This is a genomic window from Streptomyces lacrimifluminis, from assembly GCF_014646095.1.
Lineage (GTDB): Bacteria > Actinomycetota > Actinomycetes > Streptomycetales > Streptomycetaceae > Streptomyces > Streptomyces lacrimifluminis.
On the sequence record NZ_BMMU01000037.1, the window covers coordinates 1 to 56,927 of the forward strand.

At 71.5% G+C, this 56,927-nt stretch carries 50 protein-coding genes, 1 tRNA gene and 1 pseudogene (1 of these 52 running past the window's edge); 22 read left to right on the plus strand and 30 right to left on the minus strand.

The window, feature by feature from the left end; translation table 11 throughout:
* Positions 1-146: 146 nt before the first annotated feature.
* The 3 genes from fdxA (at position 147) to IEY89_RS34875 (ending at position 4,530) form a co-directional block, all read left to right on the plus strand.
* Positions 147-467, plus strand: a complete 321-nt coding sequence (gene fdxA, locus IEY89_RS34865; protein ID WP_189151548.1) for a ferredoxin — start codon at positions 147-149, stop codon at positions 465-467.
* 224 nt (positions 468-691) lie between these two features.
* Positions 692-1,717: an AfsA-related hotdog domain-containing protein gene (locus IEY89_RS34870; protein WP_189151549.1), complete on the plus strand. Its 1,026-nt coding sequence runs from the start codon at positions 692-694 to the stop codon at positions 1,715-1,717.
* Between the two features lie 68 nt (positions 1,718-1,785).
* Positions 1,786-4,530 (plus strand): AfsR/SARP family transcriptional regulator, encoded by a 2,745-nt coding sequence (locus IEY89_RS34875; protein WP_189151550.1) that lies wholly within the window; start codon positions 1,786-1,788, stop codon positions 4,528-4,530.
* A gap of 652 nt (positions 4,531-5,182) precedes the next feature.
* On the opposite strand, the gene IEY89_RS34880 is transcribed toward IEY89_RS34875, so the two are convergent.
* From IEY89_RS34880 to IEY89_RS34945, 14 genes are all read right to left on the minus strand, one after another.
* Complete coding sequence (locus IEY89_RS34880) at positions 5,183-6,217, minus strand: alpha/beta fold hydrolase (RefSeq protein ID WP_189151551.1); 1,035 nt, start codon at positions 6,215-6,217, stop codon at positions 5,183-5,185.
* Positions 6,218-6,220: 3 nt separating this feature from the next.
* Positions 6,221-6,511 carry a hypothetical protein gene (locus tag IEY89_RS34885; RefSeq protein WP_189151552.1) on the minus strand — a complete coding sequence of 97 codons (291 nt, stop codon included), beginning with the start codon at positions 6,509-6,511 and terminating at the stop codon, positions 6,221-6,223.
* A gap of 194 nt (positions 6,512-6,705) precedes the next feature.
* Positions 6,706-8,121, minus strand: coding sequence for an alpha/beta fold hydrolase (locus IEY89_RS34890; RefSeq protein ID WP_229695591.1), 1,416 nt, complete (start codon positions 8,119-8,121; stop codon positions 6,706-6,708).
* Between the two features lie 66 nt (positions 8,122-8,187).
* Complete coding sequence (locus IEY89_RS34895; RefSeq protein WP_189151553.1) at positions 8,188-9,081, minus strand: 4'-phosphopantetheinyl transferase family protein; 894 nt, start codon at positions 9,079-9,081, stop codon at positions 8,188-8,190.
* The gene (locus tag IEY89_RS34900) at positions 9,014-9,880 is read right to left on the minus strand and encodes a 2-oxo acid dehydrogenase subunit E2 (protein WP_189151554.1); all 867 of its coding nucleotides are present in this window, start codon (positions 9,878-9,880) and stop codon (positions 9,014-9,016) included. The genes IEY89_RS34895 and IEY89_RS34900 overlap by 68 nt, the downstream gene beginning before the upstream one ends.
* Positions 9,877-10,104 carry an acyl carrier protein gene (locus tag IEY89_RS34905; protein WP_164418495.1) on the minus strand — a complete coding sequence of 76 codons (228 nt, stop codon included), beginning with the start codon at positions 10,102-10,104 and terminating at the stop codon, positions 9,877-9,879. Before IEY89_RS34905 ends, IEY89_RS34900 begins: the two co-directional genes overlap by 4 nt.
* 36 nt (positions 10,105-10,140) lie before the next feature.
* Positions 10,141-11,208 (minus strand): 3-oxoacyl-ACP synthase III family protein, encoded by a 1,068-nt coding sequence (locus IEY89_RS34910; RefSeq protein ID WP_189151555.1) that lies wholly within the window; start codon positions 11,206-11,208, stop codon positions 10,141-10,143.
* Between the two features lie 161 nt (positions 11,209-11,369).
* The gene (locus IEY89_RS34915; protein ID WP_189151556.1) at positions 11,370-14,408 is read right to left on the minus strand and encodes a type I polyketide synthase; all 3,039 of its coding nucleotides are present in this window, start codon (positions 14,406-14,408) and stop codon (positions 11,370-11,372) included.
* Complete coding sequence (locus IEY89_RS34920) at positions 14,405-14,713, minus strand: acyl carrier protein (RefSeq protein ID WP_189151557.1); 309 nt, start codon at positions 14,711-14,713, stop codon at positions 14,405-14,407. The genes IEY89_RS34915 and IEY89_RS34920 overlap by 4 nt, the downstream gene beginning before the upstream one ends.
* A 47-nt stretch (positions 14,714-14,760) precedes the next feature.
* Positions 14,761-16,560, minus strand: a complete 1,800-nt coding sequence (locus IEY89_RS34925) for an acyl-CoA dehydrogenase family protein (protein WP_189151558.1) — start codon at positions 16,558-16,560, stop codon at positions 14,761-14,763.
* Positions 16,554-18,626, minus strand: coding sequence for an acyl-CoA dehydrogenase family protein (locus tag IEY89_RS34930; RefSeq protein ID WP_189151559.1), 2,073 nt, complete (start codon positions 18,624-18,626; stop codon positions 16,554-16,556). The genes IEY89_RS34925 and IEY89_RS34930 overlap by 7 nt, the downstream gene beginning before the upstream one ends.
* A gap of 3 nt (positions 18,627-18,629) precedes the next feature.
* Positions 18,630-20,444 carry a fatty acyl-AMP ligase gene (locus IEY89_RS34935; protein ID WP_189151560.1) on the minus strand — a complete coding sequence of 605 codons (1,815 nt, stop codon included), beginning with the start codon at positions 20,442-20,444 and terminating at the stop codon, positions 18,630-18,632.
* Positions 20,445-20,584: 140 nt separating this feature from the next.
* Complete coding sequence (locus IEY89_RS34940; protein WP_229695592.1) at positions 20,585-20,851, minus strand: DUF6059 family protein; 267 nt, start codon at positions 20,849-20,851, stop codon at positions 20,585-20,587.
* A gap of 55 nt (positions 20,852-20,906) precedes the next feature.
* Positions 20,907-22,868: an HAD-IIIC family phosphatase gene (locus IEY89_RS34945; RefSeq protein ID WP_189151562.1), complete on the minus strand. Its 1,962-nt coding sequence runs from the start codon at positions 22,866-22,868 to the stop codon at positions 20,907-20,909.
* Positions 22,869-23,561: 693 nt separating this feature from the next.
* Between IEY89_RS34945 and IEY89_RS34950 the strand changes: the two genes are divergently transcribed.
* Entirely contained in the window at positions 23,562-24,419 is an 858-nt protein-coding gene (locus IEY89_RS34950) for a calcium-binding protein (protein ID WP_189151563.1), read from the plus strand.
* Between the two features lie 103 nt (positions 24,420-24,522).
* On the opposite strand, the gene IEY89_RS34955 is transcribed toward IEY89_RS34950, so the two are convergent.
* Complete coding sequence (locus IEY89_RS34955) at positions 24,523-27,486, minus strand: SpoIIE family protein phosphatase (protein WP_189151564.1); 2,964 nt, start codon at positions 27,484-27,486, stop codon at positions 24,523-24,525.
* A 247-nt stretch (positions 27,487-27,733) separates the two neighbouring features.
* Here IEY89_RS34955 and rutA point away from each other — a divergent pair, with 247 nt between their 5' ends.
* Both rutA and IEY89_RS34965 read left to right on the plus strand, forming a co-directional pair.
* Complete coding sequence (gene rutA, locus IEY89_RS34960; RefSeq protein WP_189151565.1) at positions 27,734-28,816, plus strand: pyrimidine utilization protein A; 1,083 nt, start codon at positions 27,734-27,736, stop codon at positions 28,814-28,816.
* Entirely contained in the window at positions 28,813-29,481 is a 669-nt protein-coding gene (locus IEY89_RS34965) for an isochorismatase family protein (RefSeq protein WP_229695593.1), read from the plus strand. The genes rutA and IEY89_RS34965 overlap by 4 nt, the downstream gene beginning before the upstream one ends.
* 46 nt (positions 29,482-29,527) lie before the next feature.
* On the opposite strand, the gene IEY89_RS34970 is transcribed toward IEY89_RS34965, so the two are convergent.
* The 3 genes from IEY89_RS34970 to IEY89_RS34980 all read right to left on the minus strand — a co-directional run bounded on the left by IEY89_RS34970 (position 29,528) and on the right by IEY89_RS34980 (position 30,964).
* A complete protein-coding gene (locus IEY89_RS34970; protein ID WP_189151566.1) occupies positions 29,528-29,758 on the minus strand; it encodes a hypothetical protein in 231 nt (76 codons plus the stop codon).
* A gap of 64 nt (positions 29,759-29,822) precedes the next feature.
* The gene (locus IEY89_RS34975; protein ID WP_189151567.1) at positions 29,823-30,278 is read right to left on the minus strand and encodes a DUF5707 domain-containing protein; all 456 of its coding nucleotides are present in this window, start codon (positions 30,276-30,278) and stop codon (positions 29,823-29,825) included.
* A 209-nt stretch (positions 30,279-30,487) separates the two neighbouring features.
* A complete protein-coding gene (locus IEY89_RS34980) occupies positions 30,488-30,964 on the minus strand; it encodes a hypothetical protein (protein ID WP_229695594.1) in 477 nt (158 codons plus the stop codon).
* Here IEY89_RS34980 and IEY89_RS34985 point away from each other — a divergent pair.
* A pseudogene (locus IEY89_RS34985) lies at positions 30,849-31,421 on the plus strand (Rossmann-fold NAD(P)-binding domain-containing protein); the annotation flags it as partial. The gene IEY89_RS34980 and the pseudogene IEY89_RS34985 overlap by 116 nt on opposite strands.
* 13 nt (positions 31,422-31,434) lie before the next feature.
* On the opposite strand, the gene IEY89_RS34990 reads toward IEY89_RS34985, so the two are convergent.
* Positions 31,435-32,433, minus strand: coding sequence for an alpha/beta fold hydrolase (locus tag IEY89_RS34990; RefSeq protein WP_189151568.1), 999 nt, complete (start codon positions 32,431-32,433; stop codon positions 31,435-31,437).
* 436 nt (positions 32,434-32,869) lie between these two features.
* Positions 32,870-32,998, minus strand: a complete 129-nt coding sequence (locus IEY89_RS42075) for a hypothetical protein (RefSeq protein ID WP_373287334.1) — start codon at positions 32,996-32,998, stop codon at positions 32,870-32,872.
* A gap of 161 nt (positions 32,999-33,159) precedes the next feature.
* Here IEY89_RS42075 and IEY89_RS42080 point away from each other — a divergent pair, with 161 nt between their 5' ends.
* Positions 33,160-33,525, plus strand: coding sequence for a hypothetical protein (locus tag IEY89_RS42080; protein WP_373287335.1), 366 nt, complete (start codon positions 33,160-33,162; stop codon positions 33,523-33,525).
* A gap of 2 nt (positions 33,526-33,527) precedes the next feature.
* On the opposite strand, the gene IEY89_RS35000 is transcribed toward IEY89_RS42080, so the two are convergent.
* From IEY89_RS35000 to IEY89_RS35035, 8 genes are all read right to left on the minus strand, one after another.
* Positions 33,528-35,543, minus strand: a complete 2,016-nt coding sequence (locus IEY89_RS35000) for a beta-galactosidase (protein WP_189151569.1) — start codon at positions 35,541-35,543, stop codon at positions 33,528-33,530.
* Positions 35,544-35,627: 84 nt separating this feature from the next.
* Complete coding sequence (locus IEY89_RS35005) at positions 35,628-36,512, minus strand: carbohydrate ABC transporter permease (RefSeq protein WP_189151570.1); 885 nt, start codon at positions 36,510-36,512, stop codon at positions 35,628-35,630.
* Complete coding sequence (locus IEY89_RS35010) at positions 36,509-37,507, minus strand: carbohydrate ABC transporter permease (protein ID WP_189151571.1); 999 nt, start codon at positions 37,505-37,507, stop codon at positions 36,509-36,511. The genes IEY89_RS35005 and IEY89_RS35010 overlap by 4 nt, the downstream gene beginning before the upstream one ends.
* A complete protein-coding gene (locus tag IEY89_RS35015; RefSeq protein ID WP_189151572.1) occupies positions 37,504-38,814 on the minus strand; it encodes an ABC transporter substrate-binding protein in 1,311 nt (436 codons plus the stop codon). The genes IEY89_RS35010 and IEY89_RS35015 overlap by 4 nt, the downstream gene beginning before the upstream one ends.
* Before the next feature lie 2,141 nt (positions 38,815-40,955).
* Positions 40,956-42,836: a copper resistance CopC/CopD family protein gene (locus IEY89_RS35020; protein ID WP_189151597.1), complete on the minus strand. Its 1,881-nt coding sequence runs from the start codon at positions 42,834-42,836 to the stop codon at positions 40,956-40,958.
* 258 nt (positions 42,837-43,094) lie between these two features.
* Positions 43,095-43,916 (minus strand): SDR family NAD(P)-dependent oxidoreductase, encoded by an 822-nt coding sequence (locus IEY89_RS35025; RefSeq protein ID WP_189151573.1) that lies wholly within the window; start codon positions 43,914-43,916, stop codon positions 43,095-43,097.
* Positions 43,913-44,425 carry a cupin domain-containing protein gene (locus IEY89_RS35030; protein WP_189151574.1) on the minus strand — a complete coding sequence of 171 codons (513 nt, stop codon included), beginning with the start codon at positions 44,423-44,425 and terminating at the stop codon, positions 43,913-43,915. Before IEY89_RS35030 ends, IEY89_RS35025 begins: the two co-directional genes overlap by 4 nt.
* Positions 44,422-47,184, minus strand: a complete 2,763-nt coding sequence (locus IEY89_RS35035; protein ID WP_189151575.1) for a GNAT family N-acetyltransferase — start codon at positions 47,182-47,184, stop codon at positions 44,422-44,424. The genes IEY89_RS35030 and IEY89_RS35035 overlap by 4 nt, the downstream gene beginning before the upstream one ends.
* A gap of 91 nt (positions 47,185-47,275) precedes the next feature.
* On the opposite strand from IEY89_RS35035, the gene IEY89_RS35040 reads away from it, so the two are divergent.
* From IEY89_RS35040 to IEY89_RS41575, 4 genes are all read left to right on the plus strand, one after another.
* Positions 47,276-48,013 carry a siderophore-interacting protein gene (locus tag IEY89_RS35040; protein ID WP_189151576.1) on the plus strand — a complete coding sequence of 246 codons (738 nt, stop codon included), beginning with the start codon at positions 47,276-47,278 and terminating at the stop codon, positions 48,011-48,013.
* Positions 48,014-48,065: 52 nt separating this feature from the next.
* Complete coding sequence (locus tag IEY89_RS35045; protein WP_189151577.1) at positions 48,066-48,659, plus strand: HhH-GPD-type base excision DNA repair protein; 594 nt, start codon at positions 48,066-48,068, stop codon at positions 48,657-48,659.
* Between the two features lie 93 nt (positions 48,660-48,752).
* Complete coding sequence (locus tag IEY89_RS35050; protein ID WP_189151578.1) at positions 48,753-49,085, plus strand: hypothetical protein; 333 nt, start codon at positions 48,753-48,755, stop codon at positions 49,083-49,085.
* 68 nt (positions 49,086-49,153) lie between these two features.
* Entirely contained in the window at positions 49,154-49,285 is a 132-nt protein-coding gene (locus IEY89_RS41575; protein WP_268240780.1) for a hypothetical protein, read from the plus strand.
* A 28-nt stretch (positions 49,286-49,313) separates the two neighbouring features.
* Here IEY89_RS41575 and IEY89_RS35055 read toward each other — a convergent pair whose 3' ends face one another.
* A complete protein-coding gene (locus IEY89_RS35055; protein ID WP_189151579.1) occupies positions 49,314-50,996 on the minus strand; it encodes a helicase HerA-like domain-containing protein in 1,683 nt (560 codons plus the stop codon).
* Between the two features lie 104 nt (positions 50,997-51,100).
* On the opposite strand from IEY89_RS35055, the gene IEY89_RS35060 reads away from it, so the two are divergent.
* Positions 51,101-51,397, plus strand: coding sequence for a type II toxin-antitoxin system VapB family antitoxin (locus IEY89_RS35060; protein WP_006377352.1), 297 nt, complete (start codon positions 51,101-51,103; stop codon positions 51,395-51,397).
* 101 nt (positions 51,398-51,498) lie between these two features.
* A complete protein-coding gene (locus IEY89_RS35065; RefSeq protein ID WP_229695595.1) occupies positions 51,499-52,149 on the plus strand; it encodes a LytR C-terminal domain-containing protein in 651 nt (216 codons plus the stop codon).
* Between the two features lie 31 nt (positions 52,150-52,180).
* On the opposite strand, the gene upp is transcribed toward IEY89_RS35065, so the two are convergent.
* Positions 52,181-52,816, minus strand: a complete 636-nt coding sequence (gene upp / locus IEY89_RS35070) for a uracil phosphoribosyltransferase (RefSeq protein ID WP_189151580.1) — start codon at positions 52,814-52,816, stop codon at positions 52,181-52,183.
* Positions 52,817-52,971: 155 nt separating this feature from the next.
* Between upp and IEY89_RS35075 the strand changes: the two genes are divergently transcribed.
* The 8 genes from IEY89_RS35075 to IEY89_RS35110 form a co-directional block, all read left to right on the plus strand.
* Positions 52,972-53,157, plus strand: a complete 186-nt coding sequence (locus IEY89_RS35075; protein ID WP_189151581.1) for a hypothetical protein — start codon at positions 52,972-52,974, stop codon at positions 53,155-53,157.
* A gap of 263 nt (positions 53,158-53,420) precedes the next feature.
* Positions 53,421-53,978: a tRNA adenosine deaminase-associated protein gene (locus IEY89_RS35080; RefSeq protein WP_189151582.1), complete on the plus strand. Its 558-nt coding sequence runs from the start codon at positions 53,421-53,423 to the stop codon at positions 53,976-53,978.
* A gap of 62 nt (positions 53,979-54,040) precedes the next feature.
* Complete coding sequence (gene tadA / locus IEY89_RS35085; RefSeq protein ID WP_229695596.1) at positions 54,041-54,475, plus strand: tRNA adenosine(34) deaminase TadA; 435 nt, start codon at positions 54,041-54,043, stop codon at positions 54,473-54,475.
* An 85-nt stretch (positions 54,476-54,560) separates the two neighbouring features.
* Positions 54,561-54,645: transfer RNA gene (locus IEY89_RS35090), tRNA-Ser, on the plus strand.
* Positions 54,646-54,740: 95 nt separating this feature from the next.
* Positions 54,741-54,917, plus strand: a complete 177-nt coding sequence (locus IEY89_RS35095) for a hypothetical protein (RefSeq protein WP_189151584.1) — start codon at positions 54,741-54,743, stop codon at positions 54,915-54,917.
* Positions 54,918-54,953: 36 nt separating this feature from the next.
* Positions 54,954-55,247: a Dabb family protein gene (locus tag IEY89_RS35100; RefSeq protein WP_189151585.1), complete on the plus strand. Its 294-nt coding sequence runs from the start codon at positions 54,954-54,956 to the stop codon at positions 55,245-55,247.
* A 139-nt stretch (positions 55,248-55,386) separates the two neighbouring features.
* Positions 55,387-56,280 carry an RNA polymerase sigma factor SigF gene (locus tag IEY89_RS35105; protein WP_189151586.1) on the plus strand — a complete coding sequence of 298 codons (894 nt, stop codon included), beginning with the start codon at positions 55,387-55,389 and terminating at the stop codon, positions 56,278-56,280.
* Between the two features lie 280 nt (positions 56,281-56,560).
* Positions 56,561-56,927, plus strand: the start of a protein-coding gene (locus IEY89_RS35110; protein WP_189151587.1) for an RNA polymerase sigma factor SigF. 551 nt of this gene lie beyond the right edge of the window; the window shows 367 of its 918 coding nt (coding positions 1-367); its start codon is at positions 56,561-56,563; its stop codon lies beyond the right edge, outside the window.

The following is a 56,927-nucleotide window of genomic DNA, read 5'->3' on the forward strand; positions in this document are numbered from 1 at the left end:
CCAGCTCGACACCGCGATCGTCCAGAACGGCAAGGGCGACCTCGCCGCCCTCCTCGCCGGCAACGACACCTGGACGGTCGGGCGATCCGCCCGGCTCTTCTGACCCCACCGCAACCGCCCGACCGCCGTATCCCGGGAGAAACAGCATGGCGTATGTGATCGCTCAGCCCTGTGTCGACATCATGGACAAGGCCTGCATAGACGAATGCCCGGTCGACTGCATCTACGAGGGCCCGAGGAAGCTCTACATCCAGCCCGACGAATGCGTCGACTGCGGTGCCTGTGAACCCGTCTGCCCGGTGGAGTCGATCTTCTTCGAGGACGACGTCCCGGACAAGTGGAGCGACTACCGGAAGGTGGACACCGAGGTCTTCGCCGGCCTCGGTCAGCTCGGCGGAGCGAGCGCGGTCGGACCGCTCGCCGCCGACCATCCCCTGGTCTCGGCGCAGGCCGCGCAGGCCGCGTAGCTCGTCGTACAGCCCGGGTGTCCGGCCGTCGGGCAGCCGTCGGACGGCCTGATTCCGCTGTGGTCCAGTCCCGTTCCAGGCCGGGTACAGGCCAGATACAGGCCGATACCAGTGGTCCAGGACACCGTGGAGGCGGTGGCGGAATCCTTTCGCCACCGCCCCGTGGCGTTGTGCGCGCCGGCCACGCGTCTCGCGCACTCCGGGCAATCCCAGAAGGAGTTGGAATGGACATCACCTTCATACCTCAGCCCGCCGCATCCGCGTCGGGCTCCAAGGGGTTCACCGCACCGCTCCACCTGCTGCACAGACCCGTCACACCGGAGGGATTTCTGCTGGACGCCACGCCTCCGGTGGAACAGCACTTCGCGCTCTCCGCCGAACTGCCCAGCGAGCACGAGACGTTCAACGACGGGCCGGGCACCTTCCACGATCTGCTCTTCGTCGCCGAGACCCTCCGCCAGGCGACACACTTCGTCGCACACCAGTACTTCCGGGTGCCCGCCGAACGCCCCGCGGTCTTCGTCTCCAGCGGGCTCGACGTCCTCGACCTCGCCCCGTGGCGCCGCACCGGCCGGCCGGCCCACATGACGCTGGACATCACCCTGGCCCCCGTGGACGTCGTCAACGGCGTCCCGCGCGGCCTCGACTGCCGGGGCGACGTGGCGATCGACGGAGTCAGCTGTGGGAGCGCTTCCGCGCGGCTCCAGTTCCTGATGCCCCAGGTGTACCGGTCGCACCGCGCGGCAGGGCGCCAGGAGAGTCTGCGGAGCACCGCACCGCTGGTACGCCCGCTGGCCGCCATGACCGTCGCCGGCCAGGAGGCGGCGCTCGCCGTGCGGCCCGAGTCGGTCGGGCGCGACGACCCGCGCAACGTGGTCGTGGGACCCCCGCTGTGGGCACCGTACGGGGAGTTCGTCCTGCCCGTGGCCTGCGAACCCGGCCACAAGGTCTTCGAGGCCGACTCCGGAGGCCACGTCCCCGGGCCGGTCTTCCTGGAGGCCTCCCGGCAGGCATCGCTGCTCGCCGCCGCGGAACTGCACGGCCTGCGGCCCGCCCACGCCATGCTGACCCGGTGGCGGGCGGCCTTCCGTGGTTTCGGGGACGCCGACCTTCCGCTGACCTGCACGGTCGCCACCGAGGACCCGGTCCGCGACGGAACGGGCCGCCCCAGCGTCCATACCCGGCTCGCCTTCAGCCAGGGCAGCCGGGTCCTGTGCACCGCCACGGCAGTCCTGCTCCAGGACTGCTGACCGGCCGCGGGTGCCCGGACCGGCGCTCCCCTCTCTCCCACTCGCCGTCATGATCAAGGAGCTCTCCGATGCGTTTCCGCGTACTGGGGCCGGTGAGCCTGTCGCCCCGCACTCCCTCCGCCGCGAAACCCCGCGCCCTGCTGGCCACCCTGCTCGTACAGGCCGGTGAAGTGGTGCCGGTGCACAGCCTGATCGACGAGCTGTGGGGGACGGAACCACCCCGCACCGCGACCACCACTCTCCAGGTGTACGTGTCCCAGTTGCGCAAGGTGCTCGCCGGCGACGGGAGCGCGGGACGCGCCGGAGAGCTGCTCACCCGGGCCCCCGGATACCTCCTGACGGTTTCCGATCAGGAGTTCGATCTACCCTGCTTCGAACGGCTGCGGACCGAGGGCCGCACGGCGTACCAGGAGGGGGACTTCGGCCGCGCCTCCCGGCTGCTGCACGAGGCGCTCGCCCTGTGGACGGGCCAGGCCCTGTCGGGGATCCCGCACGGTGTGCGGCTGGAGTCCGCCGCCATCCGCCTGGACGAGCTGCGGATGGAGGTCCTGGAACAGCGGATCGTCGCCGACCTGCGGCTGGGCCGTCACCAGGAGCTCGCCGGGGAACTGCTGGCCCTGGCCAACGAGCATCCCTTGCGGGAGACCCTGCACGGGCACCTCATGGTGGCGCTGTACCGGACGGGCCGCGGATCCGACGCGCTGCGGGTGTACGGGCGGCTGCGCCACTCCCTGGTGGAGGAACTCGGCGTCGAACCGGGTCCGGGCATGTCCCGGCTGCACGAACGCGTCCTGCGCCGGGATCCGTCCCTGGACTGGCAACCTCCCCGGAACGCGCGTGGCACGAACCCCGACGAGGGGGGCCGCGGCGCCGGCACACCGGGCAGCCAGGGGGCCGCACGGAGTGCGACGGGTACGGCCGACGGACCGCGGCCCGTCCCCGCTCCACCCTCGACGCTGCCCGCCCCGCCCCCCGGATTCGTCGGCCGCCACGAGGAACTGGCTTACGGGGAACGGGCGTTGCGCGGAGGCGCGGGCCGGCAGCCGGTGCGGATACTGGCCGTCTCCGGGCCGGCCGGCGTCGGCAAGACCGCCCTGGCCCTGCAACTCGCCCACCGCACGGCCGACTTGTTCCCGGACGGCCAGCTGCTGATCGGCCTGCGCGGACCGGACGGGCGTCCGCTGAGTTCCTCGCAGGCGGGGGCGGCACTGCTGCGCCGTCTCACCGATGACGTGTCCGGCTCACCGCTCACCGATCCCGAGGAGCTGACGGACCGGCTGCGGCGGGCCGTGCACGGGCGCCGGATGCTGCTCGTCCTGGACGACGCCGCGTCGGAACACCAGATACGACCGCTGCTCCAGTCCGGCGCGGCCGGCGCGGTGATCCTCACCGGGCGCCGTCCGGTCGCGGCCCTCGACGGTGCGCAGCACCTGCGGCTGGACGCGGTGAGGCCGCAGGAGGCGGTGGAACTCCTGCTCGCCGCGGGGGGCGAGCGGATGGCGCAGGATCCGGTGGCGGTCGCCGAGATCGCCCGGCTGTGCGGTTGTTTCCCCCTGGCGCTGCGCGTGGCCGCGGCTGCCCTGACAGCGCGGCCGCACACCACGCCGGCCGCGCTGGCGGGCCGGCTGCACGACGAGCGGACCCGGCTCGGCGTGCTGCGCGAGGGCGGCCTCGATCTGCGCGCGACCCTGCTGACGGGGTATCAGGAAGCAGGTCCCCCGGTGCGGCGGGCGTTCCGTCTGCTGTCCCTGGCCCCGGCTCTCGACTTCACCGGGTGGACCGCCGCGGCCCTGCTCGGCACCGGGCAGGCGGAGGCGGAGGAAACCACCGAGGAACTCGTCCGGGCCCAGTTGCTGGAGGCCCGGACCGACGGCCAGGCGGTCCGCTACGGCTTCCACTCGCTGCTGCGGGTGCTGGCGACCGAGCTGCGGGAGGCGGAGCCGGACGGTGCCCGGACACGGCGGGACGCCGTAGAGAGGCTGGGCCGGGCCTACGTGACCCTGGCCGGCTGCGCGGACCGGCAGCTCGCCCCGGGAAGGGCCTGGAGGGCGTACGCCGACGCCGCGGACCCCTCCCTCGACGCCCCCGCGATCGTCGGCGCGAGCCCGCTGGGATGGTTCCGCGAGGAGGCCACGGGCCTGGTGGAGACGGTGCGGCGGACGCACGCGGAAGGGCTCTGGCCACTGGTGTGGCAGCTCGCCGGGAGCGCCGCCGGATACTTCCACGCCCGCGCCGCGTGGGAGGAGTGGGAGGAGACCCACGAACTCGCCCTGGACGCCGCCCGGCGGGCCGGGAGCGTCGAGGCGGAGGCGGCGATCCAGTACTCGTTGGGCGACCTCGCCTGGCAGCGCCGCGAGGCCGCCCGGGCTCTGCGGTGCTACACCGCTGCGCAGCATACGTTCGAGCTGGTCCGCGACCGGGTCGGGGCGGCGCGCTGCCGGATCGGGGTGGCCGACGTCCTGCTCGGCCAGAACCTGCTGGAACCCGCCGCGCGGCGGTACGGACGGGCGTTGGCGCTCTGCTCGGCGGGCGGGGACCTGCGGGGCGAGGTGGCGGCGCTGAACGGGCTGGCCCTCGTCAACCTGCGGCGTGGCCGTGCGGAGACGGCCGTGCGTCAGCTGGCGCAGTGCGGGCGCGCCGCCGAACAGCTGGGCGACCGCCGCTGGACGGAGTACGTCCGCCGCGCCACGGCCCGTCTGACGGCCGATGCCCTCCGCCGGCCCTCCCCCGCCGCGAACGCGGTCGAGGTCCGCCCGGGAATGTGGCTCATCGGAACGGCCACCCCCACCCTCACCTCAGCGGGAGCCGCGTGACGTCCCACCCCCGGCCCCCCGGTCCCCGGCCGACCGGCTCCCGCCCGGGGACCGGGGGGCGGGCCTGACCGGAGGGCCGGGGAGCGGGCCCGACCGGATCAGGTGACCGAGTGCCGTACCGTCCTGCCGCGCGTCCCGCGGCCGGCCTCCGCACGGATTCCGGGGAGCGTGCCTGATCCCGCGACCGGGCCACATCGGGCGGGGTGACCGGGGGCGCCCCGTCACCACACCCGCGTCCGAGAGCGGCACCGGGCCCCTGCCGCGTTCCCACCGGTCCACGCGGGCCGTTCGGGACACCCCGCCCCACTCGTCACCGTGGCGCTGGAATTGGCCGGCCCGGCGCCCGCCCTCACCGAGCCCGGCATGGAGGCTGCCCGCCGCCTCTCCGCCCCACGGCGTCATGAACTCGACGGCATCACGTCGCGGGCCGCAGTCCTCCCGGGCGAGGGCCGGCGGCTCCGGGAACAGAACCCACTGCCTTGCCTGGTCCTGGTCCTGGTCCTGGTCCTGGTCCTGGTCCTGGTCCTGGTCCTGGTCCTGGTCCTGGTCCTGGTCCGTGGCCGGGTCCGTGGCCTGGTTCGGAGCATTGCCTTGCCCCGGCATGGCTGTGGCCATGCCGGGGGCTGTTCCGGGTTGCCGGGGCGGCCGGGTGTCAGCCGGTGGCTCGGCCCGGGAGGGGATGGGCGGTGTGGGTGGGAGTGCCGGCTCGACGGGTGCGCAGGAGTTGGCGCCACTCCTCGGAGCTGAAGCGGGCGGGCTCGGTGCGGCCGATGAAGTCGTGGAGTACGCCGAGGAAGCGTTCCGGGTCCGTGTGGAACGGGAAGTGTCCCGCCTCCTCGAATATCTCCAGGCGGCTGCCCGGCATGGAGACATGGCCGAGGCCGGCGTGGAGGGCCGGGACGACCATGTCCCGGCCGCCCCAGACCAGCATGGTCGGCATGCCCTGGGTCAGGTAGCAGCGGTCGAGCAGGGTGCCGACCTGCCCACGCCAGTCGACGACGGCCCGCAGGGTCCGTACGAAGGCGCTGCGGGAACTCGCGTCGGGCAGGGCGTCGACCACTCGCATCAGATCCGGCGCGTCGACCCCCAGGCCGAGGTTCAGCGTCTTCATGACCCGGATGACCATCTCCAGCTGCCAACGCACCGTGGGCAGTTGGAGTGCCGACAGCAGCAGTTCGGCACCGGGCAGCGAGGCGGCCCGCAGCAACGGGGAGACCTGGCGGCCGATGCCTCCGCTGCCGACCAGGACCAGACGCTCGCTGCGCTCCGGGAACTGGTAGGCGAACTGGGCGGCCACCGCCCCGCCGAGCGAGTGCCCGACGAGGGTGGCCCGCTCGATACCGAGGGCGCTGAGCAGATCCCGCAGCCCGTTGGCGTACGCCCCGGGAGAGTAGTCGCCCCGGGGTTTGGCCGACGCCCCGTGGCCGAGCAGGTCGGGGACGACGACCCGGTACCGGGCCGCCAGGCCCGGGATGATGTCGGCCCAGGTCGCGGAGGAGTCGCCGATGCCGTGGATCAGCACCACCGCGGTGTCGCCCTTGCCCGCCATCCGGTAGGCGAAGCGGTATCCGTGCAGGTCACGGGTACGGACGCGGATCTCGTTGCGGCCCACCGCGCGCGGTCTCGGCCGCCCCGGCTGGTGGCTGGGCCTGAGGGGCGAGCGGGCGGTGAAGGGGGCGTCGGCCATGGGTCAGGCCTCCTGCGGCATCGGGCGGTGGTCACGGACGGGGTGGCGCGGGACCGGCGCGGACTCGACGACGTTCGGCGAGCCCGGAGACTCGCCACCGCCGGCGCGGCACCCGCTCGGGGCATGGGAGACGACGTTCTGGGCACCGGGGGTGTTCTCGGCACCGGGCTCGGGATCGAGGCCCAGCGAGGCCAGGGAACGCCATGGCAGTGCCTGGCCGGGTGTCCTGTTCCGCCAGGGGGCGAACACCTGGGCCGAGGGGGAGGGAGCGGTGAGGGTGTGCGCGGAGGACATGACAGCCACCTCTGAGTAGGTGTGCGAGGGAACGCCCCGGAAGCGGGCGCGGTGCCGCTGCCCTCGGGAGGAGCGGCGCGTGGACCAGGGGGTGGGGTGAGGCGTGGGGTGATACGGAAGTCCCGTGCGGTGTCGGCCAGGTAGAAACGGCGCGGGAGCGTGCCGGACACCGCGCGGCGGACGGGCCGGGAGACTCAGTCGGCGGGAGCCGGGTGCGGTCGGCGGGAGCCGGCGTCGGCGAAGCCCGCGGCGGCCACCGGGCCGGACGGACTCGTCGCACCGGAAGCGGTCACGCTGGCCGCGCCGAACGGCACGGTCGCGCCCGGGGTGACCGCCACCGCGCCGGGCTCGACGGGCGACCGCCGTGCGCCGGCGGTGGGCAGGGTGCGGCGTCCGCCGACCCGGTTCGTGAGGCGGGCTCGCAGCAGTGACCCGATCAGCCACTTCCGCATGGCGCCCAGGTGCGCCGGGGAGCCGTGGACGTCGTCGAACTCCTTGAACCGCACGCGGGGCAGCGCGGAGCCGAGCAGCTGCCGCTCCGTGGGCGGGATGATCTCGTCCCGGGAGCTGACCACGTAACCGACCGGGATGTCGACCGCGTCCAGGACGTCCGGGCCGAGTACGAAGTCCGCGAGCAGCGCCCGCAGTTCGTTGTCGTCGGCCGCGCCGGTGAGCCGGCACAGCGTCTCGACGGTGATCTCCGGCACCCTCGGCCACCAGACGGGGTCGGTGAAGAACCCGGCCACGGGGGCGCCGACGGTGTGGACGGAGCGGATGCGCGGGTCGTCGGCCGCCGCTCGCAGGGCGAGGTGGCCGCTGAAGCTGAGGCCCAGGACGGAGGTGTCGCTCACCCGGGCGCGGTCGGCCAGCCGGTCCATCAGGAACGGCAGCAGCCGCCAGGAGTCCGCGTGGTAGCGCAGGGTGTTCTCGCCGACGCCGGGCATCTCGGTGGCCACCGCCGCGTAGCCGAGGCGGGCGAGCCGGGGCAGGAGAGGCGCCCACTGCTCCTTGACGCTGACGATGCCGCCCATGATCAGGAGCAGCGGCCGTCGGCGGCGCGTGTCGAGTCCGCTCGTCCAGCAGGCGACCGTGCCGTCCGGGTGGTCGAGCACCATCCGCTCGACGCCCCGCCGGCGACGCCAGTCGTCGAAGGTCCGTACGCAGTTGTCCTGCGCCCGGCGCCGAACGTCGTCGCCGTGGTACGGGAAGCGGGCGAGCGCGTAGCGTCGGCAGGCGTCGAGCGACCGGCCCTCGAAGGCCAGCCGGTCGGCCTCGGCGGTCCACACCCGGGCCCAGGACGAGGGGTGTCCCGGCACGTCGTTGGTGATCCTCGGCAGTACGGCCGCGACCTGGCGTTCGCTGATGCCCTGGCCGCGGGCGTGCAGCCGCGCGAATTCCTTGAGCTCTCCGAGATGGTCCATCGTGTTCTCCGTCTCCTCCGGGATACGGGGGCGATGCCGGGGAGATGCGGCCGGAGGGCTCGGGGCCTTCCTGGTCGTACCGGCTGCGGGCGGGGCTGTCCGCTCGTACGAGGGGCGGGCGCCCGGCCGGGAGGGGGGGATGTCCCCCGGCGGGGCGGCCCGCCCGAGGACGATGCTGGCCGTCGTCACTTAAGCCCTGCTGGCGCACCGGTTGAGCCCCGCTTGTCGTGGCCGGGAGCCCTCCGGACCGTGCGGTCACCAGTCCAGGACCTCGTCCCCTCCACCGGCCCGGACCTCGGACTCCGCGTCGTCGCCCAGTGCCTCGGCGACGGCCGCGACCGTAAGCGGATCGAGCATGGTGTGGGCTGCCGTGTCCCGCGTACCGCCGAAGCCGGCGTCGCTCACCGCGACGCTGACGACATAGCCGCTGTCCACGGAGAAGGTGCGGAACTGCCATTCGACACCGGTGCCGGGTGCCCCGTCCGGAGCCAGGACCCTGGCGGGCCGGCCGTCGCCGCTGAAGCCGAAGTCGGTGAAGCGGAAGCGCAGCCCCTGCCCGATCGCCTTGCTGTAGGCCTCCTTGAGCGTCCACATGCGCACCAGTGCGGCGCCCCGCCGGTGTGGGGGGAGCCGCTCCAGGACGGTCAGTTCGTGCGGCGTGCAGATGTGGCGGTGCAGCCCGCGTGTGTAGAGCGGGCGGTCCGCGCGCTCGGCGTCCACCCCGATCAGACCTTTGGTGGTGAGCCCGATGAGCAGCAGGTCCTCGGTGTGGCTGAGACTGATGTCCACCGCGTCGTAGCCGCGCAGATAGGGGCGGCCGGTGGGGCCGTACCCGAGTTCGACGGCCTGTGGGGGCACGCGCAGCGCCACCGCGGCGGCGAACTTGAGCAGCACCCGGGAGGCGGCGAACCGCGTCCGCACGTCCGGGTGTGTCATCTCCAGGTAGCGCTCCCAGTCCCGGCCCAGGAGGGCACGCAGCCGTGGGCCGCCCGCCCGGTCGGGCCGCCAGTCGGCGACCCGGGCGTGCAGCACCGCGACCTCGTGCTCCTCCAGGTCCGCGCGGACCTGGTCCCAGGCTCCGTCACGGCCGGAGATCCGCGCCGGCTCCCCGAACGAGGGGCTGGGTGCCGTCCTCCTCCGCACCGTCATCGAAGCCCTCCAATTCGTGCTTGAGATCACCGAGTACGTCGGCGGCGGTGCCGCCGTCGACGACCCGGTGGTCGAAGGTGAGTCCGAGCCGCATCACCGGGGCGACGGCGAGCCGGCCGTCCCTGACGACCGGCTTGTCGGCGACGCGGCCCGCGCACAGGGTGATGGCGGTACCGCCGCTGGAGTGGAAGCCGTCGACCGGGCGGTGGCCCAGCGAGCTGACCGCCACCGTGCCGAAGACGCCCGGCCGTCTGGCCGGGTCGCGCAGGGCGGCGGCGAAGGCCAGCCGCCCAAGCGGTACCGGCAGCCGGCCGAGCAGCCGGACACCGCGGAACTCGGCGAGCCGCTCGGTGTCGGGCCCCCGGTAGCGGTCGACGCGCCCCTGGATGTCGTCCAGGCTCGCGCTCTCCAGGGCGGGCAGCAGCGCGGAGAGCACGGTCCGTTCCCCGTCCACGGTGCGGTCGAGCGCCAGCTTGGCGGTGACCTCCGCGAACCGCAGGGTCCGGGGTCCGCGCAGCCCGAACAGCCCTCCCGGGACCAGTACCGCGTTGGCCTCCGGATGGCGGTGCAGCACGCGGCCGGTGGCGTGCAGGAGATAGGTGACGACCGAGTAGCGCCCACCGGCGGCCCGTTGGGCTCTCCGGTGGGCCTCGATCCGGGTCATGTCGATGTCGGTGTCCAGGTGGACGGGTCGCTGCCGGGCGGCGTGTTCCAGGAAGTACAGGGTGTGCCGGCGCCGGTGTTCGGGGTGCGCCCGTGCGGGGGCCGACCGGGTCCCGCCGGGCCGGAAGCCGGTCACGTTCCGGCCGCCAGCTGGTAGATCTCGCCGAGACTGCGGGCCTCCAGCAGCCTGCCCACGGGCAGTGAGCGGCCGGTGGCCTGTTCCAGGGCGGTGACCAGTTTCAGCAGGTACAGCGAGTCCCACTCGGGCAGTTGGTCCAGATCGGCGGCGACCTGGTACTCCTCCAGCGGCATGCCCAGCTCGTCCCTGACGAGGCGAACGAAATCGTCGATGGTGTGCATTCTGTACGGCCCTCCCGGGCAGATGTGTGCGGGCGGTCAGATCTTTTCGAGCGCGAAACCGGACTTGATCCACTTGCTGGACTCGACGGCGATGGCCAGCGCGCGCTGCCCCACGCCGATCTTCTGCAGCAGCGCCTCCAGCTGCAGGAAGGGCAGGGCGTTGCCGTTGTTCCCGGTGTCCGCGACACAGGACACCTCGACGGCGTCGGGCAGGCCGAGCTCCTCCGCGATCCGCCGTGTCATCCGGCCGGACAGCTGCGGCGGCAGCAGGAAGTCCACCTGCTCGGGGGTCCAGTCGAGGTCCTCCAGCAGTTCCCAGAGGATCTCCACGGCCATGACCGGGACGGACTCCTCGATGGCCTTGTAGTCCTCCCGTATCGCCTGCCGGTCGTCGTGCCGGTCGGCGAGCCCGAACCAGTCGATGACCTGACCGGGCTCCCTGCCCAGACCGGTGAACCGGTTCAGCACACCGCTCAGGGCCAGGCGCTGTCCGCGCGGCTCCGACGTGATCACGGCGGCACCCGCTCCGTCGCCGAAGAGCACGTAGTTGACGAGGTCGCTGGGTGCCGCCGCGGACAGGTCCCGGTCCAGGTCGAGGTGTTTGCTGCAGACGTCGCCCCCGATCACCAGACCGGCCTTGTGTCCCCCGCCCGTGACCAGGGTGTGGCCCAGCTGCAGGGCCTGTACGGCGCCGGCGCAGCCGGACTGGAGCTGGTAGGTGGGGATCTGGTCCAGGCCGAGCTGGTCGGCGACGTGGTTGACGGTGGCGGGCATGAGGTGGTCCGGGGTCGCGGTGCCCATGACCACGAAGTCGATCTCGTGCGGGGCGAGACCGGACGCGGTGAGGGCCTGCTCGGCGGCACGGGCGCACAGGTCGGCGAGCGACCAGCGCACCTCACCGGTCTCCAGGTCCCGGGCGAAGTGCCGGGTCCGGGTGCCGATGAACACGTCGATCCACTCTTCGTTGACACCGAGCGTCCTGGCCAGCGTCGCGTTGTCGACCGGGTCGCCGGGCAGCGCGGTCCCGACGGCGGCGAGGTAGGAGACGGTCGCGGCGGGACCCGGGGGCGAGGAGGCCTGCTCACGTGGCTGCTCTGACTGCATGGGTACGGTCCTTCCATTTCCGGAGCGGCGGGCAGTGGTGCGGGGGTGCGGATCGGGAGACGGACGGGCGCCGGTGCGGTGGCCGTGGGTGCCGGCCGGAGGCCGGAACCGCTCCGGTCACCGCGCCGGGCGCCCGTCGACGTCGGGTGCGCGGGCCGCCGTCAGGCGACGGCCGAGCCCACCCGGTCCTGGAGGTAGTCGGCGAGGTCACCGACCGAGGAGAGCCGTGGGAGCAGGTCCTGCACACTCATCGCCTCCAGACCGGTCAGCCGGTCCTGGAGCCGGTCCTTCAACTCCATGATCATCACCGAGTCGAAGCCGAGGTCCTCGTAGAGCAGGGAGAGCCGCGACACCTCGTCGTTGGCGTATCCGCCCACCTCGGCGACCGCCTCGATCACGGCCCGGGCCACCGGGTCCTCCACCGCGGAGGGCACGGCGGAGAGGACGGCACCTCGGCCGTTCGCGGCCGCCTGGTCCCACGGTTGCGCCGGCACCGCGTCCGCGCGCTCGGGTGCCACGCCGATGTCCGCCGCGGGCGCGGACCGTACCGGTGTGCGGGCCCAGAAGCGGTGGGCGTCGGAGAAGGCGTACGTGGCGAGCCGCTGCGGCTGCCGCTCCTCCTGCGGGTAGACGGCGTCCCAGCGGGGCTCCAGTCCGCTGCGGAAGAGTTCGGCCAGTGCCTCGGCGAAGGCGCGGCCGTCGGCCTCCTCGCCGGGCACGGGGGCCACGGAGTGCACCCCGGCCCCGGCCGCGGAGCGCAGGGCGCGCGCCATGCCGGTGAGCACCGGACGGGGGCCGACCTCCACCAGGTGGGTGGGTCCCGCCTCCAGCAGCCGGGCCATCGCGTCGCCGAACAGCACGGGGGCGCTGATGTGCTCGGTCCAGTACTTGGCGTCCATCGGCTCGGCCTCCAGGAGCCGCCCGCGCACGGTGGAGTACACCGGGAGCTTGGGGATTCCGCCGCCGGTCTCGTCCGCGAGCGCGGCGAACCGGTCGAGCATCGGCTCCATCAGGGGGGAGTGGAACGCGTGCGAGACCTCCAGACGCCGGGTCCTGACACCCTGTCGGACAAGTACGTCGTCGATCCTCCCGAGGGCCGCCAGGTCCCCGGAGAGCACGGTGGCCTTGGGGCCGTTGACCGCGCCGACCCCGACCAGGGGTTCCGCGTCCACGAGTTCGGCCAGGTCGGTGTGCGCCGCCCGTACGGCGAGCATTCCGCCACCCTCGGGCAGCTGCTCCATCAGGGCACCGCGGGCGGCGATCAGCCGGGCGGCCTGCTCCAGCGGGAAGACCTCGGCCAGCACGGCCGCGGCGTACTCACCGACGCTGTGGCCCAGCAGCAGCGCCGGCGGCACGCCGAGTTCGGTCAGGCTCGACGCCAGGGCGTACTCGACGGCGAACAGGGCGGGCTGGGTCCAGCCGGTGCGGTGCACGGCCTCGTCGCCGGAGAGCAGCAGTTCGCGCACCGAGCCGCCGACGTGCGGGGCGAGTGCCTCGTCGGCCTCGTTGAGGAACCTGCGGTACAGCGGCGACTGAAGGTACAGGCGCGCGGTCATCGCCGGGTACTGCGAACCCTGGCCGGTGAACAGCAGCGCCACCTGCGGCTTCCCCGTGGGGTTGCCGACGAGCCTGGCCAGCAGGTCGTCGTCCGCGGCGGTCTCCCGCAGCGCGGTGGCCAGTTCGCCGGTGTCCCGGGCGGGCAGGGCGAAGCGGTAGCGATGCCCCGTCTTGGTCCGGTTGCTGCTCCAGCACAGCGGGCCGGCCGGCACCCTGCGCCGCTCCATGGCGTCGGCCTGGACCAGCAGGTTGCGGCGCAGCGCGGCCGTCGAGGGTGCCGTCAGCGTGAAGACCCCGGTGCCCAGGCCCGTGGAGCCGGTGGACTGACCGGCACGCCCCGGCTCCGGTTCCGTCGCCTCGGGGCGTGCGGCGTACGGCGGTGCGGACTCCAGGACTGCGTGGGCGTTGGTGCCGCCCATCCCGAAGCTGCTCAGACCTCCGATCGTCGACCCGGAGCGCAGGCGCAGCGGGGCCTTGAGGAGGCGTATCCCCTGCTTGGCCAGTTTCAGCGCCGGGTTCTCCTTGGCGGCGAACCGGCTGGCGGGGACCGTCTTGTGATGCAGCGACAGCGCGACCTTGATGAGGCCCGCGATACCGGCCGCCCCTTCGGCGTGCCCGATGTTGCCCTTGACCGAGCCGAGTGCCAGCGGGCGCCCGGAACGGCCGGCGTGCAGATGGCCGAGGGCCTTGATCTCGATCATGTCGCCCAGGACGGTGCCGGTGCCGTGGCCCTCGGTGAAGGTCACGTCGGACGGCTCGACGCCCGCCCGGCGGTAGGCGGCGGCCAGCACGTCCTGCTGCGACCAGCGGTTGGGGGCGGTGATGCCGTTGCTGCGGCCGTCCTGGTTGACGGCGGTGCCACGGATGACCGCGTACACCGGCTGGCCGTCGGCGATCGCGTCCTCCAGCCGGCGCAGCACCACCGCGCCGACTCCCTCGCCCCGGCCGATGCCGTCGGCGTCGGCGCTGAACGGCTTGCACCGGCCGTCGGGCGCGGACAGCCCGGCCTGGGTGTAGAAGATGCCGAGCGCCGGGGTGAGCGCCACGTTGACGCCCGCGGCGATGGCGGTGTCGCACTCCCCCGCGAGCAGGGCGTTGCAGGCCAGGTGGACGGCGACGAGGGACGAGGAGCAGGCGGTGTCCACCGCCAGGCTGGGTCCCTTGAGGTCGAGGTGGTAGGAGATCCGGTTGGCGGTCATGCAGTAGCCGTTGCCGGAGCCGAGCTGCGGGGTGACCTTCGCGTAGTCGGTCATGTGCAGGTGGGCCCACTCGTTGCCCATGACGCCCACGAAGACCCCGGTGTCGGTGCCGGCCAGCCGGTGCGGGGCGACGCCCGCGTCCTCGACGGCACGCCAGGCGCACTGGAGCAGCAGCCGCTGCTGCGGGTCCATCGCCGCCGCCTCGCGCGGGGAGACGGTGAAGAAGTCGTTGTCGAAGGCGTCCGGGTCGGAGATGAACCCGCCCTCGGTGGTGTTGGAGTGTCCTTCGGCGCCGGTGCGCGAGTGGAAGTCACGGGCGTCCCAGCGTTGCCGGGGCACCTTCTCCACCCCGTCACCGGAGCGCATCAGCATGTCCCAGTAGGCGGCCGGATCGGGCGCCCCCGGGAATCGGCAGTCGATGCCGACTATGGCTACGGGCCTCATCGATTCTCGCCCTCCATCGCCCGCAGCTCCTCCACGAGGTGCTGGGCCAGTGCTTCGACGGTCGGGTAGTCCCAGGCCACGGTGGGTTCGAGGACGAGGTCGAAGTCCTCCTCGATGTCGCCGCACAGGCTCAGCGCCGCCACCGAGTCGAGCCCGTACTCGGCCAGCGGCACGGTGGGCGCGATCTCGGACGGCGTACGCCTGAGGTACAGGGCGATCCGGTCGGCGAGCCAGCTGCTCAGCGACTCGACGGTGTGTGCGGTGAGCTCGTTGTTCGCGGTGCGGTCGGTCGCGGGAACAGACATGCGTCAAACTCCTCGGTGAAGGCGCGTCGGGTCCGGTCGGCCGGCGGTCAGCCGGCCAGCGGGGTGTCGTAGAGGTCGTAGCTGCGGCGTTCGTGGAAGCGCCGGAGCACTTCCTCGTGCACCCGGCCCTCACACCCGGGCGGCAGGTCGGCCGGGCGCTGCCCGAGCCGGCGCGCCAGCCTGTGCAGTGCGGCGGCCACCCAGGCCGGGTCGGCCAGGAAGGGATCTTCACCGCCCTGTGCCCCGCGCCAGACGCCCAGGACGGACGCCGCCGCGAGGAACACCGCGTAGCGGTCGGCCAGCGCGAAGCTGGCCGGGCTGGCGAGAGCGGTGCGGTCCAGCGGGGAGAGGTTCAGGCTGTCCTCCTGGAGCTGGCGCAACTGGTCGAGCATCCGCATGACGAGCGCCTGCACCGCGAGTTCCTCGGGGGAGCCGCTGGGCAGCCCGTCGGCGGCGGCGACCAGCGAGGCGCTCAGACTGTCCCGGCCGCTGGCCAGGGAGAGCCGCTCGAAGGGGATGCCGGGCAGCCCCTCCCGTGGGCGGAACAGGCTCTGCGGGGCCTCGTCGCCCTGGAACCAGGCACGCCTGGCCAGCCGGGACAGCTGCGGAATGATGGTGGCCTGGCAGGCCGCCGAGCCCGCGTGGCCGAGGCTCAGCACCGGCAGGTCGCGGACGTGCTTCTGGAAGAGGCCGAACTCTCCCTCACGGACGTAGAACCGCGCCCCGAGCACGATCGACAGGTCGTACATGGTGTCGGTGAGCATCTTGGGCACCAGGTACTTCACCGCCGCCGCGTACACGCTGGTCTCGTCGGGCAGCAGATGCACCGCCCGGGTGCCGACCGTCGCCATGCTGTCGCAGATGAGCAGGTCGAGGAAGGCGCCGGTGAGGGTGGAGGAGGCGTGCGGTATCTCCATCACCGGACGCCGGTACAGCTGACGTCCGAGGGCGAACCGCACCACCGTGCGCAGGCTGGTGTCGAGGGCGCCCACGGCCATGCTGGGTATCGCGCTGCGGGTGATCTGGAAGGAGCGCAGCGCGAGTTCCACGCCCTGGCCCCGGGCGCCGACCAGGGTGCTGTCGGGCACCGGGCAGTCGGTGAAGTCCAGCCCGGACAGCCGGCAGCCGCGCACGCCGACCGCGTTGTAGCGGGGCAGGACCGCGAAGCGCTCCGCGTCGAGCTGGTCCCGTTCGAGCAGCAGGACCGAGTGGCTGCGGCTGCCCGGGCTCTCGTCGGTGCGGCTGAACAGGGCGAAGGCGTCGGCCCGGTCCGCGTTGTTGATGACCTCCTTGCGGCCGTTCAGCCGGAAGCCGCCGGGCACGGGATCGGCCCGGAACTCGTTGCGCACGAAGTCGTTGCCGTGCGGCAGCTCGTGATAGGCGACGGAGACCTTGGAGCCGCCCAGCAGGAGCTCCGCGACCCGGCGGCGCTGCTCCTCGCTGCCGGCCGTCCACACGTTGGCGGCGGCCATGAAGGACGTGACGCCGTAGCCGAGGCCGAGCGCCACGTCGCGCCGGAACACCTGCCGCATCACACGGACGAGCGTGTCGAGCCGGTCCAGCCGCCCGCCGAGGTCGGTGGGTACGAACTCGGCGTTGAGGACCACGTCGTCGAGGAGCCGCTCACCGGCGGCGGGCAGTTCGCCTGCCTCGTCGGCGGCCAGCAGTCCGGCGGCGCCGAGCGGATTGGCGGGGTCGTTGGGGTCCCCGAAACGGTTCTCCAGATCGGCGATCCTGGCCTGGACCTCGCTCTCCCGCGCCTGGTGCGCGGCCGGGTCGGTGGTCAGGGCGGTAGCGGTCGGAGCTGCCGTGCCGGGCAGCCCCTGGACCTCGGGATCACTCAGCATGACGTCCCCTCGGGTGTCCGGGCGCCGCCGACGGCGGCCCGGGTATCGGTGTGTGCGTGCGGCACGGCGGCCGGCGAACCGCCGTCACCGCCGGGTGCGTGGGAGGGCGCGGCGGCGTCGCCGGGCGCGCTGGAGGGCGCGCCGACTTCACCGGGCGCGTGGGTGGGCTCGGCGGCATCGCCAGGCGTGCCGGAGGGCGCGGCGGCCTCGCCAGGCGTACGGGAAGGCGCGGCGGCACCGCCGGGCGCGCCAGGGCGCGGAGCGGGGCTGTCGGACCCCCCGGCCTGCGGAGCGGCATCGCCCGGTGCCCCGGTGGGGCGGTCGGCGGACCCGTGCAGGGAGAACGGGAACAGGGAGAACAGCTCGCCCGCGTTCCGTGCGGCCCGCAACCGCTCCAGCAGCGGAGGGTAGGCGTCGGGGTCGCCCGCGTCCGGCTCGCCCAGCCGCACCAGCAGCCGGTCGAGGACGGGCCACAGCCACACCCCGTCACGCCACAGGGCCCCGGTGCGCCCCGATTCCGCCGCCCGGTGGTTGTGCGCCCAGAGGCCGAGGCAGGCGGCGCCGGCCAGGCACAGGCTGTACCGCCGGGCCACGTCGAAGGCGGCGGGCGGGACGTCGGTGACCACGGTGCGGTAGGCGTCCATCGACTCGTGGACCCGGCCGGTCACCGCGAGCAGCCGCTCCGCCGCGCCCAGCGCGCCCTTGAGCTCCGGCCGCCCGGCGGCCTCGGCGCGCAGCGCCGCCACCGACATCGGCAGCGTGGCCATGACGCCGCTGCCCCGCCGGGCCACCAGGGACAGCCGTGCCGGGTCCAGCGGGGGCAGCGGCTGGGCCACGTCGAAGGCCCGGACGGCGCCGCTCGTGTCACCGCCGCCCCGCAGCCAGCCGCGGGAGAGCGAACGGAACTGGTTGACCAGGGAGTTGAGGTTGACGAGGGTGTTGCCGTCGAAGAGGCCGACGATGCGGTGGTCGCGGTCGACCTTCTGGAACATCCCCCGGGCGTGGACGTCCTTCAGGAAGGCCCGCGCCCCGAGCAGCCGGGTCAGGTCTGCGATCACGCCCTCGGTCCCGGTGGGCACCAGGTACTTGGTGGCCGCGGCGACCACGCTCAGCTCGTCGGGGACGGTGTGCACGGTCCGGGCGGCGACCGTGGCCAGCGCCTCCCCCACCAGTACGTCCGCCGCGGCCGAGGCGAGCACGTGCCGCGCCTGCGGCAGATCGATGAGTCGCCGTCCGAACAGTTCGCGCCGCTCGGTGAAGTCCAGGGCGATGGCCAGCGCGTGATCGGCCGCGCCCAGGGAGAGCGAGGCGCACATGGTGCGGGTGAGTTGCAGGGCCTTGAGCACTGTCTCGACGCCGCCGCCCTCCCCGCCGACCGCCGCGTCCGCCGGCACCGGGGCGGCGTCGAAGGTGATTCCGCTGATGTCGGCGCCCCGGATGCCATGCGTACGGATCTTGTCCAGGCAGTGGTAGTCGTCGCCCTCGGCCAGTCCCCGCTTGTCGACCAGCAGCACGGTGAAGCCGCGCGGCCCGCCGTCCTCGGCGGTACGGGTGAGCACCGAGAGCAGGCTGCCCCGCGTGGCGTTGTTGATCAGCCACTTCTCACCGCTGACCCGCCAGCCGCCCGCGCCGTCGGCCTCGCCCCGCACGTCCCCGGCGAGCAGGTCGCTGCCGTGGGCGCGCTCGGTGAGGGCCAGCGAGACCGGTACCCCGGCCCGGATGTCCGCGGCGAGGCGGCGGGCCTGCTCGGCGGTGCCGGAGATCCAGACGCACACCCCGCCCAGATAGGTCTTGCCGTGCCCGACGGCGACGGTCAGATCGCGTCGGGCCACCACCCGCATGACCTGCATGACGGTCTCGTAGTCGGTGAGCCTGCCGCCGTACTCGGCCGGGATGTAGAACTCCTGCAGTCCCCAGCCCTCCAGCTGCCGGCAGATGTCGGCGGGGAACTCCTCGTTCTCGTCGAGTTCCAGACTGCGGGCGTGGGAGAAGGCGGTGCCGGGTTCCTCGGGATCCCCGAGCAGGGACTCCAGTTCCTGCGCGACGAGGTAGGGGGGATGTTCCATGGCTCAGCCCACCGGAGCCATGGCCGCGTCGGCGGCCTGCGTGCCCTGCGAGCCCTCTGCGTCCGCCGCGTCCGCCCCGATGAGCGCGCGCACCGCCGGATCCAGCACCGAGTGCAGCGCGGTGACCTCACCCTGGAGGAACAGCTTGCGCATCAGGGTGCGCTGGATCTTGCCGCTGGTGGTCCTGCGCACGGTGCCGGGGCGGACCAGCAGCACGTTGCCGGCCGGTACGGCGAACTCCATGCCGATGTGCCGCTGGATGTCGGTGGCGACGCTCTTCAGTTCGGCGCCCGCCGCGGCGGCCCGGATCTCGTGGATCACCACCAGGTGCTCCTGGCCGCCGGTGTCGACGGCGAAGACGGCACCGGAGGAGATCGCGGGGTTCAGGTCGCGTACGGCGCTCTCCACGTCGTACGGGTAGATGTTGCGGCCGTTGATCAGGACCATCTCCTTGAGACGGCCGGTGACGAACAGCTCCCCGGCGCCCATGACGCCCATGTCGCCGGTGCGCAGCCAGGTGCCCAGCTCCTCCTGGCCGGCGATCCGGGCGCCGAAGATCTCGGCGTTCACCTCCGGCCGCTCCCAGTAGCCGGAGGCCACACTGGCGCCGCGCACCCAGATCTCCCCGACCCGGCCCTCGGGCCGCTCGGCGAGCGTCTCGGGGTCGACGATCCGCACCTCGAAGTCCTCGCCCAGCGCGACCCCGCTGCTGACCAGGGTCCGTCGCGAAGCGCCCAGGTACGGCCCCTCCAGGTTGCCCTGCTCAAGTCCGGCCGCGTCCACCTCGCGCAGCAGCGCGCCGCGGGTCTTGGGGGTACCGGTCACCAGCAGGGTGGTCTCGGCCATGCCGTAGCAGGGGAACATGGTCTCCGGCCGGAACCCGTAGGGCCCGAAGCGCTCGGTGAACGCCTTGAGGGTCTCGGCCCTGACGGGTTCGGCGCCGTTGCAGGCGGTCCGCCACGAGGACAGGTCCAGGCCCTCCAGCTGCGCGTCGGTGATCCGGCGGACGCACAGGTCGTACGCGAAGTTGGGGCCGCCGCTGGCGTTCACGCCGTACTCGCTGACCAGCTCCAGCCAGCGGACGGGCTTGCGCAGGAACGACACCGGGGGAATGAGCACGCTCGTGGTGCCCAGCCACAGCGGCTGGAGGATGTGCCCGATCAGACCCATGTCGTGGTAGAAGGGCAGCCAGCCGCCGACCATCGTGTCGGGGGTGTTGCCGGTGGAGCGGGCGATGGCCGCCTCGTTGGCGAGCAGGTTGCCGTGCGAGACCATGACGCCCTTGGGGGCGCTGGTGGACCCCGAGGTGTACTGCAGGAAGGCCAGGTCCTCCGGGCTCAGCCCCGGGTCCTGCCAGGCGGCCGGGTCACCGACCGCTCCCTGGTCGGTGGGCAGGCAGACCACGTCCGAGAAGCCCTCGGCGGCCAGCCACGCCTCCACTTCCGGGGCGTGCTCGGCGAGGGTCAGTACGGCACCGACCCGGGCGTCGCGGACGATCCCGGACACGCGCCGGAAGTGCTGGCCCTGCTCGGAGGGCAGCGGCGCGGGCACCGCGACGGCGCCGGCGTAGAGGCAGCCCACGAACGCCTTCACGAACTCCAGGCCCGAGGGGTAGAGCAGCAGGACCTGACGTCCCGCCAGACCCCGTCCCTGCAGCCAGGACGCGATGTCCTTGGCCGTGCGGTCCAGCTCCCGGTACGGCAGTCGCTCGGGCACCTTGCCCCGTACTCCGTCGGCGAGGAACACGAACGCGTCCGCGTCGCCCCGTTCGTCCGACCGCGTCAGCACGAGCTCCGCGAATGAACCGAATTCCGCCACTGTCTTTCCCCTCGCCTCGAAGCGACTCATATCGCGTGGAAACCTGCCGAACCGGCTGTACCGGCTGCACCGACCGTCTGCCGGACCTGTCGTGCCGATCGTCGGGGCCGTCTCTAAAGCCCCTCTTGCGGCCGACGTCGTCACTCCCGTCGGCCGGGGCCGTCCTCCACCCGGCCGTGCCCCTTCAACTGCGCCCACAGCTCCCGTTCACCCGGGGAGAGGGGCACGTCGGCGGCCAGCCGCTCGGGATGGGCGGACGGCGGCTCGTCGAGCGGGATCGCGTGGCGCGGGGCCTCCGGGGGCGCGTCGCCGAGCCACCAGTCCTTCGCCTGCGCGACGGTCGCCGGCGGAACCATGCCGAACATCATGGCGAGCGCGCCGAAGCCGTCCAGGAAGAACGTGGCCACGCCCCGCCCCGCCCGCCGCGCCGTCCGGCGCGCGGACCACCACATGCCGCCCGCCTCAGGACGACCGCCGGCCGACGTCCGCCGTCAGACGGACGTACGCCGGCGGTGTCGGCAGCTGCTCGTCGGACAGGTCGTGCCGGAACGACACCGTGCCGTCCGCGCTCTCACCCGTCTCCGCGAAGCCCATGGACGGGTACAGGTCGCGCACCCGGTGGTTCTTGGCCGTCGGACGGTAGCGGGCGTACACCGCGCCCGCGCCGGCGGCCCGGGCCGCGGCCAGCACGGCGGACAGGCAGGCCTGCTCGATACCGCGGGCGAACACCCGGCAGCTGAGCAGCATGTTGTCGATGTGCCAGCCGCTCTCCGCCCCGCCGTCGGTCTCGACACCACTCACCAGGACGGCGCCCACCAGCCCGTTGTCCCCGAACCGGTCGCCGGAGCGGATCGCCAGCACCAGCCCGTCGGAGGACTCGTGCAGGGCCCGTACGTCGGCCTGCTGGAGCCGCTCGGTCGTGAGGTTGAACTGGTTGGTGCGCAGCGTCACCTGCGAGACCCGGGCGATCTCGTGGTCCCGTACGGGCGACAGGGTGACCTCGACGCCCAGTTCCGCGAGGTACTCGTCCATGGAGTCCGCGCTCTCCATGAGGTCCTGGCGGGCGACCTCGGTGCGGTACTGCGTCGCCCGGGCACGGTCCTCGGACGTCAGCTCCCGTACGTCGAACCAGCCGTCGGCGAGGAGCCGTTCGATGTGCAGGGCGGGTTCCTCGTCGAGCCGGACCACGGCGACGCCGGGCAGGCTGCGGGTCACCAGGCCGCACTCGAACGGCGAGTCGTCGGCGAAGACGAAGCTGTCCACCCCGAGGTTGAGCCGCTGGGCGATCTCCAGCAGGTTCCGGTCCTTGGGTTCCCAGTTGGCGGTGACCTGGACGAAGTCGGTCTCCCGCAGGGCCATGTCGGGGTGCTCGCGCAGCACGTTGCGCACGGGCTCGATGTCGTTCTTGCTGCACACCGCGAGCAGGACGCCCTGGGAGCCGATCTGGGCGACGGCCTTCTGGAACCGGCCGAACGCCTCGCCCCGGTAGGTGGTGGCGGCGGCGATGCCGTCCGGACCGTCGTCGCCGAGGATGCCGTCCCACAGGGTGTTGTCCAGGTCGACCACCAGCACCTTCTTGGTGCGTCCCCGCAGGGCCCTGGCCAGGTGACCGACCTCGCGGGCGTAGGCGGCCAGCAGTTGCTCGCCGAACTGCACCTTGGCGTAGGCGGCGAGCCGCGGCTCGTTGACGGGGCCGCAGGAGGCGACCAGCGGGTCGAGGTCCACGACATGGACGCGCTCGTGCACGGCGGCCAGCCGCAGCAGCCCCGCGTTGAACTCCCGCCAGATCACCCCGAGCCGGGCCCTGGACCGGGCGTCGACCAGGCGGCGCTGATGGCTGCGCAGCAGGGGCACGGTGTTGAGCACGAGGGTGCCGCTGCCGCGTGCGACATAGCGCTCGGCGAGCGACCTGATCAGGTTGAGTTTCCCGTCGGTGGCGCGCTGTACGTCCTCCACCCGCCAGGGGTGCGGGAGTTCCGCGAAGATGATCTCGGCGTCCAGCACGCACAGCGCCAGATCGGCGCCGGAGGTGTACACGTCGCTGCCGGTGTTGTGGAGATCGCGGCGCCACGAGTCGTAGTCACCCTCGTGCACCTTCAACAGCAGGCTGTGACGGGCGAGTTCGGCGGTCAGCGGGGCCGTGAGCCCGTTCAGGGTGGAGTGGCCGGTGACCGCGACGGTGAACGTCTCGGTGCCCGGGTGCTCGCGCAGCACCTCCTCCCGGTCCAGTCGGGAGAGCAGTTGTCCGGCCCGCGCCAGGTCCGGTGCCGGCGGTCCGGCGGGGTCCCCCGCCGCGGCCAGTTCGGCAAGCAGACCGGGCACCTCGTCGTACGCGTCGGCAAGGCGCCCTTCGGCATGGAGGGCGCGCAGCCGGTCCAGCGGTCCGGTCCGCTCGCCCACCGCGGTGCTCACAACCGTGGCCATGGTGTCTCCATTCACTGAATCGCCCGTCGCCCGGCGCCCACGGCGGTCCGCGAGCACCGATCCGGACCTGCGCCCGGTCCCGGGCACAGGCCCACCACCACTGCCGGTGGCCGGATCGAGCCTGCCGCGTCCGTCTTAAGGCGCCCTTGAGCGAGCGGGGCAAACCCCTTGCCCCGACGGCGTCATGGCCGCTGCCACTGCGCGCACCGGGGAGGCGTATCCCGGGGAGGCGTCACCCGGGAGGCAAGGAGGGAAGGCACGGCCGGGGCCACGTCACCACCGCTGACCACCGGCCGAAACGCCGGGTCCTCCGCCGACACCGCCGCGAAGGAACCGGCCGTCGCGGGCGGTTGCTGCTGATCCGCCGGCGACCGACCGCCACACCAGCGAGACCGTGACCGGCACTGGGGACCGGTCACGGCCTCGCGCGGCCACTGGGCTCTCGGCAAGGGGAGCAGGAGGGGGAGGAAGTGTGATTGGTGCCGGCGCCCAGGAAGCACTGGGCGGGGGTGCGGGTTCGCTCCGGAGCCGTGGAGCCGTGGAGCACAGTGATTCCGGCGACGCGATTCACCATGTTTCGTGATTCCGGTACAACCCCCGCCCTTGGTCCGTGGTCTAACGGGTAATCAGAAACAACGATCACCCGCGACGAACCCACCCACGGCACCACTCCCCCGAAGGGGCTGCTTCGGCATGCGTACACACAGAAGGACCGCCACCGCGACAAGCACCGCTCTCGCCCTCACATTCGCCCTGGGCGCAGCCGCGCTCACCGCCCCCGCCGCCCGGGCGGCCACCCCGAGCGCGGGTACGCTGCGCCACTCGGGCAGCGACCTCTGGTTCAAGGGCAACGCAGGCCAGACGAACCGGCTGGCGGTCTCGATGACGTTCGAGAGCCGCGACGGCGGAAACGACGCCTACTACATCCTCACCTTCCGTGACCGCGCCCCCATCACCATCGACGAGAGCGCGGCGGACCACTACGAGTGCGTGTACCCGTCGGCGGCCGACCACACGGTCGCCCGCTGCGCCGTCCACGTCCCGGTGGGCACCGACTTCACCGACGACTACTACATCGACCTGGGCGACGGCAACGACACCGTGTCGATCGCCGCCGACAACTACGCGTACAGCACGATCCACGGCGGCAAGGGCAACGACGTGCTGGTGGGCAACCGCCAAACCGAGCTCTACGGCCAGGACGGCAACGACCGCACCGTCGGCGGGGGCGAGCAGCGGGGCAACGGAGCGCGCGGCGGAGCCGGGAACGACGTCCTCACCGGGTGCTACGCGTGCTACGGCGACGCCGGCAACGACTCGCTCACCGGCGACGCCACCAGCAACCGCCTGGAAGGCGGCGACGGCAACGACATCCTGCGCGGAAAGTCAGGCGCCGACAACCTCTACGGCGGCAGGGGCAACGACCGCCTGTACGGCGACCAGGGCAAGGACGTCCTGTGGGGCAACAGCGGCAACGACGTCCTGTACGGCGGCCCGGGCACGGACAGACTCTCGGGCGGCCCGGGAAGCGACAAGGTCTACCAGAACTAAGGGTCGACCAAAGGGGCGCGGGGCGGCGACATTTGCGGCTCCCCCGCGTGGGCGCGACCAGCCCCCACCGGCCCGCGGCGAACCACATACCCAGCGAGAGGGCTCAGTTCAGATCCCCGAGCCCTCTCAGCTCCGGAAGGTCATCGAACTCCCCAGGGTTGAGAAACATCAACTCCCGCGCGTCCTCCGGCACATCACCCCGCCCACCCGCCGGAGGCTGCAACGCCTGCTCCGTCCAGATGCACTTGCCGGTCGGCGTGTAACGCGTCCCCCACCGCTGGGAGAGGGCGGTGATCAGTTGCAGCCCCCGGCCACCCTCGTCCGTCTCCGTCGCCCGGCGGATACGGGGCATCGTCAGGCTGCCGTCGAAGACCTCGCAGATCAGCTCGGCGCCGTGCAGCAGCCGGAGTTGGACGGGTCCCTTGGCATGCCGTACGACGTTGCCGACCAGCTCGCTGACCAGGAGTTCCGTGGTGGGCGTGAGGTCGTCCAGGCCCCAGACGGAGAGCTGTTCGCGGACATGGCGGCGGGCCTGGCCGGCCGCCCTGGGGTCCTCGGGCAGCGGCCAGGAGGCGACCCGGTCGCCGGTCAGGGCGTGCAGACGGGCGATGAGGAGTGCCGCGTCGTCCGCGCTCGGCTGCTCGGCGGGAAGCAGTCCCGCGGTGAGCGTGTCGCAGAGTCCTTCGAGGTCCCCTTCCGTACCGGCCTCGTACGCCCCTCTCAACAGGCGGGCCAGTTGGCCCATGCCCTCGTCGATCTCCCGCTTCGACGACTCGACCAGACCGTCCGTGTACAGCACCAGCAGACTGCCCTCGGGGACCTTCAACTCGACGGTCTCGAAGGGGGGTTCGGCCGCGCCGAGGGGAGGGTCGGCGGTGAGCGCCGGGAAGTACACCGTGCCGTCGGGGTGGACGACCGCCGGCGGGGGATGGCCGGCGCGGGTGATGGAGCAGGTCTGGGTGATGGAGTCGTAGAGGGCGTACAGGCAGGTGACGTACGACTCCTCGCCCATGTTGCCGACGATGTCGTTGAGGTGGCTCATGATCTCGTCGGGGGGCAGTTCGAGGTCGGCGAGGGTGTGGACGGCGGTGCGCAGCCGGCCCATGGTGGCCGCCTGGGGCAGGCCGTGGCCCATGACGTCGCCGACGACAAGGGCGACCTGGCCGCCGGAGAGCGGGATGATGTCGTACCAGTCGCCGCCGACGTCCACGCCCTGGGCGGCGGGCAGGTAGCGGGCGGCGGCCGTGCAGGCGGGCAGGTCAGGCAACTCGCTCGGCAGCAGGGCGCGTTGGAGTTCGCGGGAGCGGCTGCGCTCGTCGTCGTAGAGGCGGGCCCGGGCCAGCGCCTGGGCGACGAGGGCGCTGATGGTCGTGAGGAGGGTGCGTTCCTCGTCGGTGAAACCACGCGGGCGGTCGAAGCTGACCGAGCAGACGCCGAAGGTATGGCCGGAGGCGGTCAGCGGCAGGAACGCCCAGGCCTGTTTGCCGCTGCGCCGGGGCAGGCCGGCCAGCGCGGGAAAGTGGGCGGCGAAATCCGCCGGGGACGAGAAGAACGCGGGGGTCTCGCTGGCGATCACGTCACAGCTGGGCCAGCCGGGCGCCAGCGGGGCGTCCCTGATCAGTTCGAGGAACTCCTCCCCGTAGCCGATGGATCCGACGGTGCGCAGACGGTCGCCCTCGACGGTCTGGACGATGAGGCCGGCGGCGGCGAACGGCGGCAGTACGCGCCGGGCGACCGCGTCGACGACGTCCCGCGAGGTCGTCGCCTTGGCGAGCGCAGCCGTCAACTCCGCGATGCGGGCGGCGCGTTCGGACGCGTTGTGCTCGTCGGCCCGCCGTTCCTCCTCGTGCCGCCGCTTCTCGGTGACGTCCTGGAGGTAGAGGGTGCGGCCGTCGGGGCCCGGGACCAGTCGCAGGTGGTGGCGACGACCGGTGCCGGGCACGCGTATGTCGAAGCCGACCGACTTGTCCTCGGCGGCGGCCTTCCGGCAGCGTCTCTCCAGATCGGGCAGCTCCCGCACGGTCGGCAGGTCCCACAGGACCCGCCCGAACAGCTCCTCCTCGGAGAGGCCGAGCATGCGTTCGGCCTCCAGGTTGGCGAAGGTGACCCGCCAGGTGTCGTCGACCGCGAGGAACCCGTCGCTCATGTGCCGCAGGGCGCGGCCGAGCGCGTCCCGGGCGGTGCGCGACTCGTTGCTGTCCCAGCCCATGCCGATCATGCGCAGGGGTTCGCCGTGCTCGTCGTACGTCGCCCTGCCGCGCGCCTGGTGCCAGCCGTACGTGCCGTCCAGGCCCCGTACGCGGTACTCGGCCTCGAACACCGAGTGGCCGCGGATCGCCTGGTCGACGAGGGCGAGGGTCGGTCCGAGGTCGTCGGGGTGGACGCAGCGCATCCAGTTCTCGACGCGGGCGGTGTACTCCTCGGGCCGGGTGCCGTACAGCTCCATCGCGGCTTCGTCCCAGATGAGTTCACCGTTCTTGATGTGCCAGTCCCACGACCCGACCCGGACCTCCTTCAGCGCCTGGCGGAGCCGGTCGCCGCTCATCTCCGAGTGCACGGGACCGGTCGGCAGGGGCGCCTGGACCATGCGTTCCTCCGCCCAGGCGACGACGTCCCGCAGGAACCGCCAGTGCGCGGAGGTCGGTTCACGGTTCTCACCGGTGATGACGGTGAGGGCGCCGATGCTGCGGTCACGGCGGATGACGGGCACCGCGGCGAGCCCACTGCCGGGGATGGGCGCGCTCGACGGGCAGATGGGGATCGAGGGGTCGGCGCGGTCGGCCGCCACCCCGGGTATCCACACCCCGCGGCCCTCGTGGCGGTCCTCGTACAGGGCGCGGGCGGGGGCCAGCGGACCCTCCTGGTCGATGATCTCCCAGGGGCCGGTGAGGGCGGTGGGCAGACCGGTGGCCGACACCAGCCGCAGGGCCGACATGGGGCCCCGGAGGTGAATCGTTCCCCCGAGTGCGCCCAGCTCCGCCACCGCGTGCTGAAGGGCCAGCCGGAAGACCTCGCTCTCCGCGACACCGGGGTCCACCGAGCCGAGCAGTGCCAGCCGTGCGTTCATACTTGAAGTTTTACCGTTCGAGTGGCACCTCAAGCGAGACTTTGCAGGAAACTCACGTTCACCTCTGGCCACCCGCACCGCCCCACACGCGCGTCAACAACCGTGTTCCCAGAGCAGGTTGTGTGACATCCCATCGTCATCAAGGCCAACTAGCCTTCCGTTGAAGAACAGTTGAGATTTGAACGTAACTGACTGTTGAGAACTTCACATCCGAGGTTCCGTCCAGAGGATCTCTGCTAGGAGCGGCATGGACATCGGCGTTTTCATCCCCATAGGCAACAACGGCTGGCTGATCTCGAAGAGTTCACCCCAGTACATGCCGAGCTTCGACCTCAACAAGGCGATCGTGCAGAAGGCGGAGGCCCACGACCTGGACTTCGCCCTCTCGATGATCAAGCTGAAGGGCTTCGGCGGCGAGACGGAGTTCTGGGACCACAACCTGGAGTCGTTCACGCTGATGGCGGGCCTGGCGGCGGTCACCGACCGCATCAAGCTCTACGCCTCGACGCCGATCCTGGCCCTGCCCCCGGCGATCGTCGCACGCATGGCGGTGACGGTCGACTCGATCGCCCCCGGCCGCTTCGGCATCAACATCGTGACGGGCTGGGCCCCGGGCGAGTACGCCCAGATGGGCCTGTGGCCCGGCGACGACCACTTCGGCAACCGCTACACGCGGGCCGTCGAGTACGTCACCGTGATGAAGGACCTGTGGCGTGACGGCGTCAGCAACTTCAAGGGCGAGTTCTACGAGATGGACGACTGTGTCCTCTCCCCGCGCCCGGCGGACGGGCACATCGACATCGTCGCGGCCGGCCAGAGCGGCACCGGCATGAAGTTCGCCGCGGAGCACGCCGAGTACAACTTCATCCTGGGCAGCGGCGTCAACACCCCGACGGCGCTGGCGGGCAGCACGGCGACGCTGGTGGAGGAGGCGGAACGAACGGGCCGGGACGTGGGAGCCCTCTCGCTCTTCATGATCATCGCGGCCGGGACGGACGACGAAGCCCAGGCCAAGTGGCAGGACTACCACGACAACGCCGATCACGCGGCGCTGGCGTACATGGCGGGCGAGACGGCCACCGACACGACGTCCACGGGAACGTCGACGGCGCGGACGATCGCGCTGCCCGAGGGCGCGGTCAACTTCAACATGGGCACACTGGTCGGCTCGTACGAGAGCGTGGCGAGGATGCTCGACGAGGTCGCCGAAGTAGCGGGCACCAAGGGCGTCATGCTGGTCTTCGACGACTTCCTGGAGGGCCTGGAGAACTTCGGGACGCGCATCCAGCCGCTGATGAAGTCCCGTGCGGGGAGGGGGAGTTCGACGTGACCCCGGCCCCGGAAAGCGGTGCCGAGGAGGATCGGGAGCAGGAGAAGGACTACGAACGCGCGGGCCTGGCCGGCCGGCTGACGCCCGGCACCTCTCCCGCCCTCCTCCTCGTGGACCCGGCCCGGGCGTACGTCGATCCGGCCTGCCCCCTCTACGCGGGGGCGGGCGCGGAGGGCGCCGCCGAGGCGATGAGGGGGCTGCTGTCCCTCGCCCGCCGGGCCGGAATCCCGGTGATCGTGACACGCGTCGTACTGCGCCCCGACGGCAGCGACGGAGGTGTCTTCTACCGCAAGGTCCCGAGCCTGCGGGCGTTCGTGGAGGGCAGCCCGTACGCCGACTTCATCGAGGGCCTGGCGCCGACGGCCGCGGAGTTGACGGTGACGAAGCAGTACCCGAGCGCCTTCTTCGGCACGACCCTGTCCACGTACCTCACCTCCCACGGCATCGACACCCTCCTCATCGCCGGCCTCACCACCAGCGGCTGCGTACGCGCGACGGCCCTCGACGCCATGCAGCACGGGTTCGTCCCGGTGGTCGTCGAGGAGGCGGTGGGCGACCGGGACGCGGGGGTGCACGCGGCGAACCTGTTCGACATCCGGCACAAGATCGGTGAGGTCTGGAGGATGGGAGAGGCGGCGGAGTACCTTTCCAGGGCCGGGAGTTGACCGGGAAGAGGGGAAGGAGGGTAAGGAGGGGGCGGGGCGGGGCGGGTTATTCGATGTGCCCGGTCTCGGGGTCGACCTGGGAGAGGAACTCCCGGATGGAGTCCTCCAGTCGGGCCGTGTCGGCCTGGACCGGAGGGTGGGTGCCGAAGCCGAAGCCGTATCCGGGGTGGGGGCCGGTCAGCCAGGTGAGGTTGTAGGAGCCCGGGGTGTTGTCCGGTTGGCTGACCTCGAACTCCTCGCCGTCGACCGACATCCGCCACGGCTCGTTCACCGACATCACGACCTGCTTTCCTCAGCCCCGGACACGGGAGCGTACGTGCTTGCCTCACGTGCCCATCGGATCATGCAACGGTGAAGTCGGCGGCCTTGGCGACCAGCTTCGTGTCGCCGTCCTTCGCGGTGGCCAGGACGGCGACGTGCCACACGCCACGCTCGGACTCCTCGGCGTCGGCGCGGGTGACGGGGACCTTGTAGGTGCAGCGCACGGTGTCCCCACCGGACGGCTTGCACACGGCCGACTCCGCGGAAGCCATGTCCTTGGCGGTCAGCGCCTCCTTGGCGAAGACGGACGAGTTCGCCGGCCAGGCCAGGACCTTCACGTCCTTGACACCGGAGGACGCCGACACCTCGGTGGTGAAGGTCAACGAGCCGGCACGGTCACCGACGGGGGCGGCATAGCGGGCGGCACTGTGCGCCACCGAAGGCGGCTGCTCCCCGGCGTAGGCGAGAGCGAAGGCTCCGGCACCACCGAGGACGACAACTCCGGCAGCCACAGAGAGAACGATACGACGCGCCATGAGGAATTCCCCTACCAGGATCAGGTGGATCAGACCGACGCTCTTGGCGGCGCCGTTGCACTCATCCTGGCCGGGCGGCAGTCTCCGGGCATGAGCGCACGTACTCAACTCCGGTCTGAGTAGGAGCTGTTCGGCGGTGAGGGGCGAAGGCGCGAGCGCGGCTGTCGCAGCTGCGGCCGACTCGCCCGGCCATGACCATCCTCCGGCCGTCACCCCTCTCGGGAGCCGGGACCCAGGACTCCGGCGGTGAAGTCCGCCAACTGCGTGCGCATCCTCTCCTGCGGCACGCCTTCCTGCCCGGCCAGGTGCTCGACAAGATCGGCTCGGACGGCGGCGAGCAGGGCGTGGGCGGTGAAGTCGTTGCCGGTGAGGCCGGGGATCTGGTCCAGCACGGCTTCGAGCAGGCCGTGCCACCGCGCGTAGTGCTCCGCCTGGTACGGGCTGCCGCTCCCGCTCTCCTCCAGGGCCAGCGAGAGACGACGGTTGTCGAGCTTGAAGCACAGGAGGGCGTCGAGCAGGGCGGGCACGCGCTGCTGCGGCGGGGTGGTGGGCCCCAGGGGCGGCGGGCCGGTTTCGACGGCCTCCCTGATCGGTTCGAGCCGCGGCGGCCCGGCGGTGGGAAAGGTGCACCAGTGCCTGCCCGATCTGTTCGAACAGTGGGCGGTGCTGCGGCCCTCGTGGTTCATGCAGAACTTCACGGGCACACACATGCACGCTGCCGGCATCCGTGCGGACGGAACCATCCGGAGCGCCACCGCCGGCGGCCGGGTCGGCTTCGTCGACGCCGACGACATCGCGGCCACCGCCGTCCACGCCCTGACCGTCGGACACGCCCCCAACACCGATCTCGTCCTCACCGGCCCGGAGGCACTCGGCTACGACGACATCGCCGCGATCACCACCGAGGTCACCGGTCGGCCCGTCGTGCACCGCCATCTGTCGTACGAGGAGATGCGCGACCACCTCACGCTCACGGCGCTGATCCCGCCGGAGTTCGCCGCCATGCTGGCCGGCCTGGACCGGGCCATCGCGGAGGGCGCGGAGGACCGGGTCACCGACACCGTCCAACGCCTCACCGGCCGGCCCGCGCGGACGTTCCGAGCCCACCTCGAAAGGAGCGCGCCGGTGTCAAGCGGCCAGTGAACAGTGAATCTCCTCACGCGGGAAGGGACTTGAGCCATTCCGTCAGCAGGGCGTTGGTCTCCTCGGGGCGTTCCTGCTGGATCCAGTGGCCGCAGCCTTCGAGGATGTGGGAGCCGGTGAGGGCGGGGAGGGTGACCGGGTGTGCGTCGATCGCGTCGGCCAGCCAGGTGGTGGAGGCGTCCAGGGAGCCGCCGATGAACAGTGCCGGCCGGGTGACGGGGGCGCCGGTGTGGCCGCCGTTCGCCAGGTCCTCCCAGTCCCGGTCCATGTTCCGGTAGCGGGCGAGCGCTCCGCTCATGCCGGTGCGCTCGAACTCCCCGGCGTAGACGTCGAGTTCGCGGTCGGTGAGCCAGGCGGGCCGCTGGTGCCGGGGGAAGCGCTCGCGCAGGGTGCCGCTTCCCCCGCGCGTCACGAAGTGCGGGTCCGGGGCGCCGGGTTCGGGCATGGTGTCGGCGGAGAGCGCGGCGTAGAAGCCCGCCAGCCAGCCGCGTACGTCGGGTTCGATCTCGGCCTCGGCCCGGCCGGGCTCCTGGAAGTAGGAGACGTAGAACTCCTCCGCCTCGCCCCCGATGTGCGCGAAGACCTCGCTGGGCCGGGGTCCCCCCGGCGGGCTGTACGGCACGCTCAGCAGGGCGACCGCGCGGAACACGTCCGGGCGGACCAGCGCGGAGGTCGCGGCGATCGTCGCGCCCCAGTCGTGTCCGATCAGCACCGCGGAACTCTCCCCGAGGGCGCGCACGACGGCGACGTTGTCGTCGACCAGGTCGAGCATCCGGTACGCGCTCGTCGCCCCGGGACGCGAGGAACGGCCGTAGCCGCGCACGTCGATGGCGACGGCACGGTACCCGGCGGCGGCCAGCGCCGGAAGCTGGTGCCGCCAGGAGTACCAGGACTCCGGGAACCCGTGCACCAGCAGGACCAGAGGGCCGGTGCCCTGTTCGACCAGGTGGATCCGACCGGCGGGGGAGGGGACGAGGCGGTGGATGAGGGGGTGCGGGGGCGGGTGCGGCACGGGGGCTCCGTACGTCGTCGGTGAGCGGACGTTGACGTCACCGGCAATCGTGCGGTGGCAGCGCGACGCACGCGAGACCTGTTGCCGGTTCGGCAAACCGGCTCCGGCCTGCTCCCGGCACTCGGCACTCGGCACTCGGCACACCGGAACCCGGGAACGTGCGTTCCGGTGGCGTGTGCTCAGGCGGGCCCCGCGCTCTTCCAAAGAATCACGGGAGAGATAGAAACCCACCAAGCCCCACCTTCCCTCCCGTCGCCGGAGACAGCGCCCACGGCCGCTTCCGCGCAAACTCACTCGCCCGAGTGAACATCACCAACACAGCTGGATTCGTGCCCGGTTGCCTGCCTTACGCGAAGAGCGCGGACGACAGTTCCTACCTCCTCGCCATCGAGGCACAGCGGAAGAAGGTCTCGTCCAAGCCCGCGAGTTGGGCCTACTACACGTCGTACTTGTGGACCACGTACGGACTGCCCACCGCGCTCATGGTCGTGTGCCAGGACCACGCCACCGCCAGGTGGGCCCAGCAACCGGTGGCCAGCGGGCCACCAGGACTGCCCACGCTCACCCTCACGCCCCTCGTCGTGGGCCACACAACACGCCCGCGATCACCGACCCGGCCGAGGCCCGCGAGGACCTCGTCATGGCCGCGTTGTCCGCCATTGCCCACGCGGCCGATCCGGACATCAATGCCGTATAAAAGCACTGTCCGCCGCCCTGCAGCAGGACGTGCCCGAGGACGACGCCGACCCGATCATCGAATTCGTCGCACAGGGGCTGGTCGACAGCCCGGCCAGGAAGCTCTGGAGGAACCTGGTGGCCGTGGACCTCTCCTTCTACACGTCCTTCATCGCGGAGGAGATCCACGATGAAGGACGTGCCGAAGGCCGCGCTCAAGGCCTCGCCGAAGTCATCCTGTTCGTCCTTGAGAAGCGCGGCCTCGCTGTGTCCGACGAAGTACGTGAGCGGATCACGGCCGCCGACGGCCCCGAGACCCTGCACGGCTGGATCGCCCGCTCCGTCACCGCCACGACCGCCGCAGAGATCTTGACACCTCGCCAAAAGGGCGTGCGCGCGACCCCGATGGAGCGTTGAAGCTAGAGACGCGGCTCCCGTACGACCGCCACACCGCCCGGCGCGACCCGCACCGAGCCGCCCGCCAACGCTTCCCCAGTGAGCAGTTCGGTCGCGCCTGCCGCCACCGCGACCTCGGCTCCGCCACCCGCATGGTCGATCAGGAACAAGAAGTCCGCATCGGCACCGCGACGCACCACCGCCTCCACCCCCGCCGGAGTCGTCCGCACCCCCTCGACACCCGCCTCCGCGCACATACGGGCGAGCAGCGCGCCCAGCGTCGACGCGTCCGGCCGTGTCGCCAGGTACCAACCGGCGCCGGTACCAACGGAGTTGCGCGTCACCGCCGGGACCCCGGCCAGCGGACCCTCCGTGTACGACAGCACCGCCTCCGCCCCCGCACCCTCCAGCCGCAACCGCTCGGACCAGAGGGTTCCCGTGCCGTCACCGTCACCGATCCCGACCGACTCTCCCGGCAGCAGGGGGAACAGCTCGTCCGCCCGCACCCCGAGGGCCTCACGGAACGCGCCCGGGTAACCCCCCAGCCGCACATGGCAGTTGGCGTCCACGGCACCGCTGTGGAACCCGACGGCCAGCGTGCCCCCGCGCTCCGCGAAACCCGTGAGGTTCGCCGCGCCCTCGTCGTCGACCAGGTACAGGCTCGGGGCCAGCACCAGCCGGTATCCGTCCAGCTCCGCGTCCGGCCGCACGAAGTCCACCGCCACGCCCGACCGCCACAGCGGCTCGTACCAGTCCCGTACGAGATCCAGGAAGCGGAGTTCACCGTTCGGCTGGGAGGGGAGTTCCAGGGCCCAGCGGGCGTCCCAGTCCCAGACGATGGCCACCGAAGCCGTGCCCGTGCTGCCGCGCACCTCCGCCAACGCCCGCAGATCCGCGCCCAGTTGGACCACGTCCCGCCAGATCTGGCTGTCCGTCCCGGCGTGCGGGAGCATCGCCGAGTGCCACTGTTCCGCGCCCGCCTTCGCGGCCCGCCACTGGAAGTACGCGATGCCGTCCGCGCCGTGGGCGACATGGGAGAGGGCGTTGCGGCGCAACTCCCCTGCCGCCTTCGCCCTGTTGACCGGCTGCCAGTTCACCGCACCCGTGGAGTGCTCCATCAGGAACCAGGGGCCGCCCGCGAGCGACCGCATCAGGTCTCCGCTCAGCGCGATGTCGATCTCCGACTCGGGGTCGGTCGACCGGAGGTAGTGGTCGTTCGCGACGACGTCCAGCTCCGGAGCCCAGCGCCAGTAGTCCAGCGCGTCGAAGTTGTACATCACCATGAAGTTGGTGGTGGCCGGGGTCCCGGGCGCCGCCGCCCTCAGTACGTCCCTCTCCGCCTTGTACAGCGACAGCAGTTCGTCGCTGCAGAAGCGGCGCCAGTCCAGCTGGTGGGTCGGGTTCGGGACCGCGCCCGTCGCTCGGGGCGGGATGATCTCGGCCCAGTCGTAGTACCACTGGCTCCAGAAGGTGGTCCCCCAGGCGTCGTTCAGCGCGGCCAGGTCGTCCCCGTACCGTGCCCGCAGCCAGCGGCGGAAGGACTCCGCGCTCTCGTCGCAGTAGCAGGCGGGGTTGTGGCAGCCGTACTCGTTGTGGACGTGCCACATCGCGACCGCCGGATGGTCCGCGTACCGCTCCGCCAGCGCGCCCGCGATCCGCAGGGCGGCCTCGCGGTAGGCGGGGCTCGACGGGCAGAACGTCTGGCGGCTGCCGTACGACAGCCGGCGCCCGTCCTTGTCCACCGGGAGCGCCTCGGGGTGGGCGCGGAAGAACCAGGCGGGCGGCGCAGCCGTCGGGGTCGCCAGGTCGGCGGCGATGCCGTTCTCGTGGAGCAGGTCGAGGAGACGGTCCATGCGGGCGAAGTCGTAGACGCCCTCGGCCGGTTCGAGCAGCGCCCAGGAGAAGATGCCGACGCTGACCATGGTGACCCCGGCCTCGCGCATCAGCCGCATGTCCTCGGCCCAGACCTCCTCGGGCCACTGCTCGGGGTTGTAGTCGCCCCCGTAGGCGATACCGGGGACAGCGAGTTCGCGCTTCATCGATCAACTTTCCTGTTCTTGCACGGCATGTTCTTGCAGGGCCCGTTCCTGCGAAGGCCCGTTCCTGCGAAAGGGTGTCAGCCGTCAGCCCTTGTTGGCACCCAGGGTCAGACCGCTGACGAACTGGCGCTGCAGCGCGAAGTACACGATCAGGGTGGGGATCGCGGTCAGCAGCGCACCCGCCGCGACCAGGTTGGGGTCGGTGAAGTACTGGCCGGAGAGGTTGTTGAGGGCCGAGGTGATCGGCATGTTCTCGCCGGTGGAGATCAGGACGAGGGCCCAGAAGAAGTCGTTGTAGATCCAGATGGACAGCAGGGTGGCCAGGGCCGCCATCGCGGGCCTGCACAGCGGCAGCACGATCTGCCAGTACATCCGCCACACCGACGCGCCGTCGACGAGCGCGGCCTCGGTCAGCTCGTGGGGGAGCATCCGCATGTAGTTGGCGAGCACGAACGCGCAGAAGCCCGACTGGAACGCGATGTGGATGAGGACCAGGCCGAGCGCGGAGTCGTACAGCTTGCCGGACTCGGTGATCCCCGGCAGATCGATGAGCAGGTACATGCGGTACAGCGGGGTGATGATGACCTGCTGCGGGAGCAGGTTGCCGGCCGTGAAGACGAGCAGCAGGAACAGGTTGACGCGGAAGTCGAAGCGGCTGACGTAGAAGGCGACCATCGACGACAGGAACAGCGTCAGCAGCACCGCCGGGACGGCGATGATCAGCGTGTTGACGAAGTAGTGCGTCATGTCCGACTGCTGGTACGCGTTCGTGAAGTTGGCGAAGCTCAGCTTGTCGGGCCAGGAGACATAGCCCTTGGTGCTGGTCTCTGAGTACGGGCGCAGCGCCGCGTAGATCGCCCAGAGCAGCGGCGCGAGCCAGGCCAGGGACATGACGACGAGGAACACGTGCAGCAGCACGCGGCCGGGCCGGACGGGGGCGCGCTGTTTCAACGACATGGAGGCGCTCATGCCCGCCGCTCCTTCCGGAAGGTGCTGATCAGGTACGGGATGATCACGACGAGCGAGATCACCAGCAGGACGACGGCGATCGCGGAGCCGTATCCGATGCGGCTGGACTCGCCGATGATGTTGTTCGTGACCAGGATCGACAGGAGTTCGGTGCCCTGGGCGCCGCCGTTGAAGACGTACACGAGGTCGAAGGCGCGCAGCGATTCGATGATCGTGACGACCAGGACGATCGTGTTGGTGGGCCGCAGGGTCGGGAAGATGACGTTCTTGAACGTCTGCCACTCGTTGGCGCCGTCGAGCGAGGACGCCTCGCGCAGGGACGGGTCCACACCCTTCAGACCGGCCAGGTAGAGGATCATCATGTAGCCGGTGTGCCGCCAGGAGGCGGCGACGAGGACGGCCCAGAGGTTGAGGTCCGGGTCGCCGATCCAGTCGATGTAGTGGCCGGGCTTGTTGGCGCCGATCAGGCTGTTGATCAGGCCCGTGTCCGGGTTGTAGACCAGCTGCCAGACGAAGCCGATGACGGCCATCGACACGACGACCGGCAGGAAGAACGCCGTCTGGTAGACCCGGCTGAAGCGGATGTTCTTGTCCAGCTGCACGGCCAGGAACAGGCCCAGCGGGGTCGGGATCGCGATGAGTACGACGAACCAGATGACGTTGTGCTGGACGGCCGGCCAGAACTGCGGGTTGTCGGCGAAGAGGTCACGGAAGTTCTGGAGCCCGACCCACTCGATGGAGCCGAAGCCGATGCCGTCCCAGGTGGTGAAGGCCAGCGCGATCGAGGCGAAGGCCGTCACCCACACGAGGGCGAGGTGCAGGAACGTCGGCAGGCCCGCCATGAAACCCAGGGCGACCCTGTCCCGGCGGGTCAGCAGCCGGCGGTGGCCCGAGGCCGGCTTGCGGCTCTGCGGGGAGGAGGGCGTGCCGGTACCGCCCGGGGGCGGCGTGTCGGCCGCCCCCGGGACGACGGGGATCGAATCGAAGGCGCTCATGACGAGGCGAAGATCGTCTTCTTCTGGCGCTCGATGGACGAGAGCAGACTGTCGATGCCCTTGGGATCGCGGATGAACTTCTGCAGCGCGGGCTGCATCACCGTGGAGGTGAAGTCGGGGCGGCTGTCGCGGTCCATGAACTGGGTGAGGTTCTTCGCGCCGCTGATCATCTCGTACGCCTTCTTCTGCAGGGCGCTGTACGAGGAGGTGTCGGCGGTGGTGGAGGCGGCGACGACGTTCGGGTCGGCCTTGAGGTAGATCTGCTCGGCCTCCGGCGTGCCCAGGAACTCGAGCAGCTGGACGGAACCGGCCTTGTTCTTCGGGGACTTGCTGAGCATGAAGCCGTCGGTCGGCGCCTCGACCGTGTCCTGACCGTAGGACGGGTCGATCTCCGGGAAGGCGAAGAAGTCGAGGTCCGCGAGGTCGGTCGCGTTCGTGAACTGCTGGCCCACGAAGGTGCCCAGCAGATACATGCCGGCCTTCTTCGAGACGAGGGTCTGGGCCGCGTCCTGCCAGGTACGGCCGGTCGATCCCTCCTGGTGATAGGGGAGAATTTCGGCCCAGTTGTCGAACGTGGCGCGAACCTTCGCGTCGGTCCAGGATGCCTTTCCGGCCATCAGCTCGACGTGGAAGTCGTAGCCGTTGGTACGGAAGTTGATCTGGTCGAAGGTGCCGAGCGCGGGCCAGGCGTCCTTGTCGCCGAAGGCGATCGGGACCAGGCCGTCCTTCTGCATCTGCTTGCACAGGGCGATGAACTGCGCCCAGGTGGTGGGCACTTCGTAGCCGTGCTCCTTGAAGACGCTCTTCCGGTAGAACATCGCCCAGGGGTACGTGTACAGCGGCACGAAGTAGTACTTGCCGTCCGCGCCCTTGCTGAGCTGCTTCATCGCGTCGGGGAAGTTGCTCCCGATCTTCTGCCACACGTCGTCGATCGGGCTGGCCAGGCCCTTGCCGGCGAAGAACTGCATGCGGTAGCCGGCGAACCAGGTGAACACGTCGTCCGGGGTGCCCTGGAGGTAGGAGTTGATCTGCTCCTGGAACGTGTTGTGGTCCTTGGTGTTCACGTCGACCTTGATGCCGGTCTTCTTCGTGAACGCCGCGTAGATCTCGGCGAAGGCCTTCTTCGGGACGGCGTCCGACGAGTTCGAGCCGAGGGTGACGGTCTTCGCGTCGGTCCCCGAGTCGCTGTCGCCGCAGGCGCTCAGCAGCGGAACGGCCGCGCCGAGAGCCGCCGCGCCGCCGATGCCGCGCAGGAGGGTGCGGCGGCTCGGACCGGGGACGAACAGGCCGGAGGGTGTGTGGTGCATGACGGCTCCTGAGGACAGACCCCCCGAAAAGGGGAGCAAGGTCACGACTACGCTTGGTCCATGCTGATCTAAATCGACCAGAAATCAACTTGACCGAACATCGTGGCGGCAATAAGAGCCCCATGCCCGGCTGCGCGTCAAGACCTGGCGTCCGCCGTTCCTGAAACGTGATGGACATGTGAACGTGAAGCTTTGCTAACAGATAGATGGCAAACAGGCGACGCGAACCCTCCCTCGGCCGTTCGGCCGAGGGCCGCGCCCCGCCGGCCGACAATCGCCGGCCTTTCAGCCGAGGCGGGCGGACCGGCCCGGGAGGGACATTGGTGACGATCACGTCGGGCGACCCGTCAGGTGACCCGTCGGCCGATCACCGCACCGTCAGCCGGAGCCGACAGGAGCCCACCCATGCCCAGCACGCCCACCGCCACGCCACCCCCGGCGACCGGAAGGCCCGCCACCGGGCCCCCACCCCGGACACCGCCCCCGAGCACCGGTCCGCTGGGACGTCGTCCACCTGCCGGCCTGCGCGGCCCCCGGCTAAGGCACGGCGGCGATCCTGGCCGCCCGGGCCCCACACCCCTGGGAGAACACGGCAGCGCTGCGCACGGCCACCGTCGGCGCGGTACTGCTCCGCCTGGCCCGGCTGATCGTGCTCGGCCGGGGCCCAGTCCGGGGTCGGGGTCGGGGTCGGGGTCGGAGCCCAGTCCGAGGCCGGGGTCGGTCGGAGCCCAGTCCGGGGTCGAGGTCGCGGCCGGGGTTGCGGTTGCGGTTGCGGTTGCGGTTGCGGTCGGAGCCCAGTCCGAGGTCGGGTCGGGGTCGGGTCGGGGTCGTCGAACGCTCGGGCGCGCTGCTGCTGCACACGGGAAGCCCTTACGAGCCCCACCCCGCCACCGTGGGCCCCTACGAGCCCCACCCCCGCCACCGTGGGCGCCTACTCCCGTACCTGCCCGGCATGGCCCTCTTCGTCCTCCCCCACGCACTCCTGGGCGGACCCCACTGGCCCCGTTCACGGCCCCTCGGCTGTGCCCCTGGCCGTGGGCGGGATGGACCTGCCGGTGACCGGGCTGGTGTGCCTGGGAGTCATGTCGGCGGCCCGGGTCGGTTTCCGGCTTCGGAGCCGGGGCCGGGCCGGAGTCGGGCCGGGGCCGGAGTCGCGGCCGGGCTGGTGGTGGGCTCCGCCGCGGGCCTGAAGTGGACCGCCTGGCCCCTCCTCCCGGTCGGTCTCGCCCTGATCGCCTTCACGGCGGGCCACCGTACGGCCGTACGGGCTACCGTTACCGCCCTCCTGACGTCCGCGGCAGCCGTCGTACCGGTCTCCCTGGCGACCCTCACGCCTTCGTCGAGCACGTGGTCCTGTTCCCCCTTCCCCCTGGGCAGGGGCGACGTCCACTCCCCTACGACGAGAGCCCCCTGCTTGGCCGTCTGCTCGCCGAGCACGTCCCCGGCGGCTTCGTCCTCGCGGTCGCCCTGCTGGTCGCGCATGCCGTGATCGAGCAGCGTGGGACACGAACGCGCCTATACGACCCGGCAGTTGAGCGGGCTCCTGCGGTCGGGGCGGTGCAGCGCGTCCTGCGGGACGGGCTGAGCAGTGGCGCCTCCGCCTTCGTCCCGGGCCCGAAGATCTGGACGTACGACACGGCAGTCGACCTACGGCGCAGGTTCGTCGACCGGCCGGACCAGGCCGCCGGCACCTTCCTGGTGAAACTGGAACGGCAGTTGGCCGGAGCACCCCACGCGACCATCATCCTCGCCGCCGAACTCCTCTATGTGAACCTCGTACCGCTGAAGCCCGAGCAGATCGGCGTCCCGAGGAAGCGGGAGATCCTGAACGAGGTCCTCTCCTGGGCCCGTCGGGACATCTCCATACCGGCCAGACTCGACGCCGCGCTCACCGGATTCATCAACGGCGGTCAGGACTTCCTCAACTACCGCTGGGCGCAGTTCCAGTTCCTCGTGCTCCTGGTGGAGCAGCTGGCAGCGAGGGCTCCCGCGGAGAGGGAGGACCTCCTGGCCGGCTACGGCGACCACCTCCCGGACCCCACCGGCGACGACGACCGCGACCTCTTCACCCTGCGCACCCTGTTGCAGCAGGAGTCCGACGCCCCGGTGAACTTCTTCGCCGAACCCTGGCTCAGCCCGACTCAGCCGCCGATCCGCACCTTTCGCGACACACTCACCTGGTCCACGTCCGACGTCCGGACCGTGACCTTCATCGTCCAGGTGCCGGGGATCGGCAGGTTGAGGTTGTTGGTGCCCCAGTAGCCGCCCAGGTCGGTGACTTCGGCGTTGAGCGGGCCGATGTCCTTGCTGGGGAGGGAGAAGGAGAGGCGGAGTTCCGGGACGATCGCGAAGCCGTCATCAGGGCCGAACACGACGGCCTGCACGCTGTTCTCGCCGACCCGGCCGGGTTCCAGGGTGACCTGCACCTTGCCGTGGCCGCCGGGCGTACCGACGTCGAAGGGGATCGTGGTCGTGGACGCGCCGATCACCCCGGGTACGGGCGCGTCCTTGGCGGCCTCGGCCGCCTCGGCGGCTGCCCGTCCCGGCAGGGTGGTCGTCAGGACGGTCGTGATCACCAGCACCGCGATCCCGACCGCCACTTCGGCCAGCACGGAACGGCGGAGCCGCCGCCGGTGGAAGGCACATACGTTGTCCGAGACGTCGTCGGGCGAGGTGTCGTCGCCGGGTGTGTGGTCGTTGGGTGTGTGGTCGTCGGGCCTGTCGTCGTCGGAAACAGCGCTGCCGGAAACGTCGCCGCCGGAAGCTTCGCCGTCGCTCTCGGCGGGCCGCGTCGCCGGACCGCCGACCGTCTCGGGCACCCGTTCCGCGACCTTCGCCTCCGCCGTCTCCGGTACCAGCAGCCGGAGCGTCCACCGGCGCGAGAACCCGGCCGCCACCAGCAGCAGCGCCACCGCGCACACCTTGGCGATCAGGATGCGGCCGTACGACGTACCGGTGATCGCGTCCCAGGAGCCGAGGCCGCGCCAGGACTGGTAGACGCCGGTGACGGTCAGGACGGCCACGGAGGCGAAGGCCAACCGGGAGAAGCGGGTGACGGTTGACACCGGGAGCGGCTCTTCCGCCTGGAGCAGGGTGAGCAGGGCCGCGAGGCCGCCCAGCCAGGCGGACATGGCGAGCAGATGCAGCACCGAGGACGCCATCGCCACCGGCACCTGGATACCGGCCGAGGCGTGCTCGGCGGCGGCCCACGTCAGCGTGAGACCGAGGGCGAGCGCGCCCCCGGCGGCGAGGAGGACCGGTTGCGCGGGGTCGCCCGTGGCTTTGTCGGCGCGTCGGCGTCGACGTGCGACCACGGTCAGCAGTACGGCCGTCACGGCCAGCAGAGCGAGCCGGGCCAGGAGTGCCAGGCCGGGCCTGCCGCTCACGGTCCGTTCCAGGGTCGACAGGTCGAAGACGCCGGCGGGGGCGGTGCCCGCCTCGTACGGGCCGCGCAGCAGGAGCAGGGCGACGGTGGACACCAGGAGCGCCCACCAGCCCGTCAGCACCAGCCGGCGCAGGGGGTCCGTGCCGGGCGGGCGACAGAGGAGAACGAAGACGACGGTGCCGACGAGTAGCGCCAGAGCCGCGTACGCCAGGTAGCGGGCGATGTCGTAGAGGGCGGTGGTGGCCGCGTTCTCGGTGGAGCCGGTGTCGATGGTGGCCGGGGTCGCGGAGGGTGTGCCGATGGAGAAGGTGAAGGCGCCCGAGATGGGATGGCTGTCCGCCGAGACGACCCGCCAGGCAACGGTGAACGTGCCCTCGCCGAGGCCCCCCGGCAGGCTGACGCGCACCGCGTCGGAACGCCCGTCCACATGTTCGGCCTCGCCGGTGCTCACGCGCCGGCTGTCGGGGTCGAAGAGGCGGAAGGAGTCGTCGAGGAGGGCGACGGACTCGGTGAAGGTCAGGGTGACCTGTCGGGGCGCGGACTTGAGGACGCTTCCGTCCCGGGGGTCGGTGTCGCGGAGAGCGGCGTGCGCGGACGCGGTGCCCGCCCCGCCGACGAGGAGGAACAGGATGAGCATGGTGCCCAGCAGCGCCAGCCGCTGAACTGCCCGGACGTTCCGTACTCCCCGGACGTTCCTCGTTCCCCGGACGTTCCGCACGCCCTTCCGCCCGCCGGTCCCCGTGCGCCCGCCTCCTGCGGCTCGTCGCTGGTCGCGCCCTTCGTTCCGTAGTCGGCCCACGTACCTTCTCCGTCTTCGGGACTTTTCGGCTCTCGTATACGTACGGACGATCCTGACGCCCCACTCACCCCGCCGGAACCGGATTCGCCGTGGTCTTCACCACGTGGGACGGGCGGACATCCCGCCGTCCACGACCAGGTCGTGCCCGCTGACCCAGCACGCCAGCCGGGAGGCGAGGAACACGCACGCGTCGCCGATGTCCTCGGGCCGCCCCAACCTCCCTACGGGCGCCGCCCGTTGCCATCGCCGCACCCCTTCCGGCCAGTCGTCCGCCAGCCCGTCCCGGTCGACGAGGCCGGGCGAGACGGTGTTGACGCGGATGCCGTAGGGCCCGTACTCCAGTGCCGCCGACCGGGCGTGCGTCACGACCGCCGCCTTCGAGGCGCTGTAGTGCGCGTGACCGGGCGCCGGGTGCGCGGCCTCGATGGACGCGATGTGCGTGACACTGCCACCGCCCCCGCAGTCACCCGGGCCCTGCTGCTCCCGCATGACCTCCGCAGCGGCCTGCGTACAGGCGAAGACGCTGAGGAGGTTCGTGTCGACGACCGCCCGCCAGTCCGCGGCCGTCATCCGGGCCAGCTCCTGGACGGGCTGCACACCCGCGTTGTTGACCAGCGCGTCCAGCCGCCCGCCACCCCACTCGGCGGCCTCGCGCACCACGCGCCGGCACTCGTCCTCGACGGTGAGATCGCCCCGCAGGACGACGGCCCGGCCGCCCGACTCCTCGATCCGCGCGGCCACGTCCCGGGCGCCCTCGTCCGACGTCCGGCAGTGCACGGCGACGGCGGCCCCCTCCGCCGCGAACCGCGACGCGATCCCGCGCCCGATCCCGCCACCGGCCCCGGTGACAAGGGCGACCTGACCGGCAAGAAGACTCGCAGAACTCACGGAACTCACGGAACTTCCGGATGGCCTCATGGGCGACACAGTGCCTCGATACGGCCCGCCTCGGCCGGATAACGCGCGGCCAGTTCGACGGCGTCGCCGTGCTCATACCCTCCGTACGTGAACCCGGGCGCCATCGTGCACCCGAAGAACGTCCACGCGCCGCCCTCGACGACCCGCGCGCCCATCCAGGTCCCGGCGGGAACGGTGAGCTGCGGCTCCTGCCCGTGCAGGAGCCCGGGCCCGAGGAGGGCGGTCCGGGAGGTGCCGTCCGGGGCGAGGAGCAGCAGTTCCAGCGGATCGCCGAGGTGGAAATGCCAGATCTCGTCCGACGGCAGCCGGTGCAGCGCGGAGAAGTCGCCGGGCTCGGAGGTCAGCAGCGCGACGATCGCCGTGCCCTCCGGCCGCCCGTCGGCCCGCTCGGGCCCCGCCCAGGTACGCCGGAACAGCCCGCCCTCACGCGGGATCGGCTCCAGCCCGTAGTGGGCGATCAGGTCGGCGGGCGTCGGATGTCCTGTCGGATGTCCTGAGGTCGGGGTCACCCGGGAAAAGCTACCTCGCGGGTAAGAAAGGCCAGTTGGGCGCGCTTCTCCGGCAGATACACGTCGGGCAGGTCGATCTCGGGCAGGACGACGACGGGCCCGGCCACGAACCCCTGCCGCAGAAAGCGGGCGACGGCCTTCTCGTTGCCCACATCGGGATCGACCACGACCCGCCGCCGCCCGAGCCCGACCAGCACGAACTCCGCCAGCACCGCCATCAGCGCGGCCGACCACCCCGGCCGCCCGCCCTCCACCCCGGCGGGCGCGAGCAGCAGATGGACGCCGATGTCGCCGGGCTCGACGGTGTAGCACTCGCCCACCCGGTCGGCCTCGGGCTCGTACGTCTGGAGGAGCCCGACCGCCGTGCCGTTCTGCACGAGCAGGTAGGCGTGATGGGTGTCGAGGGTGTCCAAGTGGCCGTAGATCTCACCGACCTGCTCCTCGCTGAGCCCGTTCATGCCCCAGAACCCGGCCCGCGGCTCGCTCACCCACCCGTGCACGACACCGGCGTCGGCGACGGGGTCGAGCCGCAGCACGCGCACGGTCCCGAACCCGTCGGCCACCTGCTCGTGCACGGCGGCACGGGCCTCGTACGTCGGCCCCGGCGGGTACTCCCGCGTCAGCCGCGCCCAGTCGGTGACGACCGGGACGAGGTCCCCCCTTGTCCACAGGGGGAGTTGATCGCGGTGGTGGACGGAGCCCGGCACCCCGGAGGCCCCGAAGGGCACCACCCAGAGGCTGTCCTCACGCCGGGCCAGATCCCAGACGTACCGGGCGGCGGGTCCACGTGCGCTGAGGTCGGTGAGCCCAGGGACGGAGGACGTGCAGAGCACGCAGTCGTGGTCGCCGGAGAGCCCGGTTTCGGCGTCGGCGCCGCTGCCATTGCCGCTGCCATTGCCGTCGCCGTCGCTGTCGCCGAGAGCCCGCCAGGGGACCAGCCGGTGACGTTCGCCCCAGGTCACGGACAGCGCCCCCGCGGCGACTTCCGCGACGGCTTCCCTGACGACGGCGGCGCGCTCGATCCCGTACAACTCCCGTGCCTTCAGGAGCCCTTCGAGCGCGAAGGCGATCCGGGGGAGCAGGGCGAGCCAGGGGAGGAAGACCTCCGGGTACGCGGGCGGGACGGCCAGTGCCGCGAAGGCGGGGTGGGCGGCGAGGCGGCGTACGACGGCGGAGCGCAGGGCCGCGTACGACGCCGCCTCCGTGCTGTCGGCGTCCATCCGGCGGTCCCAGCGCAGGAGCCGGTCGCGGAGGGCGGCCTCCTCGGAGGTGAGGCCGTCGAGGGTCGCGAGGAGGTCGAGGAGCGGGGCGGCGGAGGCGAGGTGGGTGTCCATGTGGAGGGCGGGCAGGTCGGCCGCCGACCACCGGTCCCTCTCCTCCAGCAGGGCGCGGATCCGGTTCGCCCGGTGCGGCGGCGCGAACTCGACGCCGAGGGGGGTCGCGGGGCCGCGCTGGTTGGCCATGACGGCGAGGCCGTCGTCGACGGTGCCGTACGGGGTCTCGTGCCGGCCGTGCCATGCGTGACCGGGCTCCCAGGCCCGCACGAGCCGGGCCCGGTTGGCCTCGGCCCGGACGGGGACGTGGCCCGCGACCCGGTGCAGCAGCCCGCCCTCGGTGTCGGCGGCCTGGACGACGTTGACGGGCTCGGCCCACAGGTCGACGGCACGGTCGACATCGGCGACGCGGCGGGCCCGGAGCAGGGGGAGGAGGGCGGAGAAGCCGAGGTCGCCGGTGACGCGGGGCGGATAGCGCAGACTAATCGTTTCCGCATGATCACCTGCGCCCACCTCCAAGCCCTCACCCAACTCACCCTCACCCGCACTCTCGCCGGGGCCGATCACGACCACCCCCCGCCCGGTCTCGATCACCTCCACCTCGACCGGCTCCCCGCCCGCGACCTCGACGACCTCCATGTGCGCGTCGGCCGACCGCCACTCCCCGTCGGGATCGAGGACCTCGACTCCCGCACCCGTGAAGGAAGTCCCCGTACGGCGAATCCGCTCCTCGTAGAGGTCCTGGTAGTCGGCCATGGCGTTGGTGATGGCCCAGGCGACCGTGCCGGTGTGTCCGAAGTGGGCGATGCCGGGAACGCCCGGGACGGCCAGCCCGATGACGTCGAACTCGGGGCAGGACAGCCGGACTTGCTGATAGACGCCGGGAGCCTCGATGTAGCGGTGCGGGTCACCCGCGATCAACGGGAGCCCGGTGACCGAGCGTTCGCCGCTCACCAGCCAGCCGTTGCTGCCGGAGGTGCCGGGCCCGTCGGTGGCGAACAGGGCGATGGCGTCGGGGCCGAGATGCGCCGCGACCTGTTCACGCCAGAGCTTGGACGGGAAACCGGCGAACAGGATGTGCGTGGCGAGCCAGACACCGAGCGGGGTCCAGGGCTCCCAGCGGCCGGGGGCGAGCCCGGTCGCGGCGAACTCGGGTGCGGTGGCGGCCCCTTGCGCCAACCCCTCGTTGACACCTTCCACGTACGCCCGTACCCAGGCGGCGGTTTCCGGGTCCCGGCTCTCCAGGGTGGTGTAGCAGCGTCGGGCGGTGTCGTCGAGGCGGGCGCGTCGGGCGAACACGTCCCAGCCGACCGCCTCGGCGCCGAGGAACGCGGCCGAGGTGCCCTGGGCGCGGTGGCGCTCGACCTCCAGTTGCCACGCACGGTCGAGGGCGGTGACACGACCCTGGCCACGGGCGAGTTCGCACGCGTCGCCCGCTCGCAGATGCGGGATCCCCCAGGCGTCGCGGTAGATCTCGGTGGCCATATCTGTATCCTCACGGGGTCCGAAACTGTTCTTTAGGTTAGCCTTACCTAAGTAAAACTTGTGGGAATCGTACGTGAGAGGTGAAGAAGCCATGGCGCAGGGGCAGGGGCAGGGACGCGGCTGGGAGGGCGCTGTCCTCAAGCTTTTCCGGGGCAAGGACTTCGTGTTCACCGTGACGGACGCCGAGGACGTCACCCCGCACTACCGGCGCCTCCACCTCACCGACGGGGGCATGCTTTCGGCCACCGGCGTCCACCCCACGATGTGGGTCCGGCTGTGGTTCGACAACGCGGGCAAGCCGCACCAGCGGGCGTACACGCTGGTCGACCCGGACCCCGAGGCGGGCACCTTCGGCCTTGAGTTCGCGCTCCACGACGGATGCGCCAGCGACTGGGCGCGGGCGGCGAAGCCCGGGGACACCATCGAGGCGACGGTCCAGGGAACCGGCTTCACGCGGCCCCGGCCGGAGCCCTCGCACGTCTTCGCGATCGGCGACCCGGCATCACTGCCCGCGCTCAACTCCCTCCTGGACGCGCTGGGTTCGGCCCCGGCGACGATCTGGTTCGAGTCGGACCACGGCACCGACGGCTACCCCTTCCGCACCACCCCCGACCACCACGACCTCCGCCCGGTCCCCCGCCGGGACGCGGGCGCCCACCTGGTCGCCGAGGTCCGCTCCGCCTTCCCCGACCTCCTGAGGCACACCTCCGACCCGTACGTCTGGATAGCCTGCGACACGGCCACGACCTGCTCCCTGACCAGCTACTTCCGCAAGGAGGCGGGGCTGCCGAAGCAACGGGTGCACGGGCTCGGGTACTGGCAGCCGTAGTCGGCGGCCGGGCGATCGGGCAACCAGGCGCCGACCGAGGCATGATCGATCCATGGACGTCACTCTCCACCTCGCCCAGGACCCCGAGGCCGACGCGCTCCTCGGCCGCAGTCCGCTCGCCGCGCTGACCGGAATGCTGCTCGACCAGCAGGTTCCGATGGAGTGGGCGTTCAAGGGGCCGGCGACCATCGCCCAGCGCCTCGGCGCCGACGATCTCGACGCGCACGAGATCGCGGCGTACGACCCCGAGGCCTTCGCCGCGCTCCTCTCCGACAAGCCGGCCGTCCACCGCTACCCGGGCTCGATGGCCAAGCGCATCCAGCAGCTCTGCCAGTACCTCGTCGAGCACCACGGGGGAGACGCCGAGGGAGTCTGGCGGGACGCGGCGACCGGCCAGGAACTGCTGAAGCGCCTCACCGGCCTGCCCGGCTTCGGCAAACAGAAGGCCCAGATCTTCCTGGCCCTCCTCGGCAAGCAGCTCGGCGTCCAGCCCGAGGGCTGGCGCGAGGCCGCCGGCGCGTACGGCGAACCGAGGTCCTTCCGTTCGGTCGCCGACATCACCGGCCCCGAGTCCCTGACCAAGGTCCGGGCCCACAAGCAGGAGATGAAGGCGGCGGCGAAGGCCGCGAAGGCCTCAGGCGAGTAGGCGCCGCCCGCGCCGGGCCCGCCGGTAGGCCGAGCGGGCGGATCTCCGGCCGGAGTGATCAGCCTTGGGCGGGTCGCGGGGAGATGACCTTGCATGAGCCCCGCCGCGCGCACCCCGTACACCTCGTACGCCGCGCGCCCTGCTGCCTGGCTCCGGGTACTCGTCCTGCTGCTCGCCCTGCTCGTGCCGGGCACGGCGCACTGCGGAGCTGCCGAGTCGGTCGTTCCGGGGGGTACGGCCGCCGAGTACGACGTCCACGACACCGCCCTGCGCCCACCGGCCCGGCACGGCCACCGTCCCGTCGTACCCCTGCGGCCCGTGCCCCGCCCGCCGTCCGTGCGGCACCCGGTGGCGAAGGCGACCCACCCGCTCCCCGTACCTCCGCGCCCCACGCTCGCCCTGCGCTCGGTGGTCCTGCGCTGCTGACAGGACCGGGCTCCCCCGGTCCATCAGTCAGTACGCCCAGTACGCCACACGGGACAAGGAACACCGACATGGCGATCGACCCCTACGCGGTTCTGCGCGCCCTGCTGCGCGCCGAGGCCGCACGCAACGCACCGAAACCCCAGGTACCCCGAGTGAAGGAAGCCCAGCCGCAGCGGCCCCCGAAGGAGCCGGGCCGCTGACCGGGCGGCGGGGGCGGGGCCCCGGTGGCTACCGCCTCCGCCGTGCCGTACCGAAGAGGGAGCGGGTGATCTCCCGGCCGATCTGGGTGCCGAGGGACCGGGCCAGCGACGTGAACATGGCGCTCCCCACCACCTGTTCCACCACGGAAGGGTCCTCCTCGGACTCCCTGGATTCCCTGGTCTCGCTGCTCTCCCTTGCCTCCTTGGACGCCTTCGGCCCGGCGGGCTTCATCTCGTCCGGGCCCTTGGCACCGCCGGAGGGCTTCGCCGCCGTCAGTCTCTCGTAGGCCGACTCCCTGTCCACAGCCTGTGCGTAACGGCCGTGGAGCTGCGAGGCCCTGACCGCCTGGTCGAGGACCGCCGCGTCGACCGGGCCCATCAGGGACTCGGGGGCACGCAGGCGGGTCGCGGCGACGGGTGTCGGGGCGCCCTTCTCGCTCAGGACGGTGACCACCGCCTCGCCCGTGCCGAGGCCGGTGAGCAGTTCCTCCAGGTCGTACGCCGAGTTCGGGAAGGTCTTCACCGTGGCCCTGAGGGCCTTCTGGTCGTCCGGGGTGAAGGCGCGCAGCGCGTGCTGGACGCGGTTGCCGAGCTGGGCGAGGACGTCGGCGGGGACGTCCTTCGGCGTCTGCGTCACGAAGAAGATGCCCACCGCCTTCGAGCGAATGAGGCGGACGGTCTGGGTGATCGAGTCCAGGAAGGCCTTCGACGCGTCGTTGAAGAGCAGATGCGCCTCGTCGAAGAAGAAGACGAGCTTGGGTTTGTCGGAGTCGCCGACCTCCGGGAGGCCGTGGAAGAGGTCGGCCAGCAGCCACATCAGGAAGGTGGAGAACAGCTGCGGCCGGTCCTGTACGGCGGGCAGTTCGAGCACCGAGACCATGCCCCGGCCGTCCGACGCCGTACGCAGCAGCTCGGCCGTGTCGAAGTCCGGTTCGCCGAAGAAGTCCGCCATGCCCTGCGCCTCGAAGGCGGTGAGGGACCGCAGGATCACCCCGGCCGTGGCCGTCGAGAGTCCGCCGATGCCCTTCAGCTCCTCCTTGCCCTCGTCGGAGGTGAGGAAGGCGACGACGGCCCGCAGGTCCTTCAGGTCGACCAGTTCCAGCCCCTTCTGGTCGGCGTAGTGGAAGACCAGACCGAGCGACTGCTCCTGGGTCTGGTTGAGCTGGAGCACCTTGGACAGCAGCACCGGGCCGAAGCTGGTGATCGTGGCCCGCACCGGGATGCCGTGGCCGATACCGCCCAGGGCGTAGAACTCGGCGGGGAAGCCGGTCGCCGTCCAGCGCTGGTGCACCTCGGCGGCACGGGACGCGACCCGGTCGTTCGTCGTCCCCGGCGCGGAGATCCCGGAGACGTCACCCTTCACGTCGGCCAGGAAAACGGGCACACCTTGGGCACTGAGCTGTTCGGCGATCAGCTGCAGCGTCTTGGTCTTGCCGGTGCCGGTGGCCCCCGCGACCAGACCGTGCCGGTTGAGCATGGGCAGCGGGATGCGGATCTGGGCGTCCGGGAGGCACGTCCCGTCCCACAGCAGGGCGCCCAGATCGAGCGCTGGGCCGGTGAAGGCGTACCCGGCGGCGATCTCCAGGGCCGGCTGGGGGAGCGCGGGAGCGCTCCCGGGCGCACGGGGTGGTGAGTCGGGTGCGTTTGCCGGCGGCAAGGGCTCCGGGACGGCCTCCGTGGTGGCCGATGGCACGGTCTCGCTGTCGCTCATGTCGGGCCCCTCTTCCGGTTTGCCCCGCTTTACGGCACCTTTTCCAGCGTCGCACTCCGTCTCCATGGCTGCGCCCGGAACGTCTGGACCGGTAGGCTTTCCGTGTGATCTTCAAGCGCATCGGAAACGGCCGGCCGTACCCCGACCACGGCCGGGAAAGCACCCGGCAGTGGGCGGACGTCGCGCCGCGCCCGGTCCGCCTCGATCAGCTCGTGACGACCAAGGGCCAGCTCGACCTGGAAACCCTGCTCGCCGAGGACTCGACGTTCTACGGCGACCTCTTCGCGCATGTCGTGAAGTGGCAGGGCGACCTGTATCTGGAGGACGGTCTGCACCGCGCGGTCAGGGCGGCCCTCCAGCAACGGCAGGTACTGCACGCCCGCGTCCTCGAAATGGACTGACGGCCGTTCTCGCGACGCTTATTGGCCCTTTCGGGTAGTACTGCGGCCGGGTCAATGATCATTTAGTAGGCATCGGTGCCCAGGCGCACTACGCTGCGCCCATGAGCATGCTGACTCCCCCCGGAATGGGCGGCCAGTACCGCATCACGGGGGACAAGTACCCGCGGATGCGCCGACCCCGGGGGCGCCGCAGGTTCGTGCTCGGACTCGTGGCCTCCGTCGCCGCCCTCGGCCTGATCGGCTGGGGCACCTTGCAGCTCATCGACGTCTTCACCGGCGGCGGCAGCAAGGCAACGGCCGCGGGACCCAAGGCGGACTGCGCCACCAAGGCGACTCCGACGGCGACTGCGCCGACGGCTCCCAGAGCCCTGCCCAAGCCCGGCGGGATCACCGTCAACGTCCTGAACGCCACGCCCCGCAGCGGACTGGCCAAGCAGGCCGCCGACGAGCTGCGGAAGCGCGGTTTCCGTATCGGCGACGTCGGCAACGCGCCCAAGGCCTACGACAAGAAGATCGCCGGGCCCGGAGTGGTGCTGGGCGCGCAGTCGGCAGCCCAGGCCGCCCTCCCCGTGCTCGGCACCCAGCTCGCGGGCGCCCAGGTGAAGACCGACGCCCGCGCGTCGGCCACCGAGGTCGACCTGCTCATCGGCACCAAGTTCACGGCCCTGACCAGCAAGAAGGACGCCGACCAGGCCCTGGCCGCACTGACCGGTCCCGCGCCGACGCCCTCCAGCACCCCGAAGAGCTGCTGAGCCTCGTAGTACTCCGTACTCCCAGCCCGTACTACTCGGCCGCGCCGTACAGCCGGTCGCCCGCGTCCCCGAGGCCCGGGACGATGTAGCCGTGCTCGTTCAGGCGCTCGTCGATCGAGGCCGTCACGACGGTGACCGGGGTGCCCGCCAGCTCGCGTTCCATGACCTCGACGCCCTCCGGGGCGGCCAGGAGGACCACGGCCGTCACATCGTCGGCGCCGCGCTTGATGAGCTCCTGGATCGCCGCGACCAGGGTGCCGCCGGTGGCCAGCATCGGGTCGAGGACGTACACCTGGCGCCCGGAGAGGTCCTCGGGCATGCGGGTCGCGTACGTGGACGCCTGGAGCGTCTCCTCGTCGCGCACCATGCCCATGAAGCCCACCTCGGCGGTCGGCAGCAGCCGGACCATGCCGTCCAGCATGCCGAGACCGGCCCGCAGGATCGGCACCACCAGCGGGCGCGGGTAGGACAGCTTGACGCCCGTGGTCGAGGCGACCGGCGTCGTGATGTCGACCTGTTCGGTACGCACGTCGCGCGTGGCCTCGTAGGCGAGCAGGGTGACCAGCTCGTCGGCGAGACGGCGGAAGGTCGCGGAGTCGGTGCGCCGGTCGCGCAACGTGGTGAGCTTGTGGGCGACCAGAGGGTGGTCGACGACGTGGAGACGCATGTCCCTAACAGTAGCCGTGGTCCCGTACAGCGGCCCGCCCTCCATACAGCGGTTCCGCTTTCCCGTACAGCGGCTCCACTCCCCCCTCACCCTTCCGCTGGCATCAAACCGCCCGACGGAGGGAAGGTGGAATGACGGATTGGGGGTGTCTGCCCATGCCTGACCAGGAACCCGACCGCGACCGGAAGGCCTCGGAGACCGAGGCCGAACGGCGTCGGCGCCGGGCCGTCTTCCTGCGCGAGCTGACCGAGGCCCGCGAGTTGCGCGACCGTGTCCAGCCCCGCCGCGCCAAGACCGCCCGCCTCCGCCACGCCATGCGCATGCGTACGTTCCGCTGGTAGTAAGCGCGTTGAGGGGGTAGCCGTGCGGGGGCGGTGAGGGAAGCCGGTTACGATCCGCTGGTGGCGGCAACGAGAGCGCTGCTGAAGGGCTCGACCGACAACCGATCAAAAGAGCCGGACACAGGGTGGCGAAGACGTCCCCTGAACGCTCCGTTTCTGCCACGATTCCGAGTGGGTGGGGCTCGGCACACAGCCTTCCCCGCCCGTAACCTCCGCCGGGGGGACCCCCAACCGGCACGCCTAGGAACAGTGGGAGAGTCACGGTGTACTTCGCCGCACTGCTCGCGCGCACCGAAGACGGGTGGGAAGCGAGCGACACAGAGCTCGACGATGTGGAAACCCTGTCGGACCTGGCCGAACTGGCCCGTGAAGCCTCCTCCGAGGACGACACGGTGCTGGTGCTCATCGAGCAGGAGGACGCCTGGTTCGGCGTCGTCCGCATCGACGGCGAGGACGATCCCCGGATCTACGTCTCGGACGCCGCCGCCGCTTCCCGTAGTTCGTACGGTGAGATCCTGCTCACGGCCGAGCTGCTCGGCCGTGATCCGGACACCGACGAACCGGATCTCGACGCCCTCGACCTCGACGGCACCGAGGACGGGGAGTCGGACGCCGATCCGGACATCGACTCCGACTCCACCGACGACGACGAGACCATCGCCCCCGTCGACGCGGTGCCCCACGGCCCCGTGGGGGACCCGGTGATCCTCGACGACCTCGGCGTCGGCGAGAAGCAACTGCGCGCCCTGGACGCCGACGACGCGCTGGGCGCGATCGCCGAGGCCCTGGGAGCGTCGGTGGTCCTGGAGGCGGTGCGCTGAGCGAAGAGGACCTGACCGGCGAGGGAGCGCCCGACCCCGTGCGTGAGCCATGGCGGGCCGCGATGCGGCTCGCCATGGCCGAGGCAGGGCGGGCCGCTCTGGGCGGTGACGTCCCCGTCGGCGCCGTCGTCCTGGCCGCCGACGGTACGACGGTGCTCGCGACCGGGCACAACGAGCGCGAGGCGACGGGCGATCCGACCGCACACGCGGAGGTCCTCGCGCTCCGGCGGGCCGCGGCGGAGGTCGGAGAGTGGCGGCTCACCGGCTGCACGCTCGTCGTGACGCTGGAGCCCTGCACGATGTGCGCGGGCGCCCTCGTGCAGTCGCGGATCGACCGGGTCGTCTACGGCGCCCGCGACGAGAAGGCGGGCGCGGCCGGCTCCCTCTGGGACCTCGTACGCGACCGCCGCCTCAACCACCGCCCCGAGGTGATCGGCGGCGTCCTCGCGGACGACTGCGCCGACCTCCTCACCACCTTCTTCCGTCACGAGCGCTGACCGCTGACACACCGGCCCACGCACCGCCGGGGGCCGACGAAATCGGATTTCGGACCTCGCCGCACCTTGCTGTAAGGTCTCCCTCGGTAGCGTGTCCGAGCGGCCGAAGGAGCTCGCCTCGAAAGCGAGTGTGGCGCAAGTCACCGAGGGTTCAAATCCCTCCGCTACCGCTGTAGAAGGGCCTCGCCGGACGGCGGGGCCTTTCGTGCGACATCGGTCGGGTGTCGTGCGGTCGGGTCTGGTCGGGTCTGAGGGGGAGGCCGCCGTGGCGGTGAACGCGAAGAAAATTGCCGTCTATGCACTCGTGGTCTTCGTGGCGTACGTGATCATCACGGACCCCAGGGGGGCGGCCGACTACGTCGGGGTAGCGTTCGAAGGAATCTCGAACGCGGCCAGCGCCATAGGCGACTTCATGACCTGGATCGCCGACGGCGCCCAGTAGCAGCCAGCCAGCCCAAGCAGCAGCCGGGGAGTACATGTGATCCGCCATCTGGTCCTCTTCAAGCTCAACGAGGGCGTCCAGCGCGACGAACCACGGGTCGTGGCCGGTGTCGAAGCCTTCCGTGCCCTGCCCGGCCAGATCGACGAACTCCGCTTCTGGGAGTGCGCCTGGAACATCACCGACCGCCCCATCGCCCATGACTTCGCGATCAACTCGGCGGTCGAGGACACGGATGCGCTGAAGCGGTACCTGGAGCACCCGGCCCATCAGGCGGCTGCCGGACCGTGGCGCGAGTTCGCCACCTGGGTGATCGCCGACTACGAGTTCTGAGCCGTACGGCCGCACAGGCGACGACCCCGCACCGGAACGGTGCGGGGTCATTTTGCGTCTTATGAGCCAACTCTCCCTCAACACGGTGTTATGGGGTGCTTGCACACAGTGCACATGTCTTGTGATGCTATGACCGCTTTTGACGGATGAGTTGACCGATGAAGAGGTGGCCTTGACCGTGTCGGCCAGTACTGCGCCACCCCAGGAAGCCACTGCCCAGGAAGCCGCTGCCCAAGAAGCCGCACCTCAGGAGCCCGCCCCCCAGCGGAGCCGGAGCGCGGACACCCGGGCGCTCACCCAGGTGCTCTTCGGCCAGCTCAAGATGCTGGAGCCGGGCACGCCGGAGCACAACCGCGTGCGGGGGGCGCTCATCGAGGCGAATCTCCCGCTCGTGCGCTACGCCGCCGCCCGCTTCCGCTCCCGCAACGAGCCGATGGAGGACGTCGTCCAGGTCGGCACCATCGGACTGATCAACGCCATCGACCGGTTCGACCCGGACCGGGGCGTGCAGTTCCCGACGTTCGCGATGCCGACCGTCATCGGTGAGATCAAGCGGTACTTCCGGGACAACGTCCGCACGGTCCACGTGCCGCGCCGGCTGCACGAGCTGTGGGTGCAGGTCACCGGGGCGACGGAGGATCTGACGACGGCGTTCGGGCGCACCCCCACGACCGCCGAGATCGCCGAGCGGCTGCGCATCAGCGAGGAGGACGTGCTGTCCTGCATCGAGGCCGGCCGCTCGTACCACGCGACCTCGCTGGAAGCCGCCCAGGAGGGCGACGGTCTGCCCGGCCTGGTCGACCGGCTCGGCTTCGAGGACCCCGCGCTGGACGGCGTGGAGCACCGCGACCTGGTCCGCCATCTCCTGGTCCAGCTCCCGGAACGCGAACAGCGCATCCTGCTGCTGCGTTACTACAGCAACCTCACCCAGTCGCAGATCAGCGCCGAACTGGGCGTCTCCCAGATGCACGTGTCCCGGCTACTGGCCCGTAGCTTCGCGCGGCTGCGCTCCGCGAACCGCGTCGAAGCGTAACCAGGGGCGTAACCGCATACAGGAGCGAGTCGTCACCTGGGAGAGGGAATCACCCATCGGCGCACTTCCCTGTATTTCTGGGGTGAAAAACCGCCAGACCCCCTTTTTCCAGCGCGTATCCGCGTCCCACATGTCGACATGTCACTACAGCGTGTTGCCGACATGTGACATTCTGCCGGAAGAGCGTTTGCCGTGGCTTCGGCTCCGGTATTCAGGTGAAGGCTGCGTTCCTCAGATCGGGAACGACCGCCGCGACCGTCCGCGACCCAAAGGGGGTGGCATGTCCGCAGACCAGGGCAGCTCCAAGGTGCTCACGCTCACGAAGAGCGAGTCGGCGCCCGCCGAGCTTCACGACGTCCCGGCCCTCGTAGTGGAGGTCGAGGCAGAGGCAGCCCCGGCCGTCCAGGCCCTCCCGGCCGCTCCGCCGGCCACAGGGGCCATCGACACCCGCACCCTGTCCCGTTCCCTGTTCCTGCGGCTCGCCGCCCTCGACGAGAACAGCCCCGAGCGTGCGTACGTGCGGGACACCCTCATCGAGTTGAACCTCCCCCTCGTCCGGTACGCGGCGGCCCGCTTCCGCTCCCGGAACGAGCCGATGGAGGACATCGTCCAGGTCGGCACCATCGGCCTGATCAAGGCGATCGACC

Bases quoted from the DNA above. Each gene is read 5' to 3' on its own strand.
- IEY89_RS34915 (WP_189151556.1), bottom strand. From the start codon at position 14,408: ATGAGGCCCGTAGCCATAGTCGGCATCGACTGCCGATTCCCGGGGGCG.
- IEY89_RS34910 (WP_189151555.1), bottom strand. From the start codon at position 11,208: ATGCAGTCAGAGCAGCCACGTGAGCAGGCCTCCTCGCCCCCGGGTCCC.
- IEY89_RS35005 (WP_189151570.1), bottom strand. From the start codon at position 36,512: ATGAGCGCCTCCATGTCGTTGAAACAGCGCGCCCCCGTCCGGCCCGGC.
- IEY89_RS34885 (WP_189151552.1), bottom strand. From the start codon at position 6,511: ATGTCCTCCGCGCACACCCTCACCGCTCCCTCCCCCTCGGCCCAGGTG.
- IEY89_RS35020 (WP_189151597.1), bottom strand. From the start codon at position 42,836: ATGCTCATCCTGTTCCTCCTCGTCGGCGGGGCGGGCACCGCGTCCGCG.
- IEY89_RS35010 (WP_189151571.1), bottom strand. From the start codon at position 37,507: ATGAGCGCCTTCGATTCGATCCCCGTCGTCCCGGGGGCGGCCGACACG.
- IEY89_RS34930 (WP_189151559.1), bottom strand. From the start codon at position 18,626: ATGGAACATCCCCCCTACCTCGTCGCGCAGGAACTGGAGTCCCTGCTC.
- IEY89_RS34975 (WP_189151567.1), bottom strand. From the start codon at position 30,278: ATGGCGCGTCGTATCGTTCTCTCTGTGGCTGCCGGAGTTGTCGTCCTC.
- IEY89_RS35050 (WP_189151578.1), top strand. From the start codon at position 48,753: ATGAGCCCCGCCGCGCGCACCCCGTACACCTCGTACGCCGCGCGCCCT.
- IEY89_RS34950 (WP_189151563.1), top strand. From the start codon at position 23,562: ATGCGTACACACAGAAGGACCGCCACCGCGACAAGCACCGCTCTCGCC.
- tadA (WP_229695596.1), top strand. From the start codon at position 54,041: ATGCGGCTCGCCATGGCCGAGGCAGGGCGGGCCGCTCTGGGCGGTGAC.
- IEY89_RS34905 (WP_164418495.1), bottom strand. From the start codon at position 10,104: ATGCACACCATCGACGATTTCGTTCGCCTCGTCAGGGACGAGCTGGGC.
- IEY89_RS34895 (WP_189151553.1), bottom strand. From the start codon at position 9,081: ATGACGGTGCGGAGGAGGACGGCACCCAGCCCCTCGTTCGGGGAGCCG.
- IEY89_RS35055 (WP_189151579.1), bottom strand. From the start codon at position 50,996: ATGAGCGACAGCGAGACCGTGCCATCGGCCACCACGGAGGCCGTCCCG.
- IEY89_RS35045 (WP_189151577.1), top strand. From the start codon at position 48,066: ATGGACGTCACTCTCCACCTCGCCCAGGACCCCGAGGCCGACGCGCTC.
- IEY89_RS35025 (WP_189151573.1), bottom strand. From the start codon at position 43,916: ATGAGGCCATCCGGAAGTTCCGTGAGTTCCGTGAGTTCTGCGAGTCTT.
- IEY89_RS34880 (WP_189151551.1), bottom strand. From the start codon at position 6,217: ATGGCCGACGCCCCCTTCACCGCCCGCTCGCCCCTCAGGCCCAGCCAC.
- IEY89_RS41575 (WP_268240780.1), top strand. From the start codon at position 49,154: ATGGCGATCGACCCCTACGCGGTTCTGCGCGCCCTGCTGCGCGCCGAG.
- upp (WP_189151580.1), bottom strand. From the start codon at position 52,816: ATGCGTCTCCACGTCGTCGACCACCCTCTGGTCGCCCACAAGCTCACC.
- IEY89_RS34955 (WP_189151564.1), bottom strand. From the start codon at position 27,486: ATGAACGCACGGCTGGCACTGCTCGGCTCGGTGGACCCCGGTGTCGCG.
- IEY89_RS34970 (WP_189151566.1), bottom strand. From the start codon at position 29,758: ATGTCGGTGAACGAGCCGTGGCGGATGTCGGTCGACGGCGAGGAGTTC.
- fdxA (WP_189151548.1), top strand. From the start codon at position 147: ATGGCGTATGTGATCGCTCAGCCCTGTGTCGACATCATGGACAAGGCC.
- IEY89_RS34870 (WP_189151549.1), top strand. From the start codon at position 692: ATGGACATCACCTTCATACCTCAGCCCGCCGCATCCGCGTCGGGCTCC.
- IEY89_RS34920 (WP_189151557.1), bottom strand. From the start codon at position 14,713: ATGTCTGTTCCCGCGACCGACCGCACCGCGAACAACGAGCTCACCGCA.
- IEY89_RS35065 (WP_229695595.1), top strand. From the start codon at position 51,499: ATGAGCATGCTGACTCCCCCCGGAATGGGCGGCCAGTACCGCATCACG.
- IEY89_RS34980 (WP_229695594.1), bottom strand. From the start codon at position 30,964: ATGAACCACGAGGGCCGCAGCACCGCCCACTGTTCGAACAGATCGGGC.
- IEY89_RS35000 (WP_189151569.1), bottom strand. From the start codon at position 35,543: ATGAAGCGCGAACTCGCTGTCCCCGGTATCGCCTACGGGGGCGACTAC.
- IEY89_RS35075 (WP_189151581.1), top strand. From the start codon at position 52,972: ATGCCTGACCAGGAACCCGACCGCGACCGGAAGGCCTCGGAGACCGAG.
- IEY89_RS35035 (WP_189151575.1), bottom strand. From the start codon at position 47,184: ATGGCCACCGAGATCTACCGCGACGCCTGGGGGATCCCGCATCTGCGA.
- IEY89_RS34875 (WP_189151550.1), top strand. From the start codon at position 1,786: ATGCGTTTCCGCGTACTGGGGCCGGTGAGCCTGTCGCCCCGCACTCCC.
- IEY89_RS34945 (WP_189151562.1), bottom strand. From the start codon at position 22,868: ATGGCCACGGTTGTGAGCACCGCGGTGGGCGAGCGGACCGGACCGCTG.
- IEY89_RS34925 (WP_189151558.1), bottom strand. From the start codon at position 16,560: ATGCTGAGTGATCCCGAGGTCCAGGGGCTGCCCGGCACGGCAGCTCCG.
- IEY89_RS35040 (WP_189151576.1), top strand. From the start codon at position 47,276: ATGGCGCAGGGGCAGGGGCAGGGACGCGGCTGGGAGGGCGCTGTCCTC.
- IEY89_RS35015 (WP_189151572.1), bottom strand. From the start codon at position 38,814: ATGCACCACACACCCTCCGGCCTGTTCGTCCCCGGTCCGAGCCGCCGC.
- rutA (WP_189151565.1), top strand. From the start codon at position 27,734: ATGGACATCGGCGTTTTCATCCCCATAGGCAACAACGGCTGGCTGATC.